At 59.1% G+C, this 44,292-nt stretch carries 39 protein-coding genes, 4 pseudogenes and 1 riboswitch (1 of these 44 cut by a window edge); of the genes and pseudogenes, 14 read left to right on the forward strand and 29 right to left on the reverse strand.

Annotation, left to right across the window (positions count from 1 at the left end):
• Positions 1 to 1,659 carry the 5' portion of a methylmalonyl-CoA mutase small subunit gene (gene mutA, locus F1563_RS04330; protein ID WP_002527827.1) on the reverse strand. Its footprint begins 252 nt before the window's first position, so only the first 1,659 of its 1,911 coding nucleotides appear in the window; its start codon is at positions 1,657 to 1,659; its stop codon lies beyond the left edge, outside the window.
• 80 nt (positions 1,660 to 1,739) lie between these two features.
• Positions 1,740 to 1,991: riboswitch (cobalamin riboswitch) on the reverse strand.
• Between the two features lie 70 nt (positions 1,992 to 2,061).
• Positions 2,062 to 3,024, reverse strand: coding sequence for an alpha/beta fold hydrolase (locus tag F1563_RS04335; RefSeq protein ID WP_002527828.1), 963 nt, complete (start codon positions 3,022 to 3,024; stop codon positions 2,062 to 2,064).
• A gap of 184 nt (positions 3,025 to 3,208) precedes the next feature.
• Between F1563_RS04335 and F1563_RS04340 the strand changes: the two genes are divergently transcribed.
• Complete coding sequence (locus F1563_RS04340; protein WP_002546501.1) at positions 3,209 to 4,375, forward strand: nucleotide sugar dehydrogenase; 1,167 nt, start codon at positions 3,209 to 3,211, stop codon at positions 4,373 to 4,375.
• Between the two features lie 8 nt (positions 4,376 to 4,383).
• Here F1563_RS04340 and F1563_RS04345 read toward each other — a convergent pair whose 3' ends face one another.
• The 6 genes from F1563_RS04345 to F1563_RS04370 form a co-directional block, all read right to left on the reverse strand.
• Positions 4,384 to 5,619 (reverse strand): alpha-amylase family protein, encoded by a 1,236-nt coding sequence (locus tag F1563_RS04345; protein WP_002527830.1) that lies wholly within the window; start codon positions 5,617 to 5,619, stop codon positions 4,384 to 4,386.
• A gap of 47 nt (positions 5,620 to 5,666) precedes the next feature.
• Positions 5,667 to 7,091: an amino acid permease gene (locus F1563_RS04350; RefSeq protein WP_002527831.1), complete on the reverse strand. Its 1,425-nt coding sequence runs from the start codon at positions 7,089 to 7,091 to the stop codon at positions 5,667 to 5,669.
• 159 nt (positions 7,092 to 7,250) lie between these two features.
• Positions 7,251 to 7,754 carry a thiol peroxidase gene (gene tpx, locus F1563_RS04355; protein WP_002546500.1) on the reverse strand — a complete coding sequence of 168 codons (504 nt, stop codon included), beginning with the start codon at positions 7,752 to 7,754 and terminating at the stop codon, positions 7,251 to 7,253.
• 52 nt (positions 7,755 to 7,806) lie between these two features.
• Positions 7,807 to 8,775, reverse strand: coding sequence for an aldo/keto reductase (locus tag F1563_RS04360; RefSeq protein ID WP_002527833.1), 969 nt, complete (start codon positions 8,773 to 8,775; stop codon positions 7,807 to 7,809).
• A 27-nt stretch (positions 8,776 to 8,802) separates the two neighbouring features.
• A complete protein-coding gene (locus F1563_RS04365; protein ID WP_002546499.1) occupies positions 8,803 to 9,321 on the reverse strand; it encodes a glycine cleavage system transcriptional repressor in 519 nt (172 codons plus the stop codon).
• A gap of 23 nt (positions 9,322 to 9,344) precedes the next feature.
• Positions 9,345 to 10,007 (reverse strand): peptidyl-tRNA hydrolase, encoded by a 663-nt coding sequence (locus F1563_RS04370; RefSeq protein ID WP_002527835.1) that lies wholly within the window; start codon positions 10,005 to 10,007, stop codon positions 9,345 to 9,347.
• A 116-nt stretch (positions 10,008 to 10,123) separates the two neighbouring features.
• On the opposite strand from F1563_RS04370, the gene F1563_RS04375 reads away from it, so the two are divergent.
• Positions 10,124 to 10,726: an HAD-IA family hydrolase gene (locus tag F1563_RS04375; protein ID WP_107528662.1), complete on the forward strand. Its 603-nt coding sequence runs from the start codon at positions 10,124 to 10,126 to the stop codon at positions 10,724 to 10,726.
• Positions 10,727 to 10,848: 122 nt separating this feature from the next.
• On the opposite strand, the pseudogene F1563_RS04380 reads toward F1563_RS04375, so the two are convergent.
• The 5 genes and pseudogenes from F1563_RS04380 to F1563_RS04400 all read right to left on the reverse strand — a co-directional run.
• A pseudogene (locus tag F1563_RS04380) lies at positions 10,849 to 11,391 on the reverse strand (arginine repressor); the annotation flags it as partial.
• A gap of 129 nt (positions 11,392 to 11,520) precedes the next feature.
• Positions 11,521 to 12,426 (reverse strand): carbamate kinase, encoded by a 906-nt coding sequence (gene arcC / locus F1563_RS04385; protein ID WP_002527839.1) that lies wholly within the window; start codon positions 12,424 to 12,426, stop codon positions 11,521 to 11,523.
• Between the two features lie 20 nt (positions 12,427 to 12,446).
• Entirely contained in the window at positions 12,447 to 13,451 is a 1,005-nt protein-coding gene (locus tag F1563_RS04390) for an ornithine carbamoyltransferase (RefSeq protein WP_002527840.1), read from the reverse strand.
• Between the two features lie 70 nt (positions 13,452 to 13,521).
• Entirely contained in the window at positions 13,522 to 14,766 is a 1,245-nt protein-coding gene (locus tag F1563_RS04395) for an arginine deiminase (RefSeq protein WP_002527841.1), read from the reverse strand.
• Positions 14,767 to 14,906: 140 nt separating this feature from the next.
• Positions 14,907 to 16,382 carry a basic amino acid/polyamine antiporter gene (locus F1563_RS04400; protein WP_036973923.1) on the reverse strand — a complete coding sequence of 492 codons (1,476 nt, stop codon included), beginning with the start codon at positions 16,380 to 16,382 and terminating at the stop codon, positions 14,907 to 14,909.
• A gap of 364 nt (positions 16,383 to 16,746) precedes the next feature.
• Between F1563_RS04400 and F1563_RS04405 the strand changes: the two are divergent.
• Positions 16,747 to 17,124, forward strand: a pseudogene (locus tag F1563_RS04405) (HAD-IA family hydrolase); the annotation flags it as partial.
• Between the two features lie 194 nt (positions 17,125 to 17,318).
• Here the strand turns inward: F1563_RS04405 and F1563_RS04410 are convergent.
• Positions 17,319 to 17,462: a helix-turn-helix transcriptional regulator gene (locus tag F1563_RS04410; protein WP_002527844.1), complete on the reverse strand. Its 144-nt coding sequence runs from the start codon at positions 17,460 to 17,462 to the stop codon at positions 17,319 to 17,321.
• A 772-nt stretch (positions 17,463 to 18,234) separates the two neighbouring features.
• On the opposite strand from F1563_RS04410, the pseudogene F1563_RS14065 reads away from it, so the two are divergent.
• Positions 18,235 to 18,364 (forward strand): annotated as a pseudogene (locus F1563_RS14065) (DUF8821 family protein); the annotation flags it as partial.
• 251 nt (positions 18,365 to 18,615) lie between these two features.
• On the opposite strand, the gene ychF reads toward F1563_RS14065, so the two are convergent.
• Together ychF and F1563_RS04425 are read right to left on the reverse strand one after the other, a co-directional pair.
• Complete coding sequence (gene ychF, locus F1563_RS04415; protein WP_002527848.1) at positions 18,616 to 19,689, reverse strand: redox-regulated ATPase YchF; 1,074 nt, start codon at positions 19,687 to 19,689, stop codon at positions 18,616 to 18,618.
• Between the two features lie 1,139 nt (positions 19,690 to 20,828).
• Positions 20,829 to 22,115: a M18 family aminopeptidase gene (locus tag F1563_RS04425; RefSeq protein WP_149302557.1), complete on the reverse strand. Its 1,287-nt coding sequence runs from the start codon at positions 22,113 to 22,115 to the stop codon at positions 20,829 to 20,831.
• A 77-nt stretch (positions 22,116 to 22,192) separates the two neighbouring features.
• Here F1563_RS04425 and F1563_RS04430 point away from each other — a divergent pair, with 77 nt between their 5' ends.
• Positions 22,193 to 23,413, forward strand: coding sequence for a DNA recombination protein RmuC (locus F1563_RS04430; RefSeq protein WP_002527852.1), 1,221 nt, complete (start codon positions 22,193 to 22,195; stop codon positions 23,411 to 23,413).
• A gap of 3 nt (positions 23,414 to 23,416) precedes the next feature.
• Here the strand turns inward: F1563_RS04430 and F1563_RS04435 are convergent, their stop codons facing one another.
• Both F1563_RS04435 and F1563_RS13495 read right to left on the reverse strand, forming a co-directional pair.
• Positions 23,417 to 24,388 carry a 4-hydroxy-3-methylbut-2-enyl diphosphate reductase gene (locus F1563_RS04435; RefSeq protein WP_002527853.1) on the reverse strand — a complete coding sequence of 324 codons (972 nt, stop codon included), beginning with the start codon at positions 24,386 to 24,388 and terminating at the stop codon, positions 23,417 to 23,419.
• A 147-nt stretch (positions 24,389 to 24,535) separates the two neighbouring features.
• A complete protein-coding gene (locus F1563_RS13495) occupies positions 24,536 to 24,709 on the reverse strand; it encodes a hypothetical protein (protein WP_156451140.1) in 174 nt (57 codons plus the stop codon).
• Positions 24,710 to 24,939: 230 nt separating this feature from the next.
• Here F1563_RS13495 and xseA point away from each other — a divergent pair, with 230 nt between their 5' ends.
• A complete protein-coding gene (xseA, locus tag F1563_RS04445) occupies positions 24,940 to 26,187 on the forward strand; it encodes an exodeoxyribonuclease VII large subunit (RefSeq protein ID WP_002527855.1) in 1,248 nt (415 codons plus the stop codon).
• Positions 26,184 to 26,420, forward strand: coding sequence for an exodeoxyribonuclease VII small subunit (locus F1563_RS04450; protein WP_002527856.1), 237 nt, complete (start codon positions 26,184 to 26,186; stop codon positions 26,418 to 26,420). Before xseA ends, F1563_RS04450 begins: the two co-directional genes overlap by 4 nt.
• A 21-nt stretch (positions 26,421 to 26,441) precedes the next feature.
• On the opposite strand, the gene F1563_RS04455 is transcribed toward F1563_RS04450, so the two are convergent.
• The 3 genes from F1563_RS04455 to trhA all read right to left on the reverse strand — a co-directional run bounded on the left by F1563_RS04455 (position 26,442) and on the right by trhA (position 29,197).
• Positions 26,442 to 26,957, reverse strand: a complete 516-nt coding sequence (locus F1563_RS04455) for a DUF4245 domain-containing protein (protein WP_002527857.1) — start codon at positions 26,955 to 26,957, stop codon at positions 26,442 to 26,444.
• Positions 26,958 to 27,029: 72 nt separating this feature from the next.
• Positions 27,030 to 28,409: an RNA 5'-3' helicase PhoH2 gene (gene phoH2 / locus F1563_RS04460; RefSeq protein WP_036958317.1), complete on the reverse strand. Its 1,380-nt coding sequence runs from the start codon at positions 28,407 to 28,409 to the stop codon at positions 27,030 to 27,032.
• A gap of 116 nt (positions 28,410 to 28,525) precedes the next feature.
• A complete protein-coding gene (trhA, locus tag F1563_RS04465) occupies positions 28,526 to 29,197 on the reverse strand; it encodes a PAQR family membrane homeostasis protein TrhA (protein ID WP_002527859.1) in 672 nt (223 codons plus the stop codon).
• Positions 29,198 to 29,341: 144 nt separating this feature from the next.
• On the opposite strand from trhA, the gene uppS reads away from it, so the two are divergent.
• A complete protein-coding gene (gene uppS, locus F1563_RS04470; RefSeq protein ID WP_002527860.1) occupies positions 29,342 to 30,163 on the forward strand; it encodes a polyprenyl diphosphate synthase in 822 nt (273 codons plus the stop codon).
• 18 nt (positions 30,164 to 30,181) lie between these two features.
• On the opposite strand, the gene F1563_RS04475 is transcribed toward uppS, so the two are convergent.
• Positions 30,182 to 32,197: a thioredoxin domain-containing protein gene (locus F1563_RS04475; RefSeq protein ID WP_002527861.1), complete on the reverse strand. Its 2,016-nt coding sequence runs from the start codon at positions 32,195 to 32,197 to the stop codon at positions 30,182 to 30,184.
• A 70-nt stretch (positions 32,198 to 32,267) separates the two neighbouring features.
• The gene (locus F1563_RS04480) at positions 32,268 to 32,465 is read right to left on the reverse strand and encodes a hypothetical protein (protein WP_002527862.1); all 198 of its coding nucleotides are present in this window, start codon (positions 32,463 to 32,465) and stop codon (positions 32,268 to 32,270) included.
• 26 nt (positions 32,466 to 32,491) lie between these two features.
• On the opposite strand from F1563_RS04480, the gene F1563_RS04485 reads away from it, so the two are divergent.
• Positions 32,492 to 32,923 (forward strand): DUF4307 domain-containing protein, encoded by a 432-nt coding sequence (locus F1563_RS04485; RefSeq protein WP_002527863.1) that lies wholly within the window; start codon positions 32,492 to 32,494, stop codon positions 32,921 to 32,923.
• A 21-nt stretch (positions 32,924 to 32,944) separates the two neighbouring features.
• On the forward strand, positions 32,945 to 33,451 hold the full coding sequence (gene greA / locus F1563_RS04490; protein ID WP_002527864.1) for a transcription elongation factor GreA: 507 nt from the start codon (positions 32,945 to 32,947) through the stop codon (positions 33,449 to 33,451).
• Positions 33,452 to 33,577: 126 nt separating this feature from the next.
• Here the strand turns inward: greA and F1563_RS14740 are convergent, their stop codons facing one another.
• Complete coding sequence (locus F1563_RS14740) at positions 33,578 to 34,546, reverse strand: hypothetical protein (protein WP_002527866.1); 969 nt, start codon at positions 34,544 to 34,546, stop codon at positions 33,578 to 33,580.
• Between the two features lie 37 nt (positions 34,547 to 34,583).
• Positions 34,584 to 35,818: pseudogene (locus F1563_RS04500) on the reverse strand (AI-2E family transporter).
• 70 nt (positions 35,819 to 35,888) lie between these two features.
• Between F1563_RS04500 and F1563_RS04510 the strand changes: the two are divergent.
• Complete coding sequence (locus tag F1563_RS04510; protein ID WP_002527869.1) at positions 35,889 to 36,605, forward strand: uracil-DNA glycosylase; 717 nt, start codon at positions 35,889 to 35,891, stop codon at positions 36,603 to 36,605.
• A gap of 37 nt (positions 36,606 to 36,642) precedes the next feature.
• Here the strand turns inward: F1563_RS04510 and F1563_RS04515 are convergent, their stop codons facing one another.
• Together F1563_RS04515 and F1563_RS04520 are read right to left on the reverse strand one after the other, a co-directional pair.
• Positions 36,643 to 36,741 (reverse strand): methionine/alanine import family NSS transporter small subunit, encoded by a 99-nt coding sequence (locus F1563_RS04515; RefSeq protein WP_081414881.1) that lies wholly within the window; start codon positions 36,739 to 36,741, stop codon positions 36,643 to 36,645.
• Positions 36,738 to 38,357: a sodium-dependent transporter gene (locus tag F1563_RS04520; RefSeq protein ID WP_002527870.1), complete on the reverse strand. Its 1,620-nt coding sequence runs from the start codon at positions 38,355 to 38,357 to the stop codon at positions 36,738 to 36,740. Before F1563_RS04520 ends, F1563_RS04515 begins: the two co-directional genes overlap by 4 nt.
• Before the next feature lie 154 nt (positions 38,358 to 38,511).
• Between F1563_RS04520 and msrA the strand changes: the two genes are divergently transcribed.
• Entirely contained in the window at positions 38,512 to 39,150 is a 639-nt protein-coding gene (gene msrA, locus F1563_RS04525; protein ID WP_002527872.1) for a peptide-methionine (S)-S-oxide reductase MsrA, read from the forward strand.
• Positions 39,151 to 39,989: 839 nt separating this feature from the next.
• A complete protein-coding gene (locus F1563_RS04535) occupies positions 39,990 to 40,853 on the forward strand; it encodes an aldo/keto reductase (protein ID WP_002527875.1) in 864 nt (287 codons plus the stop codon).
• A gap of 27 nt (positions 40,854 to 40,880) precedes the next feature.
• Here the strand turns inward: F1563_RS04535 and F1563_RS04540 are convergent, their stop codons facing one another.
• Together F1563_RS04540 and F1563_RS04545 are read right to left on the reverse strand one after the other, a co-directional pair.
• Entirely contained in the window at positions 40,881 to 42,809 is a 1,929-nt protein-coding gene (locus F1563_RS04540; protein ID WP_002546496.1) for an OPT family oligopeptide transporter, read from the reverse strand.
• A gap of 134 nt (positions 42,810 to 42,943) precedes the next feature.
• Positions 42,944 to 43,375, reverse strand: a complete 432-nt coding sequence (locus F1563_RS04545) for a GtrA family protein (RefSeq protein ID WP_036958334.1) — start codon at positions 43,373 to 43,375, stop codon at positions 42,944 to 42,946.
• Between the two features lie 135 nt (positions 43,376 to 43,510).
• Here F1563_RS04545 and F1563_RS04550 point away from each other — a divergent pair, with 135 nt between their 5' ends.
• Positions 43,511 to 44,002: a GNAT family N-acetyltransferase gene (locus F1563_RS04550; RefSeq protein ID WP_002533782.1), complete on the forward strand. Its 492-nt coding sequence runs from the start codon at positions 43,511 to 43,513 to the stop codon at positions 44,000 to 44,002.
• Positions 44,003 to 44,292 lie beyond the last annotated feature (290 nt).

Genomic DNA, 44,292 nt, shown 5'->3' on the forward strand with positions numbered 1-44,292 from the left:
CTTCACGACCTCTTCGGTGGTGCCTCCCTCACACTCGGGGGTCTCCATGCCGGCGATGTGCCACACCGGAGCAGAGAATCCCTCGCGAGGACCGAAGTCACGACGGGTGCCCAGGCAGGCTAGGAACACCTTCGGGCGCTCAGAGCAGGTAGCAGAGCGATCAACGAGGGCCTCGAAGATCTCAGCGTCGCGATGCCACTCCAGACCCTTGCGCTCGGCAATCTCGGGGAAAGGCTTGGTCTCAACGGTCTTCGCGTCGAGCAGCGGAAACTCGCTGACGGCCGTGATCGGCTGCTTGCGAGTAGCAAGGCGCTTAGTGCGCTCACCGTTGAGTTTGTCGAGCTCAGTGCGAACATGGCCTCCGGTAAGGGCGGCAACCATGCCACCAGCAGCCTCGACAGCCTGGAACTCGGCCCAACCGACCTCTTCCAGCTTCTTGGTCAATGCCTCGACGTAGAAGGAGCCACCGGCGGGGTCATTGGCGCGACCAATGTTCGACTCCTCGGCGAGGATGATGCCGGTGTTGCGGGCGATACGCCGGGAAAAGTCACCCTTCGGCAGACCAATAGCGGCATCGAATGGCAAGGTCGTGACGGCCTCGGCGCCACCGACCGCAGCGCCAAAGGTCGAGATCGTGCCACGCAGGATGTTGACGTAAGGATCGTCACGAGTGAGCTCACGCCAGCTCGTGACGGCCTCCTGACGAGCACCACACTTAGCAGCCGGTACCTCGAAAACCTCACCGACGCGGTTCCACAGGGTGCGCAGAGCACGCAGGCGGGAGATGGTGAGGAATTGGTCGTGGGTGGCCGAGACTCGGAAGTTGATGGAATCGAAGGCCTGCTCAGCCGTCAGTCCCTGCTCAATGAAGGCTCGGACGTACTCGACGCCAGTTGCGATGGCCCATGCGAGCTCATGCACGTCGCCAGCACCAGCGTTGTGATAAATGGTGGCGTCAACGACGAAGGGGCGGGAATTCTTGTAGTTCTCAGTCTTCTTAACCCACTCGGCCATCCCGGACAGGTCCGGGGTACCGCCGTTGAGGGCCGCAAAACCGATCGGGTCCAGGCCAAGGTTAAACGACAACTTGTCGGCATCGATCTTGGATTCGGCGTAGACGTCAAGGAGAGCCTGAGCAGCGGCTTCCTGGTCGTCACGGCTGGAAACTTCGACCTTAGCTAAGTCGAGCAACACGTCCTTGAGGTCGCCAGCGATATCCTCGGGCTTGATGGCGTCAGCTCCGACGCGCAGCCACAGGGACGTTACGCCACGCTCAAGGTCGGCGATCACGGCCTTCTTGGTGAACGCGACGTCGGGATCCTCATGAAGCGCCCGGACGTCCCACGCGTCCATGCTTCCGCCACGGATCGTGGTGCCGCGAGTGAAAGGCGGTACACCCGGAACGCCGAGTTTCTCGGGGGCATCCTGACGCCGGTACATCGGCTCGATCTGGATGGCATCGACCGTTGTCGGCTCGAGGCGCTTCATTCCCTGCTCAATGTTGAGTTCCTTGCCCTCGGGGCGACCCCGGTTCAAAACCTTGAGGACCGCGTCCTCCCACTGCTCGTGGGTGACCTTCGGGAAGTCCCCGGCCAGGCTCAACTCCTCGGGCATCCTGTCCTCGACAGACTTAGATGCGAGGTTGTCAGGATCAGTCATTCGTCAGACTCCTGCTCCGCTGTGGATGGTTGGACGACCTCGGTCGGCCCTCGAGACCTCGGACGTTATGGCACACGCGCGATGCACCACACGCTCTGGCAGGTATTCGGACTCATGGGCACCTCGTCTGCCGACGAGTCCTACGTCACCGCTTCCCAGGCCAAAACCCAGTGCTTGATCGACACCCACCCAATCCGAGAATCAGGTGAACGACGATGGTGATGTCGTTCCCACTCACCGCTGCGGGGCAGTTCCGGAGTCTCACCGGATTCCCTCTTGCCGCCTCAAAATCCCAAGACGGATTCCTCGGCACCAGCACCTACGATATTAGGCCGCGCACAATCGGCTTCACACAGCGGGGGTGCATATGCACGATTGTGCGTAGACGGCGTGAACGACCTCTCACCGCGCTTTCCGGGCCTGTGGGGTTCGGGGTCGGATCGCGACGGTGTTAATCCACTCCCACAGGTGGGCATGAACGTGCCGCCGATTGACCTCATTGAGGACCTCGTGGCGCCCACCCGGGTAGAGGATGACGTCCACCTCGCGGGACCCAGAATCCCGCAGCTGGTGAGCTACTCGACGCACTCCCCTGCCAGAATCGCCTACCGGGTCCTTGGCACCAGACATCAGTAAGACAGGCAAGGCCGGCGGGGTGGCACGGAACACCTCGGTGGAGTTGGCCAGCTGGATGAGCCGAACCAACTCGCGGTAAAACGCTGCCGTGCACACAAAACCGCACAACGGATCGTCCACATAGGCGTCGACGACGTGAACATCTCGCGACAGCCAGTCATAGTCTGTGCGAGCCGGGTAGAAAGCCCGGTTGAAGGAACCAAAAGATAACGTGTCAAGGAGTGGGCTGCGAGAATCCTCGCCCAGCATCAAAACCTGAGTCTGAGCCAGTCCCGTGGCGACGGTGCTTAACGGGCCAAGCGATGAACCCGTACCAATGGCGACCAACCCGGCCATCTCTCGCCCCCGACGAGCTGCTAAGACACGAGCCAGGAATGATCCCATCGAGTGGCCAACGAGAAACCATGGTTTCCCTTCAACCTCAGCCAAGAAATGGTCAGCAACCGCAGAGAGATCGTCAAGTAACTGGTGATAGCCGCGATCGGGGGTCGTACCGAGCTCCCTCATGGCAGCGGCACGAGGACCATGACCGCGGTGATCGTTGGCCACCACGAGCCATCCGTCATCTGCCAGGAAGCGAGCGACCTCGTCATACCTCGCGGCGTACTCGGCCATACCGTGACACAGCTGCACTAACCCCTTGATAGGTCGCACCCCACCTCCTTGGGGACGCCACACAAGGACGTCAATGTCGGCTCCGTCGTCAGCGGTGATGGTGATGGTGTCCATAATTCCTCCCCACGTTGCGACCCTCCAGCATATTGAGGTCTCACCGCTAAGTTCCCCCGCGGGTACAGAGACACCACCAACTCGCCGGAACACTGACCCTCACTAAGCGCGCGTCGCAACCACTCGTCACCGTCTCGTAAGGTCTTCGCCCTACACTCGTAGAGACCCGCTGAAAGGACCCATCGTGAAGATCGCCGTTGCAGGACTGGGCTATGTCGGCATGGCCAATGCCGTGTTACTCGCTCAGCACAACAGTGTCGTCGCTATTGATATCGACGCCGAACGCGTCGCGACGGTCAATACCGGACATACGACGATCGTCGACCCCCTTATCGCAGAGTACTTAGCCCATCACGACCTGGATCTGCGTGCCACGACTGATCCGCAGGAGGCGTACCGCGGAGCGGACTTTGTTGTCGTCGCTACCCCCACTAATTACGACCCTGACCAGAATTACTTCGACACCTCAAGTGTCGACGGGGTTCTTGACCTCGTTCAAGAGCTGGCTCCCGAAGCAACAATCGTCATCAAATCGACAATTCCGGTGGGTTTCGTTGAGGGTATCCGCACGGAGCGCCCCGGGATTGACGTCATGTTCTCCCCCGAGTTCCTGCGAGAGGGTAAGGCTCTATTCGACAACCTTCACCCCTCGCGGATCGTCGTCGGGGCAGACTCTCCCAAAGCTCACCTCTTCGCCGACCTCATGGCCGCCGGGGCCGCAGACACCGACATCCCGGTGCTCTTCGTCGGAGCCACCGAGGCAGAGGCCATCAAACTGTTTGCCAACACCTACCTGGCAATGCGGGTGTCCTTCTTCAATGAACTCGATACCTACGCCTCCCAGCGCGAGTTGTCGACCCGCCAGGTCATTGACGGGGTCTGCCTCGATCCTCGCATCAGCAACCATTACAACAATCCGTCCTTCGGATACGGCGGTTACTGCCTGCCTAAGGACACCCGTCAGCTGCTCGCCAATTACCAGGATGTGCCTCAGACCCTCATCCAGGCCATTGTCGATTCAAACACAGTGCGTAAGGACTTCATCGCCTCTGACATCATCGCCAGGGACCCGAAACGAGTGGGGATCTTTCGTCTCGTCATGAAGGCAGGATCGGACAACTACCGTTCCTCCTCAATCCAGGGCGTCATGAAGCGCATCAAGGCCAAGGGTATTGAGGTGGTCGTCTACGAGCCAACCTTTGAGGGGGACGAGTTCTTCCATTCGACTGTTACGAGGGATCTTGACTCCTTCAAAGCTGACTGCGACGTCATCATCGCTAACCGGATGTCACCGGACTTAGCCGACGTTGCGGACAAGGTCTACACCCGGGATCTCTTCGGCGAGGACTGACTCGCCGGTCAGGCTCGGCTAGACCAGATGATCTGACCGGCCTCACGGATGAGGGCCGAACAACCGTCACGCACATCGAGTTCGACGATGAGAGGTTCTACCCCCGGCACACCGCTGCGGTAGACGTAGCGTTCATTCGTGAGGTCGAGCGACTCGGTGCGAGCATCGACCAGCCACGGGTGACGGCGCCGCAGACCGAGAAGGTCTTGATGAGCGCGCAGGGCATCTGCGCCAAGGTCAGATAGATCCGCCGGGCTGGCCGGGAAAACCGGGCGAATGTCGTCGTCGCCTCCGAACCTCTCCTCCTTGATTCCGCGATAAGACAGTTCGTCCCCGTAGTAGATGAGCGGGATACCGCCGATAGTGGCGAGTATCGCGGTGGCGAGGGCGGCGCCGTCCTGCCCCACCTTCGAGGCGATGCGGGTGACATCGTGGTTGCCGACGAAAATCATTGGGGTGAAGGCGTCACTGAACTCGTTATGACGGCCTAGAGCGTAGTCAAGCTCGAAGAAGTTATGAGATTCGATGGAGGACCACATCGCCTTCCATAGTTCGTACTGGGTCACCGAATCCATTCCCGAGGCCCGAACGATACCCGCGTAATCGCCGTGAATGACCTCGCCAAAAATCCACACATCCGGGTGCGTCTCGCGCACCGAGGGCAGCACAGTAGCCCAAAATTCAGGGTTGACAGAGTAGGCGGCGTCCAGTCGCCAGCCGTCAACACCGCGATCACACCAATAGTTCATAACCCGGGTGACGAGTTCCCGCACTGCGGGGTCATCGTGGTTGAAGGCAACTAGGTCGCCATGACCCTCGAAGACGTCGAGCTGCCCGTCGCGCCAGCGAACCATGCGGCCGACATCTGAATTCGGCCCAGCACTCCACGCATCCTGCACGATGTGGTTCCGAATCGAGAGGTGGTTAAACACCCCATCGAGTAGCACTGATAAGCCCCGATCGTGGGCTGCCTCAATCAGGCGATCGAAGTCAGTGTCGTCGCCGAGCCGAGGGTCGATGGTGAAGTAGTCCAAGGTGTCGTAACCGTGGCTAGCAGAAGAGAAAACCGGCCCCAAGGCTAGACCGGAGCAACCCAGTGCCAGGGCATGGTCGAGCCAGGCCTCCAGATGACCGAGACGATGACTCACCTCATGAGACTCCAATCGCATCGGAGCCCCGACGAATCCCAGCGGATAGACATGCCACCCAATGAAGTGATCAACCCATCCGGGCCGCTGAGTCATGATGCCTCCCCGCTGTCGCAGTCGACCGACTATCACCCTTCATCATGTCAGTCGTGACGGAGATCGGCCGTCGAAAGGTCGGCATGAGGCGCCTTCGTGACGAGCTTGTGACCGATCCATAACACCAGGAATACCGGAATGGTGATGTAGGCGACGATCATGCCGGTGATATCTCCGCTGATAACTGCGTCTCGTCCCTGTCCCAGGGTGACGATGACACACAGTGCCCCCGCGACGATCGGCCCAGCGGGATACCACCGCGCTCGGTACGACAACTCGGATAGGTCGTGCCCCTGAGTCAGAAAGGCGCGTCGGAACTGGATATGGCATATCGCGATACCAATCCATGCGATGAATCCACACAAGCCGGATATATTGACCAGCCAGGTATACGCCTGGCCTGACCCCACCAAGGACGTAGCAAAACAGGCGGCGCCGACAAGGGTGGTGACGACGAGAGCCGGCACCGGAACACCTCGTCGATTAGTGCGACCAAGGATGCGGGGAGCCTTACCCTCTCGCGCTAGGGCGTAAAGCATCCGGGTAGACGCATAAAGCCCAGAGTTACCAGCCGACAGCACCGAGGTGAGGATAACCGCGTTCATGACAGCCGCCGCAGCAGCAACACCGGCCCGCTTCAAAACCAGCGTGAACGGGCTGACGGCAACGTCAGTGACCTCGCCCGCAAGCAGGTGCGGGTCGGTATACGGCAGCAACACACCAATGACGGCTATGGCACCGATGTAGAAAATCATGATCCGCCAAAAGATCTGACGAGTGGCCTTAGGAACCGCTATTCCGGGATCCTTCGATTCTCCTGCAGCAATTCCGATGAGCTCGGTGCCCTGGAAGGAGAATCCAGCAATGAGGAAGACGGTCATGATGCCACCGAACCCGTGGACGAAGGGCGCGTCACCACGATGCCAATAAGAAAGCCCGGGGGATGTCCCAATAAGCCCGGCGATCATGAGAACGCCAAGCACGAGGAAGACGATGACTGCCGTCACCTTGATGATGGCAAACCAGAACTCACCTTCGCCATACGCACGAGTCGATATGACGTTCAAGAGGAAGAGCAAGGCCAGGAATCCGACCGACCATATCCATGCCGGCACTCCGGGCCACCAGTAAGCCATAACGATGGATGCGGCGGCTAATTCTGCGGCGACTGTGATGGCCCAGTTGAACCAGTAATTCCACCCCAATGCGAAGCCAAAGGACGGTGAGACAAACCTAGTGGCGTAGGTTTCGAATGCACCTGGCACCGGGAGATAGGAGCTCATCTCGCCGAGAGATTGCATAAGCAGGAAGACCATGAGACCCATGGCGAGGTAGGCGATCAGGGCTCCGCCTGGTCCGGCCTGGGAGATCGTGGCACCAGATGCAACGAACAAGCCTGTTCCGATGGCCCCGCCGATTGCGATCATGTTCATATGCCGCGTGGAGAGCCCGCGCTTCAATTCGCCGTCCATGGTGGTCCTCAGATAGGAGCGCCCCGTCCTGCTGAACGAAGCGTCGGCCACTGTACCGCTCTCAGGCGCCCCGTAATTCAATACTCCGTATACTGATACGTAGCGCAAAACAAGGGCGCCCCAGTATTACACCGAAACGCCCCTGTCGATCGCCACAAATCAAGCCTTGAACGCAGCCTCGAGCGCAGCGGCGTAATTCGGCTCGGCCGTAATCTCATCAACGAGCTGGGTATAGGTCACTTTGCCCTCAGCGTCCACGACGATGACGGCGCGAGCCAGTAGACACTGCATCGGGCCTTCGGCGAGGGCGACGCCGAGGTCCTTCCCGAAATCGGAGCGGAAGGCCGAGGCGACGACGACGTTCTCGATACCCTCTGCACCGCAGAAGCGAGCCTGGGCGAACGGAAGGTCACGAGAAACACACACAACGGTGGTGTCGTCGAGTCCGGCAGCCTTCTCGTTAAAGGTACGAACACTTTTAGCACAGACACCGGTATCGATGCTCGGGAAGATGTTGAGAACGAGCTTCTTGCCCTTGAGCTCGTCGCTCGTCAACTCCGACAGATCGGCCTTGACAAGGGTGAACGACGGCAGTTCAGACCCAACTTGAGGAAGATCAGCGACAGTGTTGACGGTTTGTCCCTTAAAAGCAGTAGTGGCCATGGTCACACTCTATGCGGTTACGGGCGCTGATCACGAGGCTCCCGGAGATCATTCAGTCCCAAGTGAACAGGTCAGACGCTGCGTCAAGCGCACTCACTTCGTCATGGGTCAAGGTGAGATCGGTTGCCACCAGCAGCGGGTCAAGCTGGTCAACAGTGCGCGCCGAGGCGATGGGTGCGGTGACCCCCTTAGCCAACAGCCACGCCAGCGAGACCGAGGACACCTCGACGCCGTGGTCCCCGGCAATCTGACGCAATTGATCGAGGACAGCAAAAGCCGCCTTCTCGTGCTCGGCATCAGGCAGGTACGCCGTCATCATGGATTCTCGAGCGACACCGTGCAGGTCGTCCCGCATGGCGTACTTGCCTGTGAGGAACCCCGATGCCAGCGAAAAATACGGGAAGAGAGCCAGGCCGTACTCGCTAGCGAGCTGACCGTAACCCTGCGGATCCTCGACGTCTGCGCGATGCAACAGGTTGTACTGGGGTTGCAACGCCACCGGGCTGGCCAGCCCTTCATGCTCGGCCACCTCGAGCCACTTTTGCTCACGAACCACTGAGAAATTCGACAGGCCGACCCAGCGTACTTTGCCAGCCTTGACGAGCTTGTCGAAGGCCGCTGCCATGTCCTCGATCTGCTGGGAGTCATCGTCGAAGTGGGCATAGTAGAGGTCAATGTGGTCGGTATGGAGCCGGGCCAGGGATGCGTCAACAGCGGCCGAGATGTTCTCAGGTGCCAGGCCCTTAAACTCAGGATGGGTAGCGACCTTGGTGGCGATGACGATGTCCTCACGTCGACCGCCCTTCTCCAGCCAAGAACCAATGATCCGCTCAGACTCGCCCCCGTTATTGCCGTCAACCCAATGGGAATAACCGTCAGCGGAGTCGACCAGCGATCCCCCTGCACCGAGGAAAGCGTCGAGGATAGCATGGGAGTCATGCTCGTCAGCCGTCCAGCCAAAGGTGTTGGTCCCCAAAACCAACGGCCTGATGTCCAGACCTGTGCCAGGGATACGAGTCATAAGACCTCCTCTAGACGATGTCCGGGATCAAGAGCGGTCGACCAGATCAATGTCGACCATAATCTCGGTGGCAATGGATTCCAGTTCCGAGCGTAGATCGTCAAGGGTCGTTGCGTTCGTAATCCGACACTGCACCTGCGCCTCGAAGAGAATGCCGTCCCCCATCGGAGCCTCACGCAAACTAGTGGACAGGTCATCAACAGTGACCCCGAGGCGAGCCATGGTGGCCGTCACTTTATGAATGATGCCCGGGTGGTCGTAGCCGATGAGGTGAACCACCAGAACAGCCTGGCCCTCATCCTGTTGCGGCGTGGTATCGGTGACAGTGACCCGCAGGCCCTTGGCTTCAAGACCACCTAGATCGACTTTAAGGGTCTCGACCTCGGAACTCTCGATGTCGATCAAAACAATCCCGGCGAAGGCACCAGCGAGCCGTGCCATACGGCTATCAAGCCAGTTACCGTCATAGTTGACAACAATTTCAGACAAGTCAGAGACAAGCCCGGCACGGTCCGCGCCGACCGCGGTGAGAAGGAGCTGAGTCATGGCTCGAGTCTACGTGACCCCGGTCACCACCAGGCCCTGGTGGTCGCGGTGGGGCCATCGAACTCAGTGAAACCGGCGTCAACAACCCTGACGCGGGCAGCACCGGCGTCCCAATGCTCAACCGTCGGCGTGACGACGCGAACTCGAAACCCGTCGCGGCGCCAACTTTCCAGGGCATGCCGGTCATCGTCGTTTCCGGAACTCATGGCCTCGTGGGCGAGCTGGGCGGCATGACCGCACTGAGCGCAGGCCTTACCGGTGGTCATCTCGATACGAGGGTTGATTTCTATCATGACAACGACTTCAGTTGTCGCGGAGTCGCCGTCGGCAGGCAGATTGGTGCCGGCAACCTGGAGCTTGTCGATCTGTTTGGGCTGGGGGCGCACCGGAGCCGGAACGAAGGCCCGCACCCTAGCTGGACCAGTCTCGGGGGCAGCATCAGGGGGTGGGTCTTGGCTGACGGTGACGCCGTCGAGGGCCTGGACGTCGTCCCACCTCTTGCCGGAGGCCCGGCGAACGATCTTGCGGATGCGCTTGTCAGACCACTGCCACACGGCGTCATGCCATGGTCCACCGGGTTGGGCACGAGGGTCGTCGAGGAGGAAGACGACGGCTCGCGCTGCCGCTTCGCAAACATCCACCTGGCGTGCCGGGTGACGTTTATCACGAAGCAGTACCAGTTGCATCGCCCAGGGATCGGGTTCGTGGTCAGGCGTGGTCACTCGTGGCAGGCTACCCGCCGGGCCCGACGACACGCGAGGGTGGTCGCCGTCGAAGCCGCACATCTGCAAGACTCGAAGACGTGCGAAGCATCATCTGGGACATGGGAGGAACGCTGATCGACACTTATCCGGAGGTCGATCAGACCCTCGCGAAGGCCGTCTGGGCCACACCGACTAGGGAGCAGCTGGCCGAAGTGGCACAACTGAGATCGGAGTCGATAGCCCATGCCATTGACGTGTTAGCCGCCCGTCATCACGTCTCGCCGGACAGACTTAACGACGCATACTCCGCCCTTAAAAGGAAATGGATACATGACCCAGCACCGCTCATGGCGGGAGCGGCTGAGGTCATGGCGGCGGTGCGTCGAGGCGGCGGGCTCAACCTCGTCGCGACCCATCGTGATCGCACCAGCGCAGAAAACCTCTTGCACGCCCTCGCAGTACAGACCGACGATCTAGTGTGTGCACCAGACGGTCTCGCCCGCAAACCCAATCCCCAAATGAATCAGATACTCATAAAGCGCCACGAACTCGACCCCACCAACGTCATCGCCATAGGCGACCGAACCATCGACGTCAAGGCCGCACACGCAGCCGGGATTGAAGGAATCCTGCTATCACGGGAGCAATATCCGGAGATGCACACAATCAAGGCCCTCAGGGAGCTACAAGCATACTTGTAATCCACAATTCAACCCCAGGAGCTCCCTCTATCAGGCAGGTTTGGGAACGGAGCCGCCACATCGGTTTCACGCCCCTCCGAGCCGTGGCCGCAGAAACTGGACTCAATGGTTGAAACCACTTGGTTCGCAGAGGCCAGACCCTCGGCAGGAATTCCTGTCTCGGCCATTAGACGGAACGACTTGGCAAGGTCATCGCCTCCAACACTGGGTCTACATATGATGAGGACCGTGTCATCGCCCGCAATAGTGCCAATGATTGCGTCGATACCCGAGGTGTCGATCGCGGAGCCCAAGTACTGGGCCGCTCCGGGCGGAGTTTTGATAACCACCGCACTGTCGTTGCAGTTCACCTCAGTACACAACGAATGACACATCCGAGCTAGGTGATTCCACGCCGGCAAGCCCGTCGTCACATCAGAGGGATGCTCACCTTCGGGAATGCTGTATTGGAAGTTCCCCAAATGATCCCTACCACGTACTGCTCCCGCATCCTTCAGATCGCGGGACAACGTTCCTTGGCTGACGACAATTCCTTCGTCTGCCAGCCTGCGCGCCAACTCGGCTTGGGACGAGATATGCTCAGCACGGATCAAGGCACTAATACGAGACAATCGTGCCGCCCTGGACGTGAGAACCGCTTTGTTGCCACCGCTGGTCAACGGTATGGCCTCCTTACACACATCGCCGACACAATGATCGTCTCGATCCACGTCGACCCCGCCGGAATGCGGTGATGCCACCGCGGGCTTCGCCCACAGTATGCCACTGTCCCAGCGGGGCTCACGACGGAGAACTCAGGGGGTGATTGTTGTGCCGTGGGTGCCATTGACTAGTCCGCAAATGTCTTCGAGGGATCCAATGACGGCTCGTTTGCCGGTGGCGAGGGCAAAGTTGCAGGCGGCTTTGACTTTGGGGCCCATTGACCCGGCGGCGAATTGTGTGTTGAGGGCATCTTTTGCATGCATCTGCTCGATGCGTTCCTGGTTGGGTTTGCCCCAGTTACAGAACACGCCTTCCACGTCTGTGGCGATGACTAGTAGATCGGCTCCCACTCGCACGGCGAGTTCGGCGGAGGCAAGGTCCTTGTCGATGACTGCCTCGGTGCCGTGGAGGATACCATCGTCGTCATAGACGCAAGGGATGCCGCCTCCACCGGCGCACACCACCATTACACCGGAATCGACTAGCTGGCGGATTGCTTTTTGTTCAATGATGTTCCTGGGCTGTGGTGAGGCCACTACCCGGCGGTAGTATTTTCCGTCCGGTGCCACGGTCCATCCCTTTTCGGCTGCTAATCGCTCGGCGGTTTCTTTGTCGTAGACGGGGCCAATTGGCTTGGAAGGATGCTTGAAGGCGGGGTCATTGGCGTCGACGACTGTCATGGTCAAAACAGTGACGATCTGCTGATCCTTAGGCATTACGTTGCCGAGTTCCTGTTCAATCATGTAGCCGATCATGGCCTGGGACTCGGCGCCCAGAACGTCGAGGGGGTAGATCCCGACTTCTTCATAGGCTGTCGACTGCAGCGCTAACAGTCCCACCTGGGGGCCGTTGCCGTGGGCCACCACGACCTCGTGGTCGACGGCGACTTCCTTGATATGACCCGCGGCGACACGCACGTTGGCACGCTGGTTCTCGGCTGTCATGGTTTCCCCACGACGCAGCAGCGCGTTTCCGCCCAGTGCTATCAGAATTCTCATGGTTCTCCCTACCTCAATCGTCAGGCCAGCGAAGACACCAAGACGGCCTTGATGGTGTGCATCCGGTTCTCGGCCTGGTCGAAGGCGATACAAGCGGGCGATTCGAACACCGAGTCGGTCACCTCGATGCCATGAGCTAGCTGCGGGTAGGCCTCGGCGATCTGGGCGCCAACCGTCGTCTCACTGTTATGGAAGGCTGGCAAGCAATGCATGACCTTGACGCGTGGATTCTGGGCAGCCGCGACGATTTCGTCATTGATCTGGAATGGCATCAGAGTGTCGATGCGCTCACCCCAGCTCTCTACCGGTTCACCCATCGAGACCCACACGTCAGTGTGAATAAAGTCCACCCCTAGGACCGCTTCTTCGGCTAAATCGGTCACCGTTACTTTGCCACCTGCTTCGGCAGCCCACTGACGACAACGCTCCACTAACTCCGCGTCGGGCTGTAATCCCTTTGGGGCGCCGATTCGCACGTCCATACCGAGTTTGGCACCCAGTAGGAGCAGAGAGCGCCCCATGTTGTTGCGACCATCACCGAGATAGGCGAACTTGATCTCGTGGAAAGGTTTCTCGGCGTGCTCACGCATCGTCAACGCGTCTGCGAGCATCTGGGTCGGATGGAACTCATCGGTCAGGCCATTGAAGACCGGAACCCCGGAATACTGGGCCAACTCCTCCACCGTCGTCTGGTGAAAACCGCGGTACTCGATGCCGTCATACATGCGGCCCAGCACACGAGCGGTGTCTTTCATGGACTCCTTGTGCCCGATGTGGGAACCACTCGGCCCCAGATAGGTGACATGAGCCCCCTGATCGTGAGCGGCTACCTCGAAGGCGCAACGAGTTCGGGTTGACGCCTTCTCGAAGATCAGGGCGATGTTTTTACCCGAGAGCCGAGGCTGCTCCGTCCCGCAATACTTTGCCTCCTTGAGCTGCGCTGCCAGACGAACCAAGAACTTGATTTCCTCGGTAGTGTGGTTAGCCAACGACAACAGGTGACGATTCTTCAAATTGAAAGCCATGATTCAATGTTCCCTTTCATGTTGTGTCCGCATTTAGGACACACGTTTTCCGTTTTCAGCCCGAGACGGTTCAGTAATCCACTGGATCACGAGTGATTGGGCAGGTCATGCAATGACCGCCGCCGCGTCCACGCCCCAACTCGGCAGCGTGGATCTCGATGACCTCTACACCGGCCTTGGCAAGCAGAGCGTTGGTTTCGGTATTGCGGTCATATCCAACAACGACACCAGGCTCAAGGGCCACCACATTGTTGCCGTCATCCCACTGTTCACGTTGAGCCTCCCAGCGATCACCACCGGTCTCCACGGTACGCAAACCATCCAACCCTAAACAGTCGGCGACAACAGTAGTGAAGTGACGATCGTCAACGCGAACCGAGAAGCCCGCTTCCTGACTACTCGGCTCCAGCACCAGGGAGGTGATGGTGTCGACTACCGGCTTGTACAGCGTCACCAGATCAGCGTCACAGAAACTGAACACCGTGTCGAGATGCATAGAAGCGCGATCCGGGGCCATGGCCGCAACGACGATCCTGCGCGCGGCATGGTGGGTGAACAGGGAACGTGCCACCTGGGTAATCGCCTGCCACGAGGATCGCTCCCCCATTCCTATGAGCACTGTGCCATTGCCAATCGGCATGATGTCGCCACCCTCGAGGGTGGACATCCCATGATCGCCCTCGGCGCGACCGTACCAGAACTGGAAATCGCGCCCAGTGAAGGCGGTATGATGGCTGTAGATGGCGCTGGCCAGGACCGTCTCGTGCTGGCGTGCCGGCCAGCGCATAGGGTTGAGGGTGACCCCGCCAAAGATCCATGCTGTCGTATCACGGGTAAACTGGGTATTAGGCAGCGGCGGTATAAGAAACTGATTCTCATCATGGGCCTTGATGAGAGCCCCAAGAACGTGCTGACGCCTTTCGGCGGGAACCTCTCCGTACGCCACTCCACCGATGAGGCGTTCGGCAAGAGCATCCGAGGGCATATCATCGAGCCAGTCACGCACATCCTTGTCAACACCCAAACCTACGGCATTGGGAGACAATTTGTGATCGAGCACCCAGGCACGTCCCTCGGGAATGTCGAGCACCTCTGACAACAAAGTATGCATTTCGTGAACAACAATGCCGCGCTCTCGCATCTTGGCTACGAAGCTTCGATGATCCTCCTGGGCCTTATCAACCCATAGGACGTCATCAAAGAGCAACTCTTTACAGTTACCCGGAGTGAGTCGACGATGTGCTAGGCGCGGCTCACATACCATCACCTCACGCAGCTTGCCAACTTCTGACCATGCGCCAATTAAAGTCGTCATCTTTAACCTTTCATAATGGAGACCAATTCCCCTGGAGCAACCAAAGCAGCATCGCAAAATTGCCCCATCCTTGTTTTCACCTCGAACAGTTCAATATCACAGACTAGCAGCATAAACCAGCCCAAGACAGGCTACAACAACTATCCCAAAGACAATCGCCCCGTAGCTATAAAGATAATTGCTGTTACTGATACAGCAACTAGCATTACAAGAATAGCTATCTCATAAGGCTTGAAAATAAGCTTCGCCTTCTGCTCCTTCTTGGCCCAGATAAACACCAAAGCACCAGGCAGATAGAGCAAGGCAGCAAGCATAAGGGCATCGGCTCCAGCAGCTACAACGAGCCAGATGCCATACAACGTCGCTACGCCGGCCACCACGGCGTCACAACTTCGACGTGATCTGGGACCATTTTTGTACGTCACACCCGTGATCACAAGTTTGAGAGCGAATGCCGCAGATAAGAGGTAAGGCACTAAAATGAGAGCGGCAGCTAGAGTCGCCATAGCGAGGTAGGCCCCTTCCCACAGGACCGTCAGCAGCAGACAAATCTGAGAAATGACATTGGTTACCCACAAGGCGGGTGCAGGAGCTTCGTGCCTGTTGATCCGTCCAAACAACTTCGGCATAGTTCCATCCTCGCCTGGCACCTGCATAGTCTCACCGCACAGCAGTATCCAGGCCAGCAGAGCCCCAAGAAGCGAGATAATGACGCCCGCACTCACAAAGACTGAACCCCACGGCCCGACAACTGACGACAGGACATCTCCCATGGAGGCGTCGGGAAGACCGGCTAGTTTAGCCCGGCGCATGATTCCCATACTCAGCAAATTGACGCCAATTAGAAGAACCAGCACGGTAAGAAAACCGGTAATGGTCGCCTTGCCCACATCGGAACGTTTGCGGGCGCGCTTCGAGTAAATCGTGGCGCCTTCGATACCGATAAACACCCATACCGTGACGAGCATCATGCTCTTGGTCTGGGCAAGAACACCTCCCAGTCCTGCGTTGGCTCCCCAGAAATCTTCGCTGAACACACCGACATCAAAGGCGATCGCACAGATCACGATGAAGGTCACCAGTGGAACGATCTTAGCGATCGTAGTGATCGTGTTGACAAAGGCAGCCGTTCGGATACCGGCCATAACGAGAGCATGGGTCAACCACAGGAGGATCGACGCCCCCAGCACTGCCCATACGGTGTTTCCACCTGCGAACGCCGGTACAAATTTACCAATAGTCGAGAAGAGTAGAACTAGGTAGCCGACATTACCAATGAGGGCGGACAACCAATAACCCCACGCAGAGTTAAAACCAACAAAGTCACCGAATCCCTCTTTGGCATAGGCGTAAATTCCGTTGTCCAGATCGGGGCAACGTACGGCCAGTTTCTGATAGACCATCGCCAAACAGATCATCCCAATTCCAGTGATAACCCAGCCAATGATCATCGGCCCCGGGCTCGCAGCTGCCGCTATGTTCTGAGGAAGAGAAAAAATTCCTCCACCAATCATGGAGCCCACGACAAGGGCCAGCATGGCCGGAAACGATAACTTTCCGACATCGCCGCTTCCTTCGACTGTTATTCCTTCCACCGTCTGCGCAGCCACATTCACCTCTCATCCTTCGCCACACACCATTGTTGCGACAGCCAGCGGGCGAATCGCCTGGCCATGTGTGAAGACTAAAAGAAACCCACGAAAGCGTCAACCATCAGAAAACCGAACTTCTGCCATAACCTTCAATCCGAATTTCATGACTATTACATCACAGAAAACTACATTTACTCGTCCTCGCCGATGCTGGAACCACATCATCAACCCCACTCGCAAGAATTATGAATATCCTCATCTGGCTTTCGATAAATATTCATTTGGAATAAGCCAAAGCAAGACTAAGTTTCCCGTGGTGATGTGACCAAGCTAACTAGTCCTAGATGACAGTACGGTCACCAGGCGATCCTCAAGCTGCGGCACCCTCGTCGCGACCCATCGTGATCGCACCAGCGCAGAAAACCTCTTGCACGCCCTCGCAGTACAGACCGACGATCTAGTGTGTGCACCAGACGGTCTCGCCCGCAAACCCAATCCCCAAATGAATCAGATACTCATAAAGCGCCACGAACTCGACCCCACCAACGTCATCGCCATAGGCGACCGAACCATCGACGTCAAGGCCGCACACGCAGCCGGGATTGAAGGAATCCTGCTATCACGGGAGCAATATCCGGGCACCGACACCGTCCTAGAACCGGCGGAGTTGCTGGACTGTGAAGAACCGATGACGCTACGACACCACTGGAATAGTGCGAGAGCTATGTCGGGATCATCGAACGGACCGCTCCCGCGACCACTGTGAGATTTGAGTGTAAGGACGCTGCGACGTCGTTAACCCATCCGGTGGAATCGATCACGCAGCGCGCAGTGGAGTGATGGCGTCGAGCTTATCCGCCGTGCAATTGCGCAAGCTCAAGTTCGTAGTAGCTTTGTAGATTGAGCTAGAACTGTGACTCAATCCCAAAGCCGTAACGCAGTATCCGCAGTGATGCCGCGCTATCCGTGGACGATCTCGTTGAACCGACGAGGGGACACCCCGTTGGCAACAGCGAGCTTGTGCTGCGTGATGCCAAATGCCTCGATGAAGTCCTGCATTAAGGTCTCGCCGGGATGGACCGGCGGGTAAAATCTGTCAGTCATGTCTCACCTCAGTGATAGCTCTACGAACCAGCATCCGCCCACACAAAACAGATCGTTGATCTAAATGCTGTGCTGCCCCACTATCACCCTTCAACACTTCAAGATGGTTGCCCGGTGGGGCGCGAAGCGAAATGAGGGAGACCACGGAGTGAAGCTGGCGCGACTTGCGGTTTGCCACCTTGTGGATACGTGAATCGGCCTTGGGGTCAGTACACGCAACCAAGCAAGCTCCGCGTCACGGTCGCCAAACGATCTCATCACACATCAAATTTGCAGTCCATGACGCTCCACGTCAATCGCAGAGCGTTATGCCTGAGCTGGGATGAACTTTACCAGCTCGGATTCACACAGGTGCAATGCAGTTGGCCACCACCACGACGCATCGCCCCAGGATTCGTCCGTTCCCTTACTAGCCCACTAACCGAATTCCGTAATGGATTTCATTCTGACAAACAACTACCGTGTCGTTCACGCCATTTGGTTGCTTACCTGCAGGAACCTACTCGATAGGCCAAATATTCCTAATCACAGTGCAAATCCATGGATTTCACTACCAGTTTATCGTCATAATGGGCGAAATATATGAACTCGAAACACTCCTGGGCCGCAGCTATGACGCTCCCGGTCGCTAACATCGCGCGCAGTGCCTCATCGTCAGGGGCAGACATAGCGAAGACCCACTGATAGGACTTGTCGGCAGTTGCGTGCGGCTAGGACGGACCCTCCCCACCCGCGGCTCAGGTCCACTCGTCCCACCGCTCGCGGATGCGCTCTGCATGCCTTCTACGCGTCGGTCCTGGCCATCAACGTGTTGTGGACGGTGGACAAAACCGGAAAGCAGGCAGTACGAGCCTTGTGACGGCATGGACCACCCCGACGAGCTGTCGTCGTTCTAATTCACCTGACAGCGCTCAAAATCCGCCCACACCATCCACGGTAGCTACTTCGTCATCAAGGGCGTACTCGTATTGACTCCTGCACTCAGGGACCCGACACACAGGGTCAAAGAAACGAAACGCGACCCTGGTACAATTACTCGTTTCGATTACTTCACCTTGTCAGGCTAGACCGTAGACCGCTCGAAATTTCGATCAGCTCGAACGAGCGAGACGGTGAAATGCGTCCAGGTTAATTAACCCAGAGTCACACAGACTCATACATTGAATCGAAATTCCACCACATCGCCATCCTGCATGACGTACTCTTTGCCCTCAAGCCGCAGCTTCCCGGCGGCCTGGGCCTCCTTCTCACCACCAAATTCAACAAGATCATCGAAGGACACCACCTGGGCCTTGATGAACCCCTTCTGGAAGTCGGTGTGAATGACACCAGCCGCCTCGGGAGCGGTGTCTCCCTTGTGAATAGTCCAGGCGCGAGATTCCTTCTCCCCCGCGGTCAGGAAGGTCTGTAGACCCAGGGTGTCAAAGCCAACACGAGCCAGTTTATCCAGACCGGGCTCTTCGATACCCGCGTCGGCGAGGAACTCAGCAGCGTCCTCGGGCTCCATCTCGGCCAGTTCAGCCTCAAACTCAGCATCCAAGAAGATCGCCTCGGCAGGAGCCACCAACTCCTCCATCTTGGCCTGGAAATCGGCGTCAGCGAGCTGATCCTGGTCACAATTGAAGACGTAGATGAAGGGCTTTGTCGTCAGCAGGAATAGATCATGCAGCGGCTCGGGATCGAGACCGGCTGAGAAGATCGTTCTGCCCTCCTCGAGCACCGTCTTAGCTTGCTCCCAAGCCTCGGCTTTGGGGCGTGACTCCTTCTTAATCGCGGCTTCCTTTTGCAGTTTGGGCAGCTGTTTCTCCATCGTCTGCAGATCAGCCAACACCAGCTCCGTGGTGATGGTTTCGATGTCGTCAGACGGGTCGACGTGACCGTTGACATGAGTGACGTCGTCGTCGGCGAAACACCTTGTCACCTGGCAGATGGCGTCGGCCTCACGAATGTTAGAGAGGAACTCGTTACCCATCCCCTCGCCCTTGCTGGCACCCTTGACGATTCCGGCGATATCAACGAAGGACACCGTCGCTGGGATGGTTTTGGCGGAGTGGAATATCTCTGTCAGCACGTCCAGACGCTTGTCCGGTACCCCAACCACGCCGACATTCGGCTCAATGGTCGCGAAGGGATAATTTGCCGCCAAGACGTCATTCTTGGTCAGCGCGTTGAACAGAGTCGACTTGCCGGCGTTGGGAAGACCGACAATTCCAATCGTAAGTGCCACGTTCAGCCACTCTACCGTTCAGCCTGCGCTCAACCCACTGGTCGCCCTCTCGCCGACAGCCCGGACGGAAGGGTTGGGACGTCCACACGCGTGAAGTCCAGTTAATTTGGCCGAGTACTCACGGTCAAATTGACTGGGCTTGAGAACATACCGCGCACCTGTGAGGCGATCCCTGCCAACCTCGTGCCGCAAGCAACTGAGCCACGGTGGCCGCCACATCACACGAGTGCTGGACGACGTCAGCCCACGTAAACCGCAAGGTCACCCAGCCTGCAATTAGATTGCGCGCATCACGCCAGCCATCATTGCGTTGTCCCATCCCCACGTGCCCGCGTTGTCCATCCAGCTCGACAATGACCCCGTATCCCTCATAAACGATGTCACTACGAGACCCTCTTCGCAGCGATTTCTGACGTATGCCTTTGGGCAGACCGTGGACGCGCTCGACATCGCACAAGTACCTCGACTCAAGCGCACTATGGGAACCTCCCGCTGCTGCCCCAACAGTTCACGGAACAACCTGCGCCCCGCCATCGTCGGTGCATCACCCAAGGCACGTTCAATACGTTGAGGTGTCGTGAGGCGTTCGGCGAGCGCTTTCCCCAGCCACGAACTCATGGTGCCAGCGTCTTGTCCAGCGCATAGGTCGATGAGGGTGTCCTCGATCCTGGTCCGGCGGGGCTCACCAACGCCCACTCGGAATCCCTGTCGGAACCGCCACGAGGGACTACTCACACGAGGCCGATGTCGAGGGCACCACACGCCAATGCGCTCTGACTCATTCGTCATCCCGTATAGATGGGCAGCGGCCATCCCGCCCACACACGCTCCTGGGCCAGCGATAACAACTCCGGCCCAAGCATGCTCCAACCATGTGGGATGACCCGCGCAATATACGCCAGCATGGATTGACACAAGTTGTCCCGACGCAACAAGGCTCGCGACACCATGGCGTGTCAACCCCATGGACTCCAGTTGGGAGCGTGTCACGGCACCACCCTGATGATGAATAAGAGCGGAAACAGGCGGAGAGATCACGGTGCGGCAGCGCATAGGGGGACTCTGGCACCGCGGATTCGCCGAGCCGAAGGGTCAATGCGACCGCGTGTCGAAAGTCCAGTCACTTTGAAGTAATCGGCTCAAGCCCCCGCCCAATAAGCCCCCAGAGCCTTGGACAAATACGCAAGGTCTGCAGTACCGGCAAGTTCACGAGTGGAATGCATCGACATCAGCGGCACACCGACGTCAACCGTCAGCATGCCAAGTCTCGTCGCCGTCAGCGGCCCGATCGTCGAGCCGCACGGCACCGAGTTATTCGACACGAAGTCCTGGGTCGGCACTCCGGCAGCGGTACACGCCCGTTGCCATAGGACCCCACCCACGCCATCAGTGGCATAACGCTGGTTAGCGTTGATCTTGAGCAGCGACCCCTCGTTCAGCAACGGGTGATTCGCCGGATCAAACTTTTCAACATAATTGGGATGCACACCATGCCCGGCATCTGACGACACACATGAAGACCTGGCAATCATGGCCCGGTAGGACGCGCCCGTTATTCCCATTCCCTCAGCAATGCGCACCAGGATGTCTTCGAGGAACGGTCCGCAGGCACCCGACCTTGTCGCCGAGCCGACCTCCTCATGGTCGAAACAGGCCATCACCGCTATATCCTCGGTTGGCTTGACATCGACAAATGCCGCGACTGAGGAATGCACCGACGACAGATTGTCCATACGCTGACTGGCCAAGAATTCGCCGTAGGGGCCAATGATGGCCGGGGACTGAGTCAGGTAGGCGAAAACGTCGTGGAAAGCTAATTCTTCACGCTTGATCTCCGCAGCCTCGCACAGCAAGTCCTCGACGTCAAGGTCGGGTCGCCCGACTGAAAGGATCGGCATGAGGTGACGCTGGCGATCCAGCTTGAGATCGTCATTGACGGTGCGATCCAGATGCGGCGCAAGCTGACTAATGCGCAAAATCGGCCCGGTCCGCACCAAGTGGGCCTGGCCGTCGCGGGTGACGAGGCGCCCTGACAGCCCGAGATCACGGTCGAGCCAGGAGTTCAGTAGGCCACCGCCATAGACTTCCATGCCGACCTGCTGCCAGCCCTGATTGGTGACGGTGGCGTTCGGCTTGAGCTTGAACGACGGCGAGTCGGTATGGGAACCGACAATCCTCACCCCTAGTCGCGGGGTTACTTTTGCCGGAGTGATCCAGGCGATGACAGCTCCGTCCCGCACCACGTAGTGGCGTCCTTCAACTGACGACCACGCCTCTGTCTCGTCAAGACGGTGGAAACCAGTCCGCTCGAGCCGCTGCGCCAACTCTGCGGCAGCGTGGTACGAGGTGGGGGACGCCTCCACAAAGGAGATGATGTCGCGAGTGTGATCCGACGCCGGGACGCTATTGTCAGCCATGTCGACCATTCAACCATCCCAGCTGTTCTCCACGGCGGAACACAATCCGCGCCAAACGTGTCGGCCCTTGCTGGGACCCTCATGACATGACGAACATCGCGGTCGGGCTTGTCGGGCTAGTAATCGGTGTGGCCCTGGGATGGCTCATCGCGCAATTGCGCGACTCCCAGCGCGTCGCCGACGCCACATCGACGGCGCGTGTGGCCACTGAGCGGCTAGAGGCAGCGCAGAAACTCGCCACCGATCGCGATGCCCTAGCCACCCAATTCAAAGCGTTATCTGCCCAGACTATGGCCGATCAGAACGAACACGCTGCCCAGTCGGCACAGCAGACCATGAACGACACTCAGCGCCTGCTGGCACCCGTGTCCCTCGCCCTGGAACGATTAGACCGGCGTCTGGCTGAGGTCGAACAAGAACGTACCGCCATGACGGCAAGTCTGCGAGAGCAGGTCGCCGGGGTGAGCACTGCTGGCGAGAGTCTGCGCAAGGAGACCGCCAGCCTCGTTGCAGCGCTGCGCAAGCCTCAAGTCCGGGGAGCATGGGGCGAAATGCAGTTGCAACGCACTGCAGAGATCGCCGGGATGCTTGAGCACTGTGACTTCCAGACCCAGCAGACGACGACGGCCCAGGGAACCCCGCAACGCCCAGATATGACGGTGAAGCTTGCAGGTAGACGGTGCATCCATGTCGACGCCAAGGCCCCGCTGGCCGCGTTTCTCGAGGCCACGCAGTGTGACGACGCCGAGGAGTATGACGCCCAGATGGCTCGTTTCGCCCGTCATGTTCGCACCCACATCGACCAACTTTCGGCCAAAAGTTACTGGCGCACCGACCTCGACTCCCCTGAGTTCGTGGTCTGCTTCCTGCCCTCCGACGCCCTGCTCCAGGCTGCGCTGCAGGAGATGCCCGACCTCCACGAATACGCCAACCGACGCGGGATCGTGCTAGCTAGCCCGTCAGTACTTATTCCGATGCTGCGCACAGTCGCCCTAGCGTGGCGTCAGGAAGCCGTCGCAAGATCTGCGGCGGAAGTCGCAGCACTGGGACGCGACCTTCATAAGCGTCTAGGGACCCTGGCCGGCAACCTCGACAAGATGGGGCGGTCCCTGAGCTCGACTGTGCGCGCCTATAATTCGGCCCTGGGTAGCCTGGAGACGAGGGTCCTCGTCCAAGCTAGACGTTTCGAGGACCTCGGGGTAACCGCCGATGGCATCGCATCGCCAGCCTCGGTAGAGGAAGCGGTGCGTCCCCTCACCTCACCGGAACTCACCGAGAATCAGGCTGAGGAGAGCCCTCCGGAATAGACCTCAACTCGCGGCCGTGCGACGCTTTCGCAGTTGGGGAGGCAGGGCGAAGGACAGTGACTCCTCGATGAGGGTCTCTTCCTCGGCTTGCGGCCAGCCCTTCGAGGTGAGCAGGTCGAGCACCCCCTGAACGAGGGTCTCCGGCACTGATGCCCCCGAGGTCACGCCGACGGTGGATACACCTTCGAGCCAAGTCTCCTCGATTTCCTGCGCGTTATCCACCCGGTAGGAGGCCCCGGCCCCCGACTCGAGCGCGACCTCTACCAAACGGCCCGTGTTAGACGAGTTCTTCGATCCCACCACGATGACGAGATCACACTTGGGGGCCATCTGTTTGACGGCATGCTGCCGATTCTGGGTGGCGTAGCAAATGTCGTCAGAGGGCGGGTCAATGAGCTGGGGATGTAGTTTTCGAATCCGATCAACGGTCTCCACCGTCTCGTCGACGCTCAGTGTCGTCTGGGACAACCACGCCACGGGACGCTCGCGGTCCAGCTTCAGCCCATCGACGTCTTCGGGGGTTTGCACCAGGGTGATGTTCTCGGGAGCCTCACCAGTCGTCCCTTCGACCTCCTCGTGACCGGCATGACCAATGAGGAGAATCTGGGTCTCCTGGTTAGCGAACCTCTTGGCCTCGTGATGCACCTTCGTCACCAGGGGGCAGGTTGCGTCAATGGTGCGAAGACCACGATCGGCGGCCTCCTTCTTCACCTGCGGGGACACGCCGTGGGCCGAAAACACCACAAGGGCATCGTCGGGCACCTCGTCGAGCTCGTCGACGAAGATCGCTCCACGCTCCTCCAAGGTCTCCACGACGTGGCGGTTGTGGACGATCTGTTTGCGCACATACACCGGCGCGCCATACGCCTCTAGCGCCTTCTCGACGGTCACCACCGCACGATCAACACCCGCACAGTATCCACGCGGTGCAGCCAGGTACAGCTTTTTGTCCGTACTCGCCCCCGAAACAGCCATGGCTCCGAGTCTACGGGGACGTCGGCATCTGACGAACCCGCTCACGTTCGCCTGCCGAGCACCCGCAGGAGGCCCGTTTACCCAAATGACGGTACATCCGTGGTGTCCTTCAGGTGCCGCTTCCTATTCCCCAAGTAAGGTTAACCTTTACCGGCTAGGCTCGCCGCCACGAAGGACAGCAAACGCCTCATCGTGGCAGACCAGCTTGCCGACGCCGGCTGGATCATCGCCCCGGCCACCAAGATCGGTATCCCAACCGCCCAGGCCTACATGGCAGACAATAATCAGGCCATCAGCCAGGTCGTCGAGACTATATCCCATTCCCCCGTCCGGAAGGACACCGCAATCGTCCTTATTAACGACGATGCAGAGCTCAACCTGGAGACGTCGATCTGGACGAGCCAGGTTCCTATTCCAAGGATGCTAAGGGCTTCCCGGTGTGGGCTCCCGGCGATGACGACAAGCGGTTCGATCCGCCGCAAGGCGTCGACCTGTGCGCTCCCAAACCGAGCCCGACCCTCATGTCGGCACATTAGACTAGCGTGTCGCCCATGGCCGAGCCGAACACCGTTGACAATCCCCGACCCTTGGCGTGGGTTGTCAACGCCGTCAAAGGGTGGGTGGAGCGCTGCAGCGCTATTTGGGTGCAAGCCCAGGTCATCGAGGTCACCAGACGCTCTGGCCCGACTCAGTTCCTGACCCTGCGCGACCCCGCCGAGGAAATCTCAGCCAGCGCGACCTGCCACCGTCGCGTCCTCGACGCTGCTGGGCCAATCGAGTCGGGGATGACGGTCACCGCCCTCATCAAACCGACAGTGTGGTCGCGCACCGGCAGGCTCTCTTTCGAGGTCTCCGAGATCACCCCAACTGGTGAGGGCCAACTACTGGCTCAGCTAGAACGCCGCAAACGTCTCCTCGAAGCCGAAGGTCTCTTCGATGCCACCCTTCACAAAACGATTCCAGTCTTGCCGCGTGGCATCGGTCTCATTACAGGGGCTGGCTCTGACGCTGAGCGCGACGTCCAGCGTCATGCCACGTTGCGCTGGCCCGCTGCCCGATTCGTCGTCCGCAACACACTGGTGCAAGGCCCGACGGCGGCCCAACAGATCATCGCTGCCCTCGCTGATCTTGACGCCGACCCCACCGTTGACGTCATCGTCATTGCCCGGGGCGGCGGGTCCTTGGAGGATCTGCTCCCCTTCAGCGACGAGGCCTTGGTGAGGGCGGTCTACGCCACCCGCACTCCCGTCGTTTCGGCCATCGGCCATGAACGTGACAACCCGATTCTCGATCTCGTCGCCGATCTACGCGCATCGACGCCCACCGACGCAGGCAAGCTCATCGTCCCGGACGCCACCGAGCAGACCCAAGCTGTCGAAACCGCCAAAGCCCGGCTTCGTCAGGCCATCACGAGGTTTATCGACGTTGAGATGACGCACCTCGCTCAGATCCGTTCCCGCCCGGTGATGGTCAATCCAGCGGCGACTCTCGATATCGCGGTAGAAAAACTCGACTCCACGCTGCAACGTCTACGTCTTGCTACTAATCGTGTTCTGGGCGCCGAGAGCCGCGACGTCAGCCATATGCTGGAGCGCGTGCGAGCAATGTCGCCGAAGGCCACCTTGGATCGTGGCTATGCCATCCTCACCGACTCTGAAGGCGGCTCCATCACATCAGTCGATGACACCGATACGGGCGCGGGCCTGTCGGTTTACCTGTCTGACGGGACTCTCGGCGTCACCGTCAATTCTCTCGATCGCCGCACCCCAAACCGACCCACGACCCAGGAGGACTCATGATTGACACCACCTTGAATCCAACTCCCGAGGAACCGGAAATCCCCTACGAGGCCGCCCGCGACGAGCTGGTTGGAATTGTCACCCGGCTCGAATCAGGCGGCATCTCCCTGGCCGAGACTATGACGCTGTGGGAGCGCGGCGAAAAACTAGCCGATATCTGCCAGTCCTGGCTCGACGGGGCGCGCGCCCGCATCGAAGCAGCCCGATCCGACGCCGATACTTCACAGCCCTGACGCCGAACGGCGCTGGGTAAGTCACGACATCGTCAGCATCCCCGCAAAGTCAGTGAGGAGTGGATAACTTGCGTCCGCGACGATCACCGCCGTCGAGGAGCCAATTCTCGTCACCAAGGCGCGGGTGCGGCCGTCCGGGCTGATCATCTTCGTCCACGTATATCGATCGACCGTGACCTTGCCATCCTCAGTAGCCGACCTCGTCACGGCAGCCACGAACGCCCTGCTAGGTTCGTCGGACTGATTCACCGCCAAGTAGAGGTTCTGGCTTGTCAGAAATCCCAACTCCCAGCGATTCCCCGCAGAGATGGTGCTACCTACCCAGCGATCCCCTTTGTTGACGTACCGGGCCTTAGTCGGCCGCCACTCCTCAGGAACCTCCCTAGGGGCCAGCACCGGGTATCCGGCATAAGATCGTGCCGACACCACCACCGGCCTCCAAGCGATCTGCTGGATATTTGGCTCATCAGGGGTTCTGGTAAAGAACCACACGATGAGTAACACCGGAACGAGGATAACCGCCAAGGACAAAAGCATGTCCTTAACACCGGCTCTGGGATTGCGTGGCACCTGTTGATTGTTGCAGATGTCACCCGTTTCAGATTATTTTCAGCGGACCATGTCCTCCATCATTGATGTCACCAGAGCGGCGATCGGGGACCGCTCCGAGCGAGTCAAGGTGACATGCCCGAACAGGTCGTGACCCCGTAGCCTCTCCACGACCGCTGTCACACCGTCATAACGACCCACGCGGAGATTGTCACGCTGGGCGACGTCATGGGTGAGCACCACCCGCGAATTCTGGCCAATACGTGAAAGCACCGTTAGCAGCACGTTGCGCTCCAGAGACTGGGCTTCATCGACGATTACAAAGGCGTCATGCAACGACCGGCCTCGAATGTGTGTCAGCGGCAGAATCTCAAGCATTCCACGCGACATCACCTCTTCGATGACATAGTTATTCGTCACGCTGGTAAGGGTGTCGAGGACCGCCTGCCCCCACGGGGCCATCTTCTCCCCCTCGTCGCCAGGCAAGTAGCCCAGATCCTGTCCGCCAACAGCGTAGAGCGGTCGAAACACCATGACCTTCTTGTGGAGCTGACGCTCCATGACCGCCTCAAGGCCTGCGCATAGGGCAAGGGCTGACTTCCCTGTTCCGGCCCGTCCTCCCATCGAAACGATTCCGACTTGAGGGTCAAGCAACATGTCGAGTGCTACCCGCTGTTCTGCAGACCGGCCGCGGATCCCAAAAGCTTCCTGGTCATTCGGAATCAGGCGGGCAGAAGCATCTGGCATCCGCCGCGCCAAAGCTGTTCCGCGCGGCCCCTCCAATACCAGTCCGGCATGCACCGGGATCTCGTCGAAGATCGAATCGACGACGCGCCCTTCCTCGTAGAGGGTCGAGATCATCTCGTCAGGTACGTCAAGGTTCACCATGCCGGTCCAGCCGCTACCGGGGACAAGTTCGTGACGGTATTCCTCGGCTTCCAAGCCAATCGCCGAAGCCTTAACGCGCAGGGGCAAGTCCTTCGTCACCAAGACGACCGAGTGTCCGGCCAGTCGGTAATTCTGCGCAACCGCCAGAATGCGGGTGTCGTTGTCCCCCAGCCGGAAACCGTCGGGTAGACACATCGGATCGGAGTGATTGAGCTCGACGAGTAGCACGCCACCCTCGTCATTGACCGGCACCGGCCCGACAAGGCCGTCGTTCTCGAGTCTCAACCGATCGAGGATACGCAGCGCTGCGCGAGCAAAGTGTCCCAGTTCGGGGTGATGACGCTTACCCTCCAGCTCGGTGATGACCACGATCGGCACAACCACTTCATGCTCAACAAAGTTAAGCAGAGCGCGAGGGTCAGACAGCAGCACCGAGGTGTCGATGACGTAGGTCCGCCTCCCCTCGGGCGGCTTCGGGATCGGGCTGTGAGCTCGTTCAGAGCCTTCTGGACGGACGGACACGAAAACCTCCCATGACATGAGAGGTCGCATCGAGGAAGGAAACGTCATCGAGGCGTCGAAAGCGGCCCCTCTGGTATCAAATGTAGAACCAACTCGGTGACGTCAAAGCGAGTGGTTCTCCCATTCTCCCAGAGTTCACCAGCTGGTCAGATGACGGCAAGCCCGATGGCAACGGCGTGACAGACTGCCGCCACCGCCGTGCAACTGTGGAAGATCTCGTGGAATCCAAACCAGGTCGGTGAAGGATTGGGCCTCTGGCGAGCATAGGCGATCGCTCCGGCGGTGTAGAACACCCCGCCGACGAGAATAAGAATGACGACCGCTGGCCCACCTGCGCGCCAGAACTGAGGGAGCCACCACAACGCTGTCCATCCCATGACGACGTAGAGGATCGTCGATGCCCATCGCGGCACCCCGTTCCATACGAATCGAAATGCAACCCCGAGCAACGCGCAGGCCCAAATAATCGACAATAAGATCGCCCGGGATGCGCCGGTCGCCAGGGCAACAGCCAAGGGGGTATACGTGCCGGCAATAAACACAGCGATGTTGGCGTGATCGATGCGGCGCAAAACATCCTTAACCCTCACACCCCACGGCACTCGGTGATAGACAGCCGAGTTTCCGAACAATTCCAGCCCAGTGAGCATCCACACCCCGACGGCAAACCGGTTTCCCCAGGTTGGCGTAGCAATCATAAGGCCAACCCCAGCCAGCAGGATCAGCGGAGCCATCACGGTGTGAACCCAACCACGCAGCCGCGGTTTGGGGAGCACCGAGCCACGATCCTCGGCCTTGCCGCTGTACCCGGTAGTCATGCGTCGTCCTCACCTCACCTACCACAAACCTACGGTTCGGTAGGTTCTGCGAATCCAGCCTACCTTGCCCTACGTCCGCGACGCGATCTCGCCTCATGACGCGAGCTATCGACCGATTTGTCGAGCACTGACTAATCTGGACCCATGAACAGCCTGGACCACCGCCTGTCGAAGGTCAGCGAGACCCTCGACCGTATGCACCCGTCCGGTCTGCTGTACTCCACCTACGAGGCTCGTCTCCTCGACCAACTCGATCGCAGCCGTCTACCCCAGCACGTCGCGGTCCTGGCTGACGGTAACCGTCGCTGGGCTCGGCTCAACGCTCCAGGAGAGCCCTTAGTGGCCGGCTACGCGGCGGGAGCAGATCGCCTCAGAGAATTCTGCGCATGGTGCGACGCCGTCGGCATCCCGATCATCACCCTGTGGGTGCTATCGACTGACAACCTGCAACGTGCCGAAACGGGCGAGCTCGGACCCCTGCTCAAAGTCATCGAGTCCCTCGTTGACTCGCTAGCAGCCAATTCGCGGTGGCGAGTCCAGGCCGTCGGCGACCTTGATCTTCTTCCCGACGACATGGCCGAATCGCTGTGCCGGGCCGGTCGCACCTCAGCCAAGCACGTCGGTATGCATATCAACGTCGCGGTAGCCTACGGAGGCCGTCACGAGCTGCGTGACGCCGTCCGTTCTCTTCTTGCCGAAGAAGCAGAGAAAGGCACCCGCCTGGCTGAACTAGCCCAAACCCTGGAAATCGACCAGATCGAAGACCACTTATACACCCGAGGCCAGCCCGACCCTGACCTCATCATCCGCACCTCAGGAGAGCAACGCCTTTCTGGGTTCCTTATGTGGCAAAGCGCCCACTCAGAGTTCTACTTCTGCGAGGCGTTATGGCCCGATTTTCGCAAGGTTGACTTTCTGCGAGCGCTGCGCTCCTTTACCCAGCGGGAGCGGCGATACGGCCGCTAATCCGCTGGGGTGACAGCCTCAGACTCGCTGCCAAAGCGGCTCCTTAAGCTCCAGGTAGTCAGTTACCGGCTCAAAGCACACCGTGCCGCGGCACACCCAACAGGTCGGCTGACCATCACGCGGGGTGCGCTCGTTGAACCAGGTGCCAAACCCAGAACTATCCTTAACCCGACGCATAATAGCCGACCCTGCCGGAGCCATTCGCCACGCTGCCGCAGCTAGGTCACCAGGCTCGTCAGTCGTATCTGCGATAACGACTCCAGCCGGCTTGAGACCGCGACGAGCTTCCTCCGCAATGAGGAAGTCTGCCAGGGCCCAACCGGCAAACCGCGGGGTCGCCGACACCACAGGCAGTAGGGCCGCGGAGGCTTCTTCGGCACGCTCGACGAAGTCGGCACGCTCGGCCATGAGACCCACCCTGCGCAGGGCCATCACCATGACGGCGGTCGGGCTGGGGCAGGCCTCGTCTGTGAGTGTGCGAGCCGTCACCGTCAGCAGAGATGATTCCTCAACGTCAAGGAAACTGCCGTCGACAGCGCTGAAGCGGGTCACAGCCTGGTCAAGCACCTCAATAGCACGGTCCAGCCACACCGACTCGCCCATCGCACCGGCCAAGCCAGCAAAGGACAGCGCGACCCAGGCGTAGTCCTCACACACCGCCGAGGCTCCCGGACGGTCATGGAAAGAAGTGCGCAACAGCACACCGTCATGCCAATGTGCAGTCCACAAGGAATCGGCGAGCTTACGGGCCTGCTCCACCCATGACCACTCGCGCAGGATCATGCCCGCCTCGACGAGACCGTCAACGAGCATGGCATTCCAGGCCGTGATCGCCATCTCGTCACGAGCCGGGGCACTGCGACGCCCCCTCGCCTCGAGCAGGGTATCCATGTCGGCGTTAATACGCTCCCACTCGACGCGCCCGCGCAGTTGGAGAGTGCCCAACTCGTTGGCGTCAAACGGCTCGAGATGCACAAGCGGGCGTAACCACTCGGCTTCATCGGATCCCAACGCGTCCGTCACCAGGTCCTGATTCCACAGGTAGTAAATGCCCTCGCGAGTGTGTCCAGCGGCATCATCGGAATCGGCGTCCAAGCCAGCGGCATACAGACCATTGGACAACTGCATCTCCCGGTTGAGCCACGAGACGGTGCGGCGAGCGGCGTGGGAGTACAAATCACGGCGATCGGGATCGTGGTCAGCAGTGCGACGCCAACACCGAGCCATCGTTGCCAATAGCAGGGCGTTGTCGTAGAGCATTTTCTCGAAGTGCGGCACCACCCATTGGGAGTCGGTCGAGTAGCGGTGGAATCCGCCACCGACCTGGTCAAAGATGCCACCACGAACCAGGTGCTCGCATGTGTTCTGGGCCATGTCGAGACTGGTCGGATCGCCCTTGACGAGCAAAGCATCGATCAGCGTCGCATTAGGGAACTTCGTCGGCCCCCCGAATCCACCGTGAAGGATGTCGTAGTCGGCTCCGACGGCGTCAATGAGCTCCCCGGCGATCAGACGAGTAGCGTCGGGGGCCTTCTTGATGGGGCGCAGGTGCTCGACGATCGCAACCGCGGAAGACACCACCTCGTCGCGACGCTCACGCCACGCCCCACTGAGGGCTTCGACGAGCTCGACGAACCCCGGCAGTACACCACGACGCACCGGCGGAAAGTACGTGCCGGCGAAGAATGGCTTACTCTCCGGGGTCAGGAACACGGTGTTAGGCCAGCCCCCTTGGCCAGTCATTGCCAGCGTCACTTGCATCAGCGCCGCGTCCACCTCGGGGCGCTCCTCCCGATCGACCTTGACGGCGACGACATTAGCGTTGATGACCTCGGCCACCTCCGGGTCGCTGAAGGACTCCAGCGCCATGACGTGGCACCAGTGGCAGCTCGAATACCCCACCGAGGCCATGACGGGCACATCTCGACGCTGCGCTTCGTCGAAAGCCTCCTCGCCCCAGGGGAACCAGTCGACGGGGTTCGCCGCGTGCTGGAGGAGATACGGGCTAGTGGACTCACCAAGGTGGTTGGGCATAGTTGCCAGCCTACGAGGACAACCCCGTCCTCGGCCACTAGCCCGTCTGACCTGGATCTACTCCATTAGTTCAGCGCTCAGATGCTTGACTCGCGTCCTTGTTGTGCTTCTCCTTGAGGGCAGGACCACAAGGAACCTCGTCAAAGTCGATACCGCGAATGTTGCGACGAATGCTGATCCACGCGACGATGCCAAAGACAGCCAGAACAAGGCAGCACAGGAAGTTAGCGAGACCGGTACTCACAAGTTGAGCTGCAAGAACTGTCACGGTAACAGCCTACGCCCTAAGGCACAATGGGCCACGTGTCAACCCCAAGCCGTGACCCTTCCCTCACCGATGAGGCCCACGAGCGCATCGTGACCCGTTACCCCAAGCCCCGCCGGGCACCGTGGGTCGCCCTTATCATCGTGCTGGCGGCAATCCTCATCGGATGGACGGTGTGGACGGGGCTCTATCACGCCGATCAGCCGATCCGAGCCAGCTTGCACGGTTACCACGCGGTGTCTGATACTCGCGTCGACGTCACCATCAACCTGCATCGCCCCAATCCATCCGTCGCAGGCTCTTGTACCTTGGCTGCCACCGGAGCCGACCATGTGCGCGTCGGGGAGACGACTGTAACGTTCCCGGCAGGCTCGTCGAGGGATGAAACAATCCATACCAGCGTCAAGACGTTCTCGCGGGCTGTCACCGCCGAGCTGGAAAAGTGTAGACCGATCAGGTGACTCTCGCGGTAGGATAAATAGATGCCTGAGTCTGAAGACACTGTGTGGTTGACCCAAGAGGCCTTCGACAAGCTCACCCAAGAGCTTGAGTACCTCAAAGGTAAAGGCCGCACCGTCATTGCCAACAAGATTGCCGACGCCCGATCGGAGGGAGACCTCTCTGAGAACGGCGGCTATCACGCTGCCCGCGAGGAGCAGGGGCAGGCCGAGGCCCGCATCCGTCAACTTGAGCAGATGCTGCGTAACGCTGAGGTGGGCGAAGCTCCGTCTTCCCCCGATGAGGTCGTGCCAGGTTCCAAGGTGACGGTCTGCTACTTCGACGATGAGTCCGACACCGACATTTTCCTGCTGGGATCGCGTCAGGTGATGGGTCTTGACGATTCCGTCGACATCTCCGTGTATTCACCGCAGTCCCCTCTTGGCGGCGCCATTTTGGGCCATTCGAAGGGCGAGTCGACCGAGTACAAAGCTCCCAACGGTAAGACAATCAAGGTGACGATCCTTGACGTCGAGCCGTTCAAGGAGTGACGCTCACCAACCGGCACACAACAATACCGACGATTACGACAACATTGACGGACAACATCGTTCATCGCTATGAAGGTAAGGTGCTATGCGCCCTACCTTCATTGCGTTCTACCTGATATCGCTACCTCACATCGCGCGGACGGCGATTCGCCCGACCAGGCACGTAAGGTCGAGACGGGCAGATCCGTTACCCACCACGTATTCGTCAACCTCTCCGCCTTCGGGCCAGGAGATCATGCCAGTATGCGCCTTGCCTCGCACCGACACGTTGGAACCGCCTGCCAGCTTGATGCTGAGGTTGCCTGACTCGACGCGAATTTGGGAGCGCCCAGTATCGATACGCCCGGTGATGCTGCCATTTCCAGCTTGAAAGAGCCCATCCTCGATCTGATGCACGCCGTCGATCTCGGTAACACCGGCAGTAACACGCAGCCGCCCGAACCTTTCGACCCCGCTGGCACGCAGCGAGCCACCGGACAGCTCGATGTCGACAGGAAGATCAGGGTGCACCCGAACCGTCACCTCACGGCCGAGGCCCAGATCCTTAACCCCGTCCATATCGGCCGGGAGGCGGAATCTCTTGAGGACGCCGAGATCCGGAGCCAGGTGTCCGTCAATCCCGACCTCGACGACTCGTCCAATGCGTCGGCGGGTGTGCTTGCCCTCGATCTGCAGACCGGAAATCGATCGGTCTCCAACCAGGCGGATGCGACGCCCGCTGCAGTTGACACGGACACGGTCTAGATCCGTCGCCACGTCGACGCTCCTCTCCAGATCATCACCGCCACTGGCTCGACGCGGCTCTGCCGACACCGTCGAGGCGACCGTTTCTCCCACAGTCTCAGCCATTCCGGACACGACTCGCCATGCGGACCGAAGCCCCGCCTTAGCCTCGGGGGGAATCGTGAATCCACCTAGCGGACTGCTACCAGCCTCGGAAGCTTCATGCCGGGGGTCCGGGCCGTTATCGGGGCCACTCGTAGCCCCAAATGTGGGCTGGCCTTGTTCAGCAGCAGCGATACGACGGTTTGCCTCGACGGTGTCGATCCTCCCGGCAGCAAGGTCTTCAAGGATGGCGGTGATGTCAGCGCTCATGACATCAACTTTACGGGGGATTCCAACACATCAATGGTCACGCATGCTCAGCAGCCAGGTCATCGTGGTTCGGCGGGACCTCGTCCGCCGGAGTTTCAGGGTTCAATGCCTTGATGAAGGCCACCCCAAAAGCGACAATCGGAATGGCGAGCAGGGCACCCACAATGCCGGAGATGATGGCACCGACTGCGATGCCGAGCAGCACGATGAGCGGGTGAATGGAGACGGCCTTGCCAAGCAGGAAAGGCTGCAGGATGTGTCCTTCAATCTGCATAACGGCGACAAAAACGATGAGCATGATAAGGGCTTTGAAAAAGCCAAGGGTCACCAATACTACGGCGACGGCGACAACACCGGCCGTTAGCGCACCGACAATGGGCACGAAGGCCAAGATGAAGGTCAAAGCGCCGATTGCTACTGACATTGACGACCCAATAATGGCAGCACCGATACCGGCACCCAGACCGTCGACAAATGCGACAATGACTGCAGCGCGTACATAGGCCACCAGCGCAACCCAGCCACGCTTCGCGGCGTCAAGGATCTTGGCACGATGTTCGCGTGGGATCAAAACTGCCGATTTCTCGGCCAACTTATCGCCTTCGTAGACGAAGAAGAACGTTGCAAACAGCGCCATCACAAGGCCAGCACTGAACCGCCCAATCTGGGTGCCGGCAGCAGCGGCAGTCGAGGCGATGCGCCCCTGGGAGCCAGCCATGGCTGTCTCCGCCTTGTGCATGAGGTCTGTGAGCTGAGCCTTATTGGTGTGCAGGGGGCTCCGAGATAGCCACTGTAAAGCCTGTTTGAAGCTGGCGACACTTTGGTTACCCAACTCGCGCCACTGCAGGGCGATCTGGGCCCCGACGAGGGTGAACACCCCACCAACCAGGATGATGAGGAGCAATAAGCAAATACCCGAGGCAATACCGCGATGGATGCGATGCCGTGACAACCAATTTGCTAGTGGCCACATGGCGGCCGTAAGCATGAGCGCTACCGCGACTGGCACGGACACCTCAGAAGCTGCGTGGAGCACTTGGTAGAGGCCATAAATGAAGGCTGCAATGACCATTATCCGCCAGCACCATCCGGCGGCAGTAGCACGCCCTTGGGCACGTCTTCAACTGGGGCAACGGCAGCCGCGGTGGGCTTGGGAGTCACTGGAGCGGCCTCGGAAGTGGTGTTAGCGCCGACCGTCTCATCCTTGGCGCCGGTAGGCGAGGATGCCGATGGTGGCGTGAGGGTCTTCCTACCCGAGCTAAAGAGCTTCATGGGTTCCTTCCGGAATAGTGTAGATGGGGCTGTGGGCCCCGGGAGACGTGATCACAGGGTAGCGTTATAGATGTCATCCGTATGTATTCTCTTGGAGGCCACCGTGGTTGCTCGTCCCCTTGCCGAACTCGTTACCCCCGACTGGGCGGAGGCATTGGCAGGCGTGGAACCCCGGATCCACGAGATGGGCAACTTCCTACGAGCGGAGACAGCTAACGGGCGAGGCTTCTTGCCCTGTGGTGACCGTATTCTGCGTGCGTTCTCTCGTCCGATGGCTGATGTTCGCGTGCTTATCGTCGGCCAGGACCCCTACCCGACGCCCGGGCATCCGGTGGGTCTGAGTTTTTCAGTGGAGCGGGACGTACGGCCGCTGCCGCGGTCCTTGCAAAACATCTACGCCGAGTTGCAGTCAGATCTCGGAATTGCCCCGTGCGAACACGGTGATCTCACCGGCTGGTTTGAGCAAGGCGTGCTACTGCTCAACAGGTGTCTAACCGTCCAGCCGGGACGTCCTGCGTCCCATCGAGGCAAGGGATGGGAGGAGGTCACACAGACGGCGATCGAGGCCTTGGTTGCCCGCGGCGGTCCGCTGGTGGCAATCTTGTGGGGACGCGATGCACAGTCTCTCCAGCCCACGCTGGGCGATGTTCCTATCGTGAAGTCCTCACACCCCTCCCCCATGTCAGCCCGATACGGTTTTTTCGGCTCTCGACCCTTCAGCCGCACGAATGAGTTGCTCGTACAGCAAGGGGCCGACCCCATCAACTGGGATTTGTCGTCCCACTGATCGAATCAGTCCCTGGCGTCGAGTTTTCCCGTCAATCCTATTCAGGATGACGGAACAACGAGATAGCTGACGCGGTGAGTCCGCCCCACACGGTGACCATTGCGATGATCATCATGATGATCGCTGAAGTGCTCATAACAGGGCTCCTTTCTGGGTTTCCTGGGTGTTTTCACGGGCCAGCTCTTCCTCGCGGGTGAGCTCATGGTTGATCGCCGAGCGATGCGGCCATGGGACAAGTGAGAGCGCTACTGCCACCACGATGACGAGGACGGACGTTCCCCAGCCAAAAATCCTGACGAAGTTTTTAGGCATCCCGCCATATCCCTTACTTGCGACAGTGATGATCTCGGTGATCCACAGGCCCAGCAAGACCAGCGGAGCGGCGACGCTGACCAGAGCCATCCATACCTTGTTGACCTTGAACGAGGAGTACTCGTTAAGGTCATCGCGCAGCACCGGCAGCTTCCGCAACACCCAAGAAATGACCAGGCAAGTGAGCAGAGCAACTCCGACGATGCCGATGTTGTTGATAAAGTGGTCGGTGACGTCGAGCAAGTTAAGGCCAGTCGTCGTCGGAAACAACATGATCGACGCAACGGCCGTCACACCGCCGATAATCCACGTAGCCGCCTTGCGCGGCATACCCGTCTTTTCTCGGAAAGCGGCGACGACGACCTCAAGCAAGCTGATCATTGAGGTGATGCCAGCAAAGACCAGGGAAACAAAGAACAGCACCCCCAGAATCGGTCCGACAGCACCGGCCCGGCTGATGATCTGCGGAAAAGCGATGAAGGCCAAGCCGATTCCCGAACTAGCGACCTCACTGACCGGCTTCCCCGATGCGGTCGCCATGAATCCCAGAGCAGCGAAGACACCGAGGCCCGCAAGGATTTCAAAAGACGAGTTCGCGAATCCGACGACCAGGCCAGATCCCGTTAAGTCAGACTTTGGTTTGAGGTAGGAGGCATAGGTCACCATGATTCCGAATCCCACTGAAAGTGAGAAGAAAATCTGACCGTACGCAGCCATCCACACCTGATAGTTGCCCAGTGCATCCCACGACGGGGTAAATAACGCATTGAGTCCCGTCGAGGCGCCATTGAGGGTAAGAGCGATGATGACTAGAGCAATAAACATCACCGCGAGTAGTGGCATGAAGATCCGCGATGCCCTCGTGATGCCCTTTTCAATGCCGGTAGCCATGATCGCAAGGACGAAGACCCACAGCAGCAACAACGGCCAGAACACTCCCGACACGAAGTGGAACTCAACGTCAACGTTGCTCGCCACGTGGAGGAAATTGCCAGTGAGGAACCCCTCTGGGTCGTTTCCCCAGGCCTTCGTCACAGAGAATCCGACATAGCGAATGGCCCAAGCAATGATGACCGCATAATAAATGACGATCACCCAACAGATGAGGGTCTGCCACCAGCCGATAGCCTCGGTGCGCTTATTGAGACGGCGTAACGCCATTGGCGGCGAGCCTCGAAACTTATGTCCGACGGCGTAGTCGAGGAAGAGCAACGGGATACCAGCGGTGAGCAGCGCCACCAGATAGGGAACGATGAAGGCTCCGCCACCATTGGTATAGGCGACGTAGGGGAATCTCCAAATATTTCCCAAGCCGACCGCAGAACCAATTGCAGTGATGAGGAAGGCGCCTCGGCCGGTGAAACTTTCACGTCGCTGGGACTTTCCAGTGGTGTCTCCTCCACCTGCAACGGTCGCGCCGGACTGCGCGAGGTCAGACATGTGGGTCCTTTCCTGCGGTGAACTTCGGAGACACAGTCTCACATCCTGAAGCGAGATGCTCGGATCATGGACCACCCATTGAGACGGGCCGGAATGGATCGCTGACGCGATTCGTTGAATTCCATGACGATAACGACGTAGCAGGAGAAAGTGCATGAATAAAAACGAGATGGTCTCACCAGAAAGCGCACTACCTGGGGGCCGCGCCCCGGTGCTAGAGATGCCGTTCTTTCACCGGGTAACCGGAGATCGACTCGATCGCTCCTTCCCAGGCTCCGAGACGATCTATCTCGCCATGGGATGTTTTTGGGGAGCCGAGAAGCTCTTCTGGAGTACCGACGGGGTACTCCAGACCGCCGTCGGGTACATGGGCGGGCTCACCCCTAATCCCACCTACCGCGAGGTGTGCACCGGACGCACCGGCCACGCCGAGACCGTCCGGGTCACCTGCAACCCCAATCAAATCTCAACTGAAACTATCCTCACCGTCTTCCTGGAAAATCACGACCCGATTCAGGGAATGCGCCAAGGCAACGATGTCGGCACCCAATATCGCTCGGCCATCTGGTGCACTACGACCGAGCAGTTCATGATTGCCACCACCCTCAGAGGCTCCTTCCAGACCAACCTGCTCAGCGCAGGCTACGGGGGTATCACGACTGCGATCTCGATGGCCGACAGTACCGAGTTCTACCTGGCTGAGGCCGAGCATCAGCAGTACCTGGCCGCCAGTCCGATGGGCTACGCATGCGACCATCGGACTGGAGTCTCATGCGCACCAAATGACGTATGACTCGGTCCCACATTGTAGTTTTCGCCACATGTCCGGGCGTCACTCACGTACGCCTCGGGCATGACGCGCGCAAGTGAGGCTACAAGCACCGTGCCGAGAACTCGTGTGGCCTTGATGACACTCCTTACGCTTGCACTCGTGGCTCTGGCAGCCACTTTCCCAACGGAAGCAAGCGCAGCTGGGCCCTGCAAGGTCACTGGGATACACCATCCATGCACAACTGCAGATGTCGACCCGCGATATCAGCAAGAGCGAAGTCGAAGTTTCGGTGAGGGTCAACTACTCACGAGGTGAATACCAGCGCACCAAAAAGACTGGACTCTACCAAGGAAGCCCCCTTGACTCTCCAAAACGACCTGCTGTGGTCATGAACTCTCAGAGTGTAGTCGTTACTGCTTGGTGGCCAACTGGGCGGGGACGCGGAGGGGGCGGCTCTTGGAGCGTCCCTGTGGCTCCTGAACTACTATGACCCGATACCAACTGGCAGCCCAAATCGATGATGACTGTAGCTGCAACGCCGCGATGGTGACCTTCGAAGATTCTGTGGTGGCTGGCCCAACCACCGATTGCCCTATCTACGGAACAACGGGTGAGGTCGAGGCTGTAGTCACCTTCGATGCGGCTGGCATGCTCTTAGGAATCGAGCTTCTCAATGCATCTGTGCAACTGCCTGTCCAACGAACGACTACAGATCAGCCGACGCTACCAATGTCCTCGTAGACCATGGCTATTTTCGTAACTGCCGGGGAACCCCTTCGGCTGCTGCCCAGTCCACGCAACCGGGGTGTGCCTCGCGCGAGCATGATGGACATGACCACCCACTGAGGAGAATTGAACACATGAAGTACCGCAAGATCGGACCCTTCCGCAGCTCTGCCATCGCCTATGGCTCGATGCCGTTGTCAATCGAGGGGCACCCGGGCCGCGAGACCGCGATCAAGGTCCTCCATGATGTCCTGGACGCTGGATGCACCCACATCGACACTGCCTGGGCCTACTACACCTCGGGCGGCGCGGAACAATACGGCGAAAAGCTCGTCGCAGACGCCCTGGAATCCTGGGATGGGGACCGCTCAACACTCTCGGTGGCGACCAAAGTTGGTCACTTTCGGTGCTTTAACGATCACGGGGAAGCGGTTTGGGACGTAGATGGATCACCGAAGCGTTTACGTCGCGACGCCAAGCTTTCAGCCGAGGCGCTGCGCACTGATCAGATTGACCTGCTATACCTGCACCGTCCTGACCCGAAGGTCGAATACGAGGAGATGGTGGAAACTCTGGCGGGCATCCTCGACGACGGCTTGGCACGTACCGCCGGCATCTCAAATGCCAGTCCCGACCAGATTCGACTGGCCCACAACATCCTCGGCGACCGGCTCGTAGCAGTACAAAACCAATTTTCCCCGGGCTTTCTGTCGTCGCGTCCGGAGTTGGAGCTATGCGGCGAACTCGGCCTAGCCTTCGTTGCGTGGAGCCCGCTGGGCGGGTACCGGCGTCCCCTCGACGAAGACGCCTTCGCAGCTTTCCAGCGCATCGCCGACGCTCGCGGCATTAGCAGAGCACAGATCATCCTCGCCTGGGAGCTAAGCCAGGGTCCGCACGTCATCCCGATTCCCGGATCCCACCGTTCCCCGACGATTCTCGACTCCCTCAAGGCCGTCGACGTCGCGCTGAATGATGAGGAACTTACCCAGTTGCCGTGATAGTCCGTCACACGAACCCGGCACCCCTCAGGCTTCGACGCGCTCCTTTGCCTCGCGTTCGGTCCACTGGTACAGGGACGCGATAGCAGCGACGAAGATGACCACGCCGACGATCCCAGCACCGCTATCCCACGACTCCGGTGCGATCGCGATGGCCTCCTCAGATCCCGCGGCCGCGATCATGGCGGCATAGATAACACCGAAGATCGACTCACCGACAATAAGGCCCGTAGCCAGCAAGATGCCGGTGCGCTTTTTACCTTCGACGTCACCGCTAGTACGAGCCGCCCACTTATCGAACAGCCAGCCAAGCGCGGCACCAATCGGAATGGTGAGGGACAGAGTCATCGGCAGGTACATGCCCATGCCGACGGCCAGCGGCGGAAGGGAGAACTTCTTGGTGGTGTGAGTGAGGACCTCGTCAATTATGATGACGCCGATACCCACGAGAGCGCCAATCCCCATGAGCTCCCAGTTGAGAGACCCACCGAAGACGCCAGTGGCCAGCGAAGAAATAAGGGTAGCCTGTGGAGCCTGCAGGGCATCGGGGCCAGCGCCAGGGGCACCCTGGAAGCCAAATGCGGTCTGCATGAGCTGCATGACGGGCGGGATGGTGGCCGAACCAAAGACGACGCCAATGACGAGCGCAATCTGCTGTTTCCACGGTGTCGAACCAACCAACTGACCAGTCTTAAGGTCTTGCAGGTTGTCGTTCGAGATCGTCGCGATACCAAAGACGATGGATGCGGTAAACAGGGTGTAAGCCACCATCTTCGCTGTCTCGTCACCACCCACAGCACCATAAGTGAGCTTGATGAGCAGAGCAGCCACCAAGACGACCAGGATGCCGACGCCGGAGATCGGGCTGTTGGATGCGCCGATAAGACCAGCCATGTAGCCACACACGGAAGCAACGGCCAGGCCGACGAGCAAGATGAACACCACGCTGACAATGATGACGCCGGTCATGGCCCGAGAGACGACCATGTCACGGGCAAATCCCCACAGCATGAAGCCAATCGGAACCATGGAGACCAGCACGACGGTCAGGACGACAGAAACCGGAAGGTCACGCTCGGTTAGCGGGACTTCGCCACCCTCGTGGCGGGTCTTGGAGGAACGTATGGAATCGCTGATGCCCTTGGTAATGGGGCCGATGACCTTAATAAGAGTCCAGATGGCCGCCATACCAATGGTGCCAGCACCGACGAAACGAACATCACTCGTGAAAACGTCCTGAATCACTGTGAGGTCGCTGCCAACCTTGCCGGATACCCGCCACGGCAGAATCGCACCGTAAGAAATGATGAGGCCGACAAGGATTGCCGCGGCAACGGCAACGCCAACCAAGTGTCCGACACCAATGAGAGCCATCGACATGCTGACGCCAACTATCGAGCCGCTGCTATCGCCAACCTTAAAAGGTTTAGTTAGGGCCGACTTCACAACCTTAACGTCCGACAACAGGGCATACCCTGCCGAAACCAGAGAACCAACGATAATGACTCGCAGACCCACCTTATTGGCTTCGGCTGCGCCAGCAGAATCGCCGACTTTGAGCACCTCGGCTCCGGCCACACCTTCGGGGTAAGGAAGATCTGACCCAGTCACGAGGGCCCGACGCAGCGGAATGGAGTACATGACACCGAGGATGCCGCCGACCAGACAGATGGCAAGGGTGGTCCAGTACGAGAATCCTGTCCACCATCCGACCATGATCAGGCCGGGCAGGACGAAAATAATCGCGGATAGGGTACCGGCAGCCGACGCGATTGTCTGGACGATATTGTTCTCTTCGACCGAGTGTCCCTTGAAGTGGCGTAGCACGGCCATCGAGATGACGGCAGCCGGAATAGATGTGGCGAAGGTCAGACCGACCTTGAGTCCGAGGTAGACGTTCGCCGCGGTGAAAACCAACGTCATGAGGCCGCCGAGGATGATGCCTCGCAGGGTCAATTCACGTACTGAGGTCCCCGGCTGGAGGGCCGGCGCTGACGAGCTCGATGGGTCAGACATACTCCCCTTCTTCCATAAGATGGCCTGACCACTATGCCACCATCAGACTCCGAAAGTGTAGAAAGCACCGCCCTTTACGCCAACTGTCGTCTTCCTGACTTCGGGAACACCCAAATACTCAACATGACATAGATGTAAAGGCCCTCGACGCAAGCTGCGGTGAACCTAGCGAGCTCAAAATGAACACCCAGGGATTCCAGTAAGGAAGACAATCCGAGGGTCAGGCACACATAATTCGTCACCATCGTAACGACGTAGCGCCCACTCTGACGACCGAGGTTGCCGTGGGACTGAAAGTTCAGCCATCGATTCACAAAGAAGGAGTACATGGCCGCCAGCCCGTACCCCAGGGATACCGACACCGGATACGGCAGTCCTACTCCTAGGAAGAACACCGCCAATAGGCTCATATCAATAAGGAAGCCCAGCCCATTGATGATGCAGTAACCGATGAAGGTAACGGGAAGCCCCGACAAGAGAAACGGCAGGATGGAGTGAACTGTCAAGCACCCTCTCGCGAACACACGTGGGGCAGAGCGCCGCGGGACCTTTTTAGCCCTGATACGTTTCACACTCGTCACCACAAACCCATTTTGGCAGGTCCGTCAAGGACCGTCGCCACGGGCCGATAGCCTAAGCCCATGGCGACGACGAGACCCGTAACCCCAACAGACCTACCTTTCATGGTCCATGTCCTGCGACATGCGGCAGGTGGGATATCTGGACCACTTAGCGTCGAGGAATGTCGAACAAATCCTGCTATCGCGCACTACATCGATGGCTGGACGCCAGACCAAATAGGGCTTATCTGTCTCGTTGGCGACACCCCCATTGGTGCTGCATGGATTCGTAATTTACCTGTCACGGATCCAGGCTACGGGTTCGTAGCCCCCGGGATCCCGGAGTTGGTAATAGCCGTCTCTCCACGGTATCGCGGGCAGGGGAACGGCGGGTATCTTCTGGCAAGCCTCTTGGACGCCTGCCGGGTCCAAGGAATTAGATCTGTAAGTCTCAGTGTTGACGCTGGGAATGAAGTGGCTGTGGCTATGTACCGGCGGGCTGGTTTTATCCAGGTATCGGATGATCATGACCATCCAAGAATGCTGTGGGTTGACGGGGACTCGATGATCTAACCACTAAATTCCCTATTTCTAGCATGGCAAACAGTTACGGCTGGTAGAGCACAGCAGCATCGATACCCTGTTCCAGGGTAACCGTGTTCTAGTCAACGCATTACACTAATACCGACTAGGGTTATGGATACATAACGTCTACAACTGGGAGGTGCAGGGGCGTATATAAAGGAGTGGGGTGGGTGTGGATACCTACTCGTATCCACACCCACCCCGTATCACTTATGTTCCGGCAGTGTCCTACTCTCCCACACGATCCCTCATGCAGTACCATCGGCGTTGGAAGGCTT

The sequence above is a fragment of the Cutibacterium modestum genome (genome assembly GCF_008326345.1).
Taxonomy (GTDB): Bacteria; Actinomycetota; Actinomycetes; order Propionibacteriales; family Propionibacteriaceae; genus Cutibacterium; species Cutibacterium modestum.

Coding starts and splice junctions, on each gene's coding strand:
- F1563_RS04335 (WP_002527828.1), bottom strand. CDS start 3,024: ATGGACACCATCACCATCACCGCTGACGACGGAGCCGACATTGACGTC.
- F1563_RS04345 (WP_002527830.1), bottom strand. CDS start 5,619: ATGACTCAGCGGCCCGGATGGGTTGATCACTTCATTGGGTGGCATGTC.
- F1563_RS04350 (WP_002527831.1), bottom strand. CDS start 7,091: ATGGACGGCGAATTGAAGCGCGGGCTCTCCACGCGGCATATGAACATG.
- tpx (WP_002546500.1), bottom strand. CDS start 7,754: ATGGCCACTACTGCTTTTAAGGGACAAACCGTCAACACTGTCGCTGAT.
- F1563_RS04360 (WP_002527833.1), bottom strand. CDS start 8,775: ATGACTCGTATCCCTGGCACAGGTCTGGACATCAGGCCGTTGGTTTTG.
- F1563_RS04365 (WP_002546499.1), bottom strand. CDS start 9,321: ATGACTCAGCTCCTTCTCACCGCGGTCGGCGCGGACCGTGCCGGGCTT.
- F1563_RS04370 (WP_002527835.1), bottom strand. CDS start 10,007: ATGCAACTGGTACTGCTTCGTGATAAACGTCACCCGGCACGCCAGGTG.
- arcC (WP_002527839.1), bottom strand. CDS start 12,426: ATGAGAATTCTGATAGCACTGGGCGGAAACGCGCTGCTGCGTCGTGGG.
- F1563_RS04390 (WP_002527840.1), bottom strand. CDS start 13,451: ATGGCTTTCAATTTGAAGAATCGTCACCTGTTGTCGTTGGCTAACCAC.
- F1563_RS04395 (WP_002527841.1), bottom strand. CDS start 14,766: ATGACGACTTTAATTGGCGCATGGTCAGAAGTTGGCAAGCTGCGTGAG.
- F1563_RS04410 (WP_002527844.1), bottom strand. CDS start 17,462: ATGACTGACAGATTTTACCCGCCGGTCCATCCCGGCGAGACCTTAATG.
- F1563_RS04425 (WP_149302557.1), bottom strand. CDS start 22,115: ATGGTCGACATGGCTGACAATAGCGTCCCGGCGTCGGATCACACTCGC.
- F1563_RS04430 (WP_002527852.1), top strand. CDS start 22,193: ATGACGAACATCGCGGTCGGGCTTGTCGGGCTAGTAATCGGTGTGGCC.
- F1563_RS04435 (WP_002527853.1), bottom strand. CDS start 24,388: ATGGCTGTTTCGGGGGCGAGTACGGACAAAAAGCTGTACCTGGCTGCA.
- F1563_RS13495 (WP_156451140.1), bottom strand. CDS start 24,709: ATGGGATATAGTCTCGACGACCTGGCTGATGGCCTGATTATTGTCTGC.
- xseA (WP_002527855.1), top strand. CDS start 24,940: ATGGCCGAGCCGAACACCGTTGACAATCCCCGACCCTTGGCGTGGGTT.
- F1563_RS04450 (WP_002527856.1), top strand. CDS start 26,184: ATGATTGACACCACCTTGAATCCAACTCCCGAGGAACCGGAAATCCCC.
- F1563_RS04455 (WP_002527857.1), bottom strand. CDS start 26,957: ATGCTTTTGTCCTTGGCGGTTATCCTCGTTCCGGTGTTACTCATCGTG.
- phoH2 (WP_036958317.1), bottom strand. CDS start 28,409: ATGCGACCTCTCATGTCATGGGAGGTTTTCGTGTCCGTCCGTCCAGAA.
- trhA (WP_002527859.1), bottom strand. CDS start 29,197: ATGACTACCGGGTACAGCGGCAAGGCCGAGGATCGTGGCTCGGTGCTC.
- uppS (WP_002527860.1), top strand. CDS start 29,342: ATGAACAGCCTGGACCACCGCCTGTCGAAGGTCAGCGAGACCCTCGAC.
- F1563_RS04475 (WP_002527861.1), bottom strand. CDS start 32,197: ATGCCCAACCACCTTGGTGAGTCCACTAGCCCGTATCTCCTCCAGCAC.
- F1563_RS04485 (WP_002527863.1), top strand. CDS start 32,492: ATGGGCCACGTGTCAACCCCAAGCCGTGACCCTTCCCTCACCGATGAG.
- greA (WP_002527864.1), top strand. CDS start 32,945: ATGCCTGAGTCTGAAGACACTGTGTGGTTGACCCAAGAGGCCTTCGAC.
- F1563_RS14740 (WP_002527866.1), bottom strand. CDS start 34,546: ATGAGCGCTGACATCACCGCCATCCTTGAAGACCTTGCTGCCGGGAGG.
- F1563_RS04510 (WP_002527869.1), top strand. CDS start 35,889: ATGTCATCCGTATGTATTCTCTTGGAGGCCACCGTGGTTGCTCGTCCC.
- F1563_RS04515 (WP_081414881.1), bottom strand. CDS start 36,741: ATGAGCACTTCAGCGATCATCATGATGATCATCGCAATGGTCACCGTG.
- F1563_RS04520 (WP_002527870.1), bottom strand. CDS start 38,357: ATGTCTGACCTCGCGCAGTCCGGCGCGACCGTTGCAGGTGGAGGAGAC.
- msrA (WP_002527872.1), top strand. CDS start 38,512: ATGAATAAAAACGAGATGGTCTCACCAGAAAGCGCACTACCTGGGGGC.
- F1563_RS04535 (WP_002527875.1), top strand. CDS start 39,990: ATGAAGTACCGCAAGATCGGACCCTTCCGCAGCTCTGCCATCGCCTAT.
- F1563_RS04550 (WP_002533782.1), top strand. CDS start 43,511: ATGGCGACGACGAGACCCGTAACCCCAACAGACCTACCTTTCATGGTC.